The following is a 41,458-nucleotide window of genomic DNA, read 5'->3' as shown; positions in this document are numbered from 1 at the left end:
GTCCGGCCTCGACATCACCCGGGCCAACCACGTTTGGGCTTCCGACATCACCTACCTGCCCATGAGCAAGGGCTTTTCCTACCTCGTGGCCATCATGGACTGGGCCAGCCGCAAGGTGCTTTCCTGGAGATGGCTGATTTGTAAGAAATCACAGAGAGACCTGGGGAGTAGAATAGGTCCAAGTATGGAAGCGGCATTGGCAGGATCATAGCAGGATCCCACAGGCGCTGAGTCTACAACGGCCTCGGATCCTTTTGTCACTGGCGGGGGTTATGATGTATCCACGTTCTCCTTGGGTGAGGGGACGGGGCGATAAACCCCGTCCCCAAGCCTCACCCCCGACAGGGCGATAATCCGCAAAGAAGAGAGGGGGATAGAATTGCCGGCGTCCAAGCGATGGGTGCTCATCGACGGCCACAGCCTGGCTTACCGGGCTTTCTACGCCTTGCCGCCCGACCTCGCCACCTCCTCGGGGCAGCTGACCAATGCCGTATACGGCTTCACCTCCATGCTCATCAAGGTAATGGAGGACCTCAAGCCCCAGGCGGTGATCGTGGCCTTCGACAAGGGGAGGCCGCATTTCCGCACCGAGAAGTTCGCCGAGTACAAGGCGCACCGCAAGCCCATGCCCGGCGAGCTGCGCGAGCAACTGGATATCATCCATGCCGTCCTGGAAGCCATGGACATCCCCTCCCTGGAGCAGGAGGGCTTCGAGGCCGACGACGTTCTGGCCACGCTAACGGAGGTTCTACCACGGGACGACGAGGTCTTCATCGTCACCTCTGACCGCGACGCCCTGCAACTGGTGGACGAGCGGGTCAAGGTGGTCACCAACCGCAAGGGCATCACCGACATCGTGATATATGACGCGGAAGCGGTGAAGGAGAAGTACGGCGTGGAGCCGGGCCAGATCGTGGATTACCTGGCGCTCAAGGGAGACACCTCCGACAATATCCCGGGCGTGCCGGGCATCGGCGAGAAGACCGCAGCCGCTCTCATCAAGGAGTACGGCAGCCTGGAAGCCGTATACGAGCATATAGAGGAGATAAAGGCCGGAAAGGCCAGGAAAGCCCTGGAGGAGAACCGCGAGAGCGCGGACATGAGCCGAGAACTCGCGACCATGCGGCGCGACGTCCCCGTGGAAGGCGGCGACACCGCAGAATGGGAGCTGCGGGCGTGGGACGAGGAAAAGGTGCGCCGCGTCTTCGATCCCCTGGAGTTCAGGAAGCTCTACGAGCGCCTGCTCGCCCTCAAGGCCCAGCTCTTTCCAGAGTCCGGTGCTACCTTGAAAACGGAGGAGACCGCCGGCTCATCCCGCAGCGACGTCGAGAGCGAAGCCGCCGCGGATGAGGCTTTACGCATCTGCGGCGATAGCGGTGAGGCCTTCCTCTACGGCCGCATCGAGGGCGAGGGCTATACGCGCGGACGCATGGAGGCGGTGAGCGTGGCCTGCGGGGGCGAGGTGTTCCGTTTCGGCCTCGGCGAGGCCGGGGGACGCAGGCTCTTCGGGACCTTCCTGGAAGGGCTCAACGCGGCTCCCGGCCTGCGCCTGAGCTGCTACCGCGGCAAGGACGTCATGGTGCAATGCGCCAGGCTCTACGGCACTTACCCCCGCTTCGATTTCGACATCGAGCTGGCCTCCTACCTGGTGGACCCCTCCGGCTCCAAGCATGACCTGGAGAGCGCCGCCATCCGCTACCTGCGCGCCCCCCTGCCCTCGGGGCCCTCGGGCCAGATGGACCTCCTGCAGGAGGAGGAAGCCATGGCCGATCAGGACGCGCGTTATGCCGCGGCGGTGGGGGAGATGGTGCCGCCGCTTGAAGCGGAGCTTAACGCCAGGGGACTGCGCCCGCTCTTCGAGGACGTGGAGATGCCGCTGCAGGAGGTCCTGGCGGAGATGGAGGTAAGGGGCATCCGCCTGGACACCGATATCCTTGCCGCCATGCAGGAGGAGTTGGAGGGCGAACTCTCCGGCCTGGAGAACAGGGCATACGAACTGGCGGGGGAGAGCTTCAACCTCAACTCGCCGCAGCAGCTCTCGCGCATCCTCTTCGAGGTCCTGGAGCTACCGCCGGTGAAACGCACCAAGACGGGGTTCGCGACGGATATCGGCGTCCTCACCGCCCTCTCCGACCTGCACCCCATAGCGGCCGTGCTGGTGCGCTACCGCGAGCTGTCGAAACTCCTCAACACCTACGTGTGCGCGCTCCCGAGGCTGGTCGACCCCGCCACCGGCAGGCTGCACGCCTGCTTCAACCAGGCGGTCACCGCCACCGGGCGACTGTCATCCAGCAACCCCAACCTCCAGAACATCCCCGTCCGCACGGAGCTGGGAAAGAACATCCGCAAGGCCTTCCTTCCCACCTCGCCGGACGGACTCATCCTCTCCGCGGATTACTCCCAGATCGAGCTGCGGGTGATGGCGCACCTCTCGGGCGACGAGGGCCTGCGCCGGGCCTTCGAGGAGGACCGGGACATCCACGCGTCCACCGCCTCGGAGGTCTTCGACGTCCCCTTCGAGGATGTTACGGCGGAGCAGCGCAGGCGGGCCAAGGCCATCAACTTCGGCATCATCTACGGCATCAGCCCCTTCGGCCTCTCCGAACAGCTGGGAATAGACCTGGAGGAGGCCGAGGCCTATATCGCGGAGTATTTCCGCGAGTTCCCGGGGGTGAGGGAGTTTTTGGACCGGCAGGTGGAGGAGGGGACCAGAAACGGCTATGTCACCACCATCCTGGGGCGCCGCCGCGAGATCCCCGAGCTGGCCGAGGGTAACGTGCGCCTGCGCCGCCTGGGGGAGCGGCTGGCCTTCAACACCCCCATCCAGGGCAGCGCGGCCGACATCATCAAGGTGGCCATGCTGCGCATCCACCGCCGCCTCGGGGACGAGGGACTCGCCTCGCGCATGATCCTGCAGGTCCACGACGAACTGGTCTGCGATGTGGAGAAGGCTGAGGAAGATAGGGTGCGTGAGATAGTGCGCCAAGAGATGGAGTCCGCCTGCGACCTCGACGTCCCCCTCAAGGTCGATATCGGCGTTGGTCCCTCCTGGTACGACGTCAAATAGGCTGTATGCCGTTTACGCCCCGCCCACGTTTCCATGACCCCCGGGCAAAAAACAACCCGGCATTCGTCGATGCGGATAATGGAAGAAGCCGGGCCCCGGATGGGACCCGGCTCCGCGGTCTTTCTTACTCTTCCAATGGCACGACGTGTGCGAGATCGGTCAAGGAGCCCGTGACCTCCTCCGGCCACTTCAGCTTCACCCGCATGCCCACGTGGACCTTCTCGGGTTCGATGCCCTCGAGGTTGCTCACGGTCATGGTGTCCGAGCCGTCGAAGACGATGCCCGCGAAGATCATCGGTTCGCCGGCCACCTCATCTTCCGAGATGCCCTCGTACGCCCAGGCTCCGGTGAAGGTGTAGGTGGTGATGGTGCCGGTGTCCTTTATCTCCACCCACTCGTCGGGGATGGAGAGGCAGCGGCAGTACGGCTTGGGCATGAAATAGACCAGCCCGCAGTTGGGGCACTTGTTGGCCAGCAGCTTGTGCTCCTTCATCATCGTATCAAAGGTCTTGCGGATGAGGGCGATGCTCTCCAGTTTCCACTCCCAGGTGGCCAGGTTCCAGCTTCCCTCGATGGCGATGGTCTCGTCTTTGTACTCCATGGCGCTACCTCCTCGGCTCATCCGACAGTACGGCGACCACGTTGAGGTTCACCGCTCCGCCCCAGCCGTGTGCCACGGCCTTGTGGACATCCTTCTGCACCTGACGCTCGCCGCACTTGCCCATGATCTGCAGGGCGCATTCCGCGATGCGCTCCATGGCCGAAGCGCCGATGGCGTTGGTGGAGATGACCCCGCCGGAGGGGCACACCGGCAGCTCCCCGTCCAGGTTCATGGAACCCGAGTCGAGGATGGACGGCGCCTCCCCCTCGTTGCAGAGGAGCAGCCGCTCGTAGAACATGAGCAGCTGGTGCGCGAAGGGAGCGTAGGGCTCCGCGAGGTCGATCTCGTTACGCGGGTCCTTGATGCCCGCGATCTCGTAGGCGCGCGCCGCCGCTATCCTGCAGCTCTCCTGCTCGCAGGGGTCGGCGTTGGTGGTGCCTGACCCGGAGATGCCCACCAGGGCGGCCTCGTCCGAGGCCGACGCGCAGGAGAGCACGTAAGCGGGCTTGTCCGTCAGCTTCCTGGCCTTCTCGCCGGTGGTGAAGAGCATGGCGCAGGCCCCGTCCGTGGCCGGGCAGACGTGCCCGAAGCGGATGGGGTACTGCAGCAGGGTGGTCTTGGCCACCTCCTCCGGCGTGAGGCCTGGCTGCTTCAGGTGCGAGTAGGGGTTGAGGGCGGCGTTGTTGCGGCACAATGCCGACACCTTGTCCAGGTGCTGCGTGGTGCAGCCGCTGCTCTTCATGTAGGCGGATGCCTGGTATACAGCCACGCCGACCGCGCCGCCCCCGAAAGCCGCTATGAAGCCGGGGTCGACGCCCAGTTGCAGCTGCGCCGCGGCGTCGGCTAGGGCGACGGTGTTGAGGCCCATGGTCGAGTTGCCGTCGGACTGCTTCTCGAAGGCGATGCACATCACCGTGTCGTACATCCCCGAGCCCACCAGGTAATAGCCTCCGTGTGCCACCGACCCTCCGGTGGTGCCGCCGGTGGTGATGCGAATCAATGGCTTCTTATAGGCGCCCCAGTGGCCGGCGCCCCACTCCTCCGGCATGTTAACGCCCTCGAATGCGGGCATGTTCCCTGTGGCGAAGGCGTCCACGTCACCGGGCTTGAGGCCGGCGTCCTCGTAGCATGCGCTAACCGCCTCCCACACCAGCTCAGCGATGTTGACGTCACGGCGTTTGCTGACGTGCTTGGAGAGGCCGACTCCCACTACCGCTACTTCGTTCTTCGCCATCTCACTCACCTCCCAGCACGTAGACGATGTTCTCCTGGGCGCATATCCCCGTCTGCCCGTGGGCGACGGCGGTCTTTACTCCCTTGACCTGGTGCTTGCCGGCATCGCCCCGTATCTGCATGGCCGCCTCGACGATACGGGCCAGGCCGGCGACGCAGGCCACGTTGGCGCCCGACGCGCCGCCGGAGGCGTTAACCGGCAGCTTACCGTCGAGTGCGGTGGCGCCGGAAGCGAAGAAGTCGCCGCCCTTGAGGGGTTCGCAGAAGCCCAGGGCCTCGTAAGCCATGAGTTCCTCGTGGGCGAAATACTCGTGCACCTCGGCCAGGTCGATCTGGGAGGCGGGGTCATCGATGCCCGCCTGCTTGTAGCAGGCCTCGGCGGCGAGCTTGAGCGAGCCCATGCTGTCGAGTGAATCGCGCTCCGTGAGGTAGGAGTCGTGGGACATGCCCACTCCCTTCACCCACACCGGGTCTTTCGCCTTTGCCGCGGCCTTCCCGGAGGCCAGCACCACGGCACAGGCTCCGTCGCAGAGGGGGGAGGCCATCAGCTCGGTGATAGGGGAGTAGAGGGGCCGCGAAGCCAGCACCTTCTTGGCGTCGGCCCCCTTGAGGGAGCGCAGCGCCAGGGGGTTGAGTGCGGCGTTTTCCAGGTTTTTCGCGGCAACGGCAGCTATCTGCTCCGCGCTCACGCCCGAGGCCGCCATGTAAGCCGAGGCCTGCAGGGCTGCCGCGGACACCTCGTTGAGGAGCCAGCGCTGGCGGTCGAAGGTGGGGTCGAGCAGCATGATCCCCGGCAGGTAAGTGCCGTAGACCGACGCCTGGCTCTCGCCCACCACCAGGGCGATGTCGTGGTCTCCGGAGAGGATGCGGGTGATGGCGTAGAGCATCGCGAAGGCCCCGTCCATCTCCACCTTGGACTCGTTCTTGCGCCAGGCTCCCGAGGGCTCCACCAGACGCATGTTGGAGATGGTGCGCCCGTCCAGGTAGTCGTTGTTGGCGGTGATCACCGTGTCCAGGTCCTCGCGCTTCAGGCCCGCTGCCTCTAGCGCCGCCTTGGTGACCTGCAGCACCTGCAGCTCACGGGAGGCGTCGGCATCGGCCGAGTATGGGGTCTGCGCATAGGCGATGATGGCTACGTCTTTATCCATGTCATCGCCTCCCTCATCCCAGCGGCCTGTAGGCCGCGAGCAGGTCCAGTACGTTCGCGGCCCCGGTGTCGATGACCGCCTCGACCTTCATGCCCACGGAGGCGTCCGCGCCCTCGACGCGCGCGGCGATGCAGGTGTCCGCCCCGTCGTGCTTGACCATGGCGATGACCTCGGGGGCCTCCAGGTCCACCAGGTCGCCGTTCTCGGCCACCTTCACGGAGGCCACGGTGCATGCCTGCACCGTCCCCGTGGGGGGCAGTTCCACCCAGTCCTCCGTCTTGGCGAAGCAGACCTCGCAGACCATGCGCGGAGGCAGGGACACACGGCCACATGCGGGACATTTCGAGCCCATGATCTTGCCCTCTTTCAGGCTGTCGTAGAAATACTCCATCCAGTTCCCGACCGACCAGTTGAACACCGGGTTGAGCGGGATGGATGCCCTGGGCACAGGGTTTTTCTTGGCTTTCGCACCCATCGGATCACTCCCTTCCTGAATACGTAGAACCCCTCCGTTTAGGCTGCCTGTTTGCCGGATGACGGATGGACGGAGAAACCTTCCGCCCGGCGCTGTAAACCATTCCCTTTTCGATCCGGTGCGCCCGCGAGGGCGTGGGTCCGGTTTTCTCCCCCATAGAGTATCTTGTAAAACCACGCCCCCGTCCACCTCTTTTTAAGGGCATGAAAACGCAGCTAGCTTATTAAGTTTTCGATGAAACACGCGTTGCCTTGCCGGGCCATTCCGGCGGTCACGACCGTCCCGTTCGCCCCACCCCCCCTCCGGCCGCTATCGGGGCTGTCCCGCCGGAGAATGCGTGTGCGGGGTATAAAACATGCTCCAGATCAGTTTAAGTCAGCGTAAGTCAAGGTGCATGACAGGTTAAGAAGTGCTAAAATATATCCGCTGTGCGCCTGTACCTTATTGAGGAGGGGCCGTGGCAAATAAAACATACTGGAGGAACGGAACGAATGCTGGACCAAACCGAACGAGAGTACGACCCTGTCAACCCCGCTGAGATCCCCGGACTGACCGCCCCACTGACCAACTTCGATTACTCCGAAGACGAAGTCCCCAACTACGACAAGACCATCAAGATCTTCTCGGAAGGCGACATCATCGCGGGTACCGTGGTCAAAGTGGACAAGGACGAGGTTCTCCTGGACATCGGATACAAATCCGAGGGGGTGATCCCGGCGCGGGAGCTGTCCATACGCTACGGCGTGAAGACCGAGGAAGTGGTGAAGGTAGGGGACGAGATCGACGCCCTTGTACTGCAGAAGGAGGACAAGGAGGGAAGGCTCATCCTCTCTAAGAAGCGGGCGCAGTACGAGCGCTCGTGGAACCAGCTCGAGAAGGGCATGCTCGAGAACGAGCCCATCGAGGGCGAGGTCATCGAGGTGGTGAAGGGAGGGCTGATCCTCGATATCGGCCTGCGCGGGTTCCTCCCCGCGTCCCTCATCGACGTGCACCGCGTCAAGGAGCTGCACTCCTTCCTGGGCGGCAGGCTTACCTGCAAGATCATCGAGATGGACCGCAACCGCAACAACGTGGTCCTCTCCCGCCGCGCCTTCCTGGAGGAGACTGCCTCCGAGCGCCGCAAGATCCTCCTGGACAACCTGGAGAAGGGAATGCGCGTGAGCGGCAAGGTATCGAGCATCGTGTCCTTCGGGGCCTTCGTGAACCTGGGCGGGATCGACGGACTCATCCATATCTCGGAGCTGTCGTGGTGCCACGTGGAGAAGCCAAGCGAGGTGCTCTCGGTAGGCGACGAGGTGGATGTGGAGATCCTCGAGGTGGACAAGGAGCGCGAGCGCATCTCCCTGAGCCTCAAGGCCTGCCAGGCAGACCCCTGGGAGCAGCTCTCCCGGGACGTGCAGGTGGGAGAAGTCATCAACGGCCTGGTGACCAAGCTGGTGCCCTTCGGGGCCTTCGTGCAGGTCAGGCCGGGCATCGAGGGACTCATCCACATCTCGGAGCTGTCGCGCCGCCACGTGGAGCAGCCCGACGAGGTCGTGGCGGTGAACCAGGAGATCGAGGTCAAGGTCATCGACATCGACATCGACCGCCGGCGAATCAGCCTCAGCCTCAAGCAGATCATGGGAGAGCTGGACGATGAGGAGTACTACGAGGCTCTCCCCGGGGATGAGGCCGCAGTGGAGGCGGCCGCCGAAGAGATAGTGGAGGCCGAGGCAGAGGCGGCCATTGAGGAGGCGCTCGAGGAGGCCGTGGTCGAGGCGGTGGAGGAAGCCGTGGTCACCGAGATCGCCGAGAACATCGAGGAAGAGATGGTCGCCGAGATCGTCCAGGAACTGGAGGACGCCAGCGGCGAGCCCGTCCCCGCGGAGGTCGTGGCAGAGATCGCGGAAGCCGTAGAGGAAGCGGTGGAAGAGGAGCTGACCGAGGCGGTCACCGAGGCCGTCGAGGAGGCCGTTGCCGCGGAGGTGGCCGAGGAGGTCCTTGAAGAGGCCGCCGCAGGGGAAGCGGTGGAGGCCGCAATCGAGGAAGCGACGGAAGTTGCCCCCGAGGAGTCCGACGAAGAGGAAGAGGAAGACCTCCCAGAGGGCAGCCTGGAGTCAATCATCCGGGACATGAAGAAGGAGAAGAAGTAGCGGCCGACGCCGCTTCTGGAGATATACAAAGGGGCATCTCGCATGCCCCTTTGTTTTTCATCGCTATACGCACTCCCCGCCAGAACATATAATATTGCGCGTCGGACCGGCCGGCCTGCGGCCGACCTCATCCCCTGCTGGCTCGCTTGCATGGAAGGTGGGTAACGTGTTCGTGGTGGCGTTGACGGGAGGGATAGCCAGCGGCAAGAGCAGCGTGGCGGAGATGCTGGCGGAGAGGGGCGCCTACGTGCTCTGCAGCGACCTCCTGGCGCGGGAGGTGGTGGAGAAAGGCAAGCCGGCCTGGCAGGATATCGTCGAGCACTTCGGAGAATCCGTTCTGGACGGGCGGGGGGAGATCGACCGCGCGAAACTGGCCGATATCGTCTTCTCCGACACGTCCGAGAGGTTATATCTCAACTCCGTCACCCATCCCCGTATCTTCCAGCTCATGTTCGAGCGCCTGCAGGCCCGGGACGCGGAGACCGGGGGGAAGGGCGTGGCGGTCCTTGACATCCCCCTGCTCGTGGACGTGAAAGCGGCGCGCATGTTCGACTTCACCCTGGTGGTGGACGCCTCCCCCGAGGTGCAGGTGGAACGCATCTTGAGGGACCGCGGCGGGACCCGCGAGGAAGCCCTGGCCCGCATCGGCGCCCAGGTCCCCAGGGAGGAGAGGCTGGCCTTCGCCGACTGTGTCATCCACAACGAGGGTGACCTGGATGAGCTGCGCCGCGAGGTGGACAGGGCATGGGAGGAGATATCGCGCAGGGCCGCGGCTGGATAAGGCCGGCGCATACGGGTACGGGGACTGAAAGGGAGGGCTAAAAGAGATGGCCAGGAGCAGACGGGGTTTCGAGTGGTTCGCGGACACCAGCAGGCACAAGGATACCATGTTCAAGATGGCCAACTGGCCGGTGCTGCGCTCCCTGCTCCCGCCCGTCCTGAAGGCGAGGGGCACCAGCGCCACCTTCATCCCCGTAAACGAAAGTATTGAGCACGCCGGCGGCACGCCCATGCCCATCTCGGTGGTGGACCATTTCATCAACCGGGCCGGACACCATGTGATCATAGATTTCTGCCCCTGCCGCCGCTCCTTTCAATGCAAGGACTTCCCCATCGACCGCGGATGCCTGTTCATCGGCGAGGGAGCGCGCGAGATCGCGCCGCACATCGGGAGGCGCGTCAGCAGGGAGGAGGCCCTCGCTTACCTGCACGAAGGCGCCGGGATGGGCCTTGTGCCGATGATCGGCAGGATCGATTTCGACGCGGTGATGACGGGGGTGAGCAAACCCGACCGCCTCATGACAATCTGCCAGTGCTGCCCCTGCTGCTGCCTGATCACCCCCCTCCACTATGCGCCGCGCGGCGTGCGCGATATCATCACGCGCCTGGAGGGTATAGAGGTGGCGGTCACCGCGGACTGCACGGCCTGCGGCGCCTGCGTAGACGCCTGTATCTTCCGCCAGATGAGGCTCGACGGAGGCAAGGCGGAGGTGGGAGAGGAGTGTAAGGGGTGCGGGCGCTGCGCCGCCGCCTGCCCGGAAAAGGCCGTACGCATCACCGTGAAAGACCCCGGTTATATAGAGGCATGCATCGAACGCATCAGCGCCAACGTGGACGTCGGATAGGCCCTGTCCGTCAGCCCCTGGCGCCCCGCTCCATGGCCTTGTCGCGCAGGGCCCCCTCGATCTCGGTGCTGTAGCGCTCGTAGACGGGACACCCGTACTGCAGGCAGAAACGCAACTCCTGGGAACACCTCGGCTGGTCGATCTGCCAGCATTCCAATCCACGCAGGTAGGCTTCGCACGCAAGGTACTGGCTGGCGGGACATCCCCTGAGCTTGCGGCAGTTATTCTGCACCGGCCCCTCGACCTCCTGACGGTAGCGCGTGATATTATTATCTCAGGGCTCGTGATGGGCCCTTTATTGAGTTAATGATAGCGACCGCGAGGAGGTAGAACAACCACCATGGCCAGCCGGGAGATAGATTTCGTCTTCTTTGACGCCGGGGAGACCCTGGTGCACCCCATGCCCTCCTTCCCCGAGCTCTTCATGCAGGTGTGCTCGGAGCACGGACTGGAGGTGGACCTGGACATCCTGCGCACGGCGACGCGTTCCCTAATGGCGGGGGTGGAAGAACGGCAGCGCCAGGGTTATACCTTCTCCAACGAGAGCAGCAAGTCGCGCCGCTTCTGGCTTGACTTCTACGGCGGCCTGGTGCGCGAGATGGGCTACGAGCAGGGTGACGGAGCGCTCCCCCTGGCCCTCTACGACACCTTCTCCCTGCCAGCCAACTACGGCGCATACCACGACGCCCTCGAGACCCTGCGGGAGCTGCGCCGGCGCGGCTTGCGCATGGGCCTCATCTCCAACTTCGAGCCCTGGCTGGAGGACCTACTGGACGACCTGGGCCTGCTCGAATACCTCGAGGTGCTGGTGATATCGGGCAAGGAGGACTACGAGAAACCCCACCCGCGCATCTACGAGCTGGCGCTTGAGCGGGGAGGTGTCCCGCCGCGACGCGCCCTGCACGTGGGCGACTCGCCCATCTCCGACTACGACGGAGCCCGCGAGGCGGGCATGCGGGCCGTGCTCCTCGACCGCTGGGGCCGTTTCCCCGATTTCCCGGGAGAATCGGTCCGCGACCTGAGGGAGCTTCCTGGACTGCTGGACTGAGGTGGACGCGACATGGGCGACTTCCGCATCAACGATGAACTCTCGCCCCGCGGCGACCAGCCGGCGGCCATCGCCGCCCTGGCGGAGGGACTGAGGGAGGGCGAGCGCTACCAGACCCTGCTCGGGGTGACAGGCTCGGGCAAGACCTTCACCATGGCCCACGTCATAAACGCGGTGCGCCGGCCGGCCCTGGTCATCGCCCCCAATAAGACCCTGGCGGCGCAGCTCGTGGGCGAGTTCCGCGAGCTCTTTCCGGACAACGCCGTTGAGTACTTCGTCAGTTACTACGACTATTACCAGCCCGAGGCCTATGTGCCGCAGTCGGACACCTACATCGAGAAGGACACCTCCATCAACGAGGACATCGACCGCTTGCGCCACCGCGCCACCTCGGCCCTGCTCTCGCGCGAGGACGTCATCGTGGTGGCCTCCGTCTCCTGCATCTACGGCCTGGGCAGCCCCCAGGAGTACCTGCGTCACGTCCTGCTGCTGCATCGCGGAAAGGAATACGACCTGCGAGAGGTGCTGCGGCAGCTGGTGGACATGCAGTACGAGAGGAACGAGTACGAGATCTCACGGGGGCGCTTCCGCCTCAAGGGCGATACCCTGGAGATATATCCCAGTTACGAGGAGAGGGTCATCCGGGCCGAGTTCTACGGGGACGAGCTGGACCGCCTCACGGTCATCGACCCCGTCAGCGGCGAGGTCATAACCCGCGAGGAGCACCTGGCGGTCTATCCGGCCACCCATTACCTCACCAGCCCCGAGAACCTGGAGCGGGCGCTGGTCTCGATACGGGCTGAACTCACGGACCGCCTGGCGGAGCTGGAGGGAGAGGGGAGACTACTGGAGTCGCAACGGCTGCTGCAGCGCACCACCTACGACCTTGAGATGCTGCGGGAGATGGGGTACTGCTCCGGGGTGGAGAACTACTCCCGGCACCTCGACGGCAGGCGGCCGGGGGAACCGCCCCACACCCTGCTCGACTTCTTCCCCGACGACTACCTGGTGTTCATCGACGAGTCGCACATAACCATCCCCCAGCTCCACGCCATGTACGAGGGGGACCGCTCGCGCAAGAGCACCCTGGTGGAGTACGGCTTCCGCCTGCCCTCGGCCCTGGACAACCGCCCCCTCAAGTTCGAGGAGTTCATCGAGCGCGCCGGGCGCATGGTCTGCGTCAGCGCCACCCCGGGTCCCTGGGAGCTGGAAGTCTCCAGCCGGGTGGTGGAGCAGATCATCCGCCCCACCGGCCTGGTCGACCCGGAGCTGGTGGTGCGGCCGGCCCAGGGGCAGATAGACGACCTCATCGGCGAGGTGCGGGGACGCGTCGAGGCGGGGGAGAGGACCCTGGTCACCACCCTGACCAAGCGCATGGCCGAGGACCTCACCGACTACCTGCTGGAGATGGGCCTGCGCGTGCGCTACCTGCACTCCGAGATAGACACCCTGGACCGCGTGGAAATAATCCGCGACCTGCGCACGGGCGAGTTCGACGTGCTAGTGGGTATCAACCTGCTGCGTGAGGGGCTGGACCTGCCCGAGGTCTCCCTGGTGGCCATCCTCGACGCGGACAAAGAGGGCTTCCTGCGTAACGAGCGCTCGCTCATCCAGACCATCGGGCGGGCCTCCCGGAACGTCAACGGGCAGGTGATCATGTACGCCTCGCAGGTGACCGAGTCAATGGCCCGGGCCATCGAGGAGACCGAGCGCCGCCGCCGGTTGCAGGTGGACTTCAACCGAGAGCACGACATCAACCCTCAAACCGTCCGCAAACGGGTGAGCGATATAATGGACATGGTGCTCCTCCCCGACGAGAACGCACCCTACGGGGTGAAACGGCGGGAGCGGGAGGAGATGCCCGCAGTCGACATAGAGAGGCTCATCCTCGGCCTGGAGGAAGAGATGAGGCTGGCCTCGGATGAACTGCGCTTCGAGTACGCGGCGCGCCTGCGCGACGAGATCGCCGACCTCAGGAAGAGGCTGCGCCGCCAGGGCGTGCGGGAGGACCATGGACTGGATAACGGTTAGAGGGGCGCGCGAGCACAACCTGAAGAACGTCGACCTCAAGCTGCCCCGGGACAAGCTCATCGTCATGACCGGGCTATCGGGCAGCGGCAAGTCATCCCTTGCCTTCGACACCATCTACGCCGAGGGGCAGCGGCGGTACGTGGAAAGCCTCTCCGCTTACGCCCGCCAGTTCCTGGGGCAGATGGACAAGCCGGACGTGGACCATATCGACGGCCTCTCCCCGGCCATCTCCATCGACCAGAAGAGCGCCACCCGCAACCCGCGCTCCACGGTGGGGACCATCACCGAGGTGCACGACTACCTGAGGCTGCTCTACTCGCGTATCGGCAAGGCCCACTGCCCCTCGTGCGGAAAGCCCATCGAACGCCAGACATCACAGCAGATCATCGCGAGGGTGGGGGAGATGGAGGACGGCACCCGCCTCTCCATCCTCGCCCCGGTGGTGCGGGGGCGCAAAGGGGAATACTCCCGCCTGCTCTCGGAGGTGCGCCGCAAGGGATTCGCGCGGGCGCGGGTGGACGGGGAGTTGCTGGACCTTGAAGACGACATCAGGCTGGAGCGCTATCAGCGCCACGACATCGAGGTGGTGGTTGACCGCCTGGTGATCAAGGAGGGGGTGCGCCGCCGCCTGGCCGATAGCCTGGAGACCGCCCTGAACCTGGGAGAGGGCATGGTCATCGTGGCGGTGGACGGAGACGGTGACCGCTACTTCAGCGAGCATTTCTCCTGCCCGGAGTGCGATGTCTCCCTGCCCGAGCTGGAGCCACGCATGTTCTCGTTCAACAGCCCTTACGGGGCCTGCCCGGAGTGCAGCGGCCTGGGTTTCCTGCAGGTCATAGACCCCGAGCTGGTGGTGCCCAACCCGGAACTGAGCCTGGAGGAGGGCGCGGTGGTGCCCTGGCCCGGCAGCTCCTCCTTCTCATACCGGCTCATAGAGGCGCTGGCTGACAAGTACGAGTTCGCCATGACCACTCCCTTCAAGGACCTCCCGGAGGAGGTGAGGGAGAAGATCCTCTACGGCACCGGCAGCGAGAAGGTCTACGTGCGCTACCGCAACCGGCGCGGCCGCATCCGCTCTTACTTCACCGACTTCGAGGGCATCGTCAACTGGCTGGAGCGGCGCTACGAGGAGACGGAATCGGAATACTCCCGCTCCCGCATAGCCCAGTTCATGAGCGTGCGCCCCTGCCCGGCCTGCGGCGGGGCGCGCCTGAAACCGTCCAGCCTGGCGGTGACGATTGGCGGCCTCAACATCCACCAGCTCTCGGAGCTGTCCATACGCGATGGCACCGCTTTCCTCGCGGATTTGCCCCTCACCGCGACCGAAGAGGCCATCGCGCGGCGCATCCTCAAGGAGCTGTCGTCGCGCCTGGGCTTCCTGGTCGACGTGGGGCTGGACTACCTCTCGCTGGACCGCGCCGCCGCCACCCTGGCCGGGGGGGAGGCCCAGCGCATCCGCCTCGCCACCCAGATCGGCTCGGGGCTGGTGGGGGTGCTCTATATATTGGACGAGCCCTCAATCGGGCTGCACCAGCGCGACAACCGCCGCCTCATCTCCACCCTGGAGGAATTGCGGGACATGGGCAACACCCTCATCGTGGTGGAGCACGACGAGGCCACCATCCGGGCCGCGGACTGGCTGGTGGATATCGGCCCGGGAGCGGGAGAGCACGGCGGCAAGATCGTCTATACCGGCCCCCTCGACGGCCTGCTCAAGCGCCACAAGTCCATAACCGCCCAGTACCTGCGCGGCGACAAGAGCATCGCCATGCCGAACCGCCGCCGCGCGCCGCAGGGCCGCAGCCTGGTGGTGAGGGGGGCGGAGGAGCACAACCTCAAGGGCATCGACGTGGAGGTGCCCCTGGGGATGCTGGTATGCGTGACCGGGGTCTCAGGTTCCGGCAAGAGCACCCTGGTGCACGACGTGCTCTTCCGCGGGCTGGCGCGCCGCCTCTACCATTCCCGCGTCCCTCCGGGGAAGCACGCGGGCATCGACGGCATCGAGCACATCGACAAGATCATCAACATCGACCAGAGCCCCATAGGGCGCACGCCGCGCTCCAACCCCGCCACCTATACCGGCGTCTTCGATTCCATCCGTGCCCTCTTCGCGGATACGGTGGAGGCCCGCGTGCGCGGATACAAACCGGGGCGTTTCAGTTTCAACGTGCGGGGGGGCAGGTGCGAGTCCTGCCGCGGCGACGGCACCATCAAGATAGAGATGCACTTCCTTCCGGATGTTTTCATCCCCTGCGAGGTGTGCAAGGGCAAGCGTTACAACGACGAGACCCTGGAGGTGGCCTACAAGGGGCGCAACATAAGCGAGGTACTGGACATGTCGGTGGAAGAGGCCCTGGACTTCTTCTCCGCCATCCCGCCCATCCGCCGCAAGCTGCAGACCCTGAACGACGTTGGCCTGGGCTACATCAAGCTGGGGCAGCCCGCTCCCACCCTCTCGGGGGGAGAGGCTCAGAGGGTAAAGCTCTCCTCCGAGCTGAACAAGCGGGCCACGGGAAAGACCCTTTACATGCTGGACGAGCCCACCACCGGCCTGCACTTCGACGATATCGACAAGCTCCTGGCCATGCTGCAGGGGCTGGTGGGTTCCGGCAACACCGTGCTCATCATCGAGCACAACCTGGACGTCATTAAGTGCGCCGACTGGATCATCGACCTGGGCCCGGAGGGGGGAGGAGAGGGCGGCTACCTGGTGGCTGCGGGCACGCCCGAGGACATCGCGGCAACGCCCTCCTCGTACACCGGCGAATACCTGCGCCCCCTGTTGCGGCGGGGCCGCGCCGCGTCCGCGAGGTGAGGGAAATGGGAGACGCCAGGAAAAAGGCCGCGGCCCTTCCCGATACGCCGGGAGTCTATCTCTTCACGGACGCGGAGGGAAACATCATCTATGTGGGCAAGGCTGCGTCGCTGCGCAAGCGCGTATGCTCCTATTTCCAGGGCCGCGAAGCCTCTAACCCGCGCCTGGCGCGGCTGCGGGAGAGCATCGCCGACCTGGACTTCATAGCCTGCGCGGGCGAGGTGGAGGCGCTCATCCTCGAGGCCAACCTCATCAAGCGCTACCACCCCGTCTATAATATCGAGTTCCGTGACGACAAGAGCTACCCCTATATGGCCGTGTGCACCACGGACGCCTTTCCCCGCGTGATGTTCGTGCGCGGCAAGAGGCGGTCCGATACCCTCTACTTCGGCCCCTTCGCCCATGCCGGAGCGGTGCGCGAGACCATCGCCACCCTGCGCAAGGTGTTCCCGTTCCGCGCCTGCCGGGGCCGTGAACCGGGCAAGACCACTGGCTCGCCGTGCCTCGACTACCACATCCGTCTATGTTCGGGACCGTGCGTAGGGGCTGTCTCCCGGGACGAATACCGGCGCATCATCGACGGGGTGGTGCGGTTCATGGAAGGGGGACACGAGGCCATCCTCGATGAGCTTGAGCTGCGCATGCGCGAGGAGGCCGCCAGGCAGGAATACGAGCTGGCCGCTCGCACCCGCGACCGTATAGCAGCACTCAACCGCCTCCTGGAGCGCCAGCAGGCCTATGTCATCGGCGAGGGCGACCAGGACATCATCGCCGCCCACGCAGGCGCCCTCGACGCCTGCGTCACGGTCTTCTTCGTGCGAGGCGGGAAGATCCTAGGCAAGCAAGACCTCTATTCCACCCTCCCGGCGGGACAGGACGAGACGGAGATCATGGCCGCCTTCCTGCCACAGTTCTATGCCGGAGCCTCCTTTATCCCGCGCGAGGTCATCCTGTCCCATTCTCCCGGAGGGGAGGAGAGCAAGCTCCTGGAGGAGTGGCTGAGCAGCCGGGAGGGCCGCAAGGTGCGCGTGTTGGTGCCGCAGCGTGGCCGCAAGCGAGCCCTGGTGGAGGCGGTATCCGAGAACGCCCGGCTCTCCCTCGAGGTGCACCTGGCCAAGCAGGCGAGCGACCTGGGCTGGATATCCCGTGCGGCAAGCGGCATCCAGGATGGCCTGGGGCTGAGCCGCGCACCCTACCGCATCGAGTGCTACGACATATCCAACCTGGGCGCGGACGACGCCGTGGGCTCCATGGTGGTTTACGAGGGCGGGATGCCGGCGCGCAAGGACTTCCGTCGTTTCCGCATCAGGGGAGTGGCGGGCCAGAACGACGTGGCAATGATCGAGGAGGTGCTCGTGCGCCGATTGTCCAAGCTCGCCGACGCCGCCGGGGCGGGCGCGCCGCCCGCCGCCGTCCGCCTTGATTCCTTCCACAAGAGACCAGACCTGATCCTCATCGACGGCGGAGAGGCGCAGCTGGCAGCGGCGCTGAAGGCGCTGCAGGTAGCGGGTTTCTGGGAGATCGAGGCTGCCGCCATCGCAAAACGCATGGAGGAGGTCTACCGCCCCGGCGCCAGGCAGCCGGTGCGACTGCCGCGGGATTCAGAGGCCCTCCACCTGCTGCAGCGCATCCGCGACGACGCCCACCGCTATGCCCTCGACTACCACCGCCAGCAGAGGTCGCAGCGCACGCGCCGCTCGCTTCTGGACGACGTCCCCGGCGTAGGGCCGAAGCGCAAGGCCGCCCTGCTGCGCCACTACCGCAGTATCGCCCGCATGTCCGAGGCCTCCCTGGAGGAGCTGCGTGCCCTCTCCTTTCTGGACGTTCGCGTCGCGGACAACCTCTACCGCGCCCTGCACGCGCCAGTGGAGCAGCACGAAGGCAAAGACGTCACCGGACAGACAGAAACATGAGAGAGCGAGGTGAGAGACATGAATGAACCCCTCTATTACCCGGTCAACACCCCCCTGGGAGAGATGCGCGTCTTCGTGCAGGACGGAAGGCCCGTCTTCTTGACCCTGCCGGGAGCGGACGAGGGCGGAGAGGCGGCACCCGGGCCGGTACCGGCGGAGGTGGCCAGACTGCTCGACGCGGTTGCCGCTTTCTTCCAGGGGAGTGAGGTGTCTGAGGCCTATGCCGTGGCCCTCATAGAGACCATCGCGGCCACGCCCTTCGAGCGGGACGTGCTCGCCGAGGTGGCGCGCATCCCGCGCGGCGAGACCCGCTCCTACGGCGATATAGCTGAGCTGGCCGGCCATCCCCGCGCGGCGCGTGCCGTGGGCAACGTCATGCACGGCAACCCCTTTCCCATCGTCATCCCCTGCCACCGCGTGGTCAAGGGCGACGGAAGCTTGGGGGGATACGGAGGGGCGGAGGAGACCAAGGCATGGCTGCTTCGCTTCGAGGGCGCCAGCCCGCGATGTTGAGATGCCGCGGGCCGGGACACCTCCGGTTAAAGTGTGGTATTGCCGGATACCCCCTCCGTGCCGATAGATACTATAATTGACCTGGTCGGCAAGGTCGGCAGGAGGCGCTGGGAGATGGAGATAACCATCATCACCGGTCTGTCCGGGGCGGGGAAGTCCGTCGCCATCAAGAGCATGGAGGACCTCGGTTACTTCTGCGTGGACAACCTGCCACCGCTGCTGCTCCTGAAGATGGTGGAGCTGGGCTCCCAGAGCGAGAGCGGCATCGATCACCTCGCCGTGGGCATAGACGTGCGCGGGGGCGAGTTCTTCGAGGACCTTAGCGAATCCATGGACGAGCTGAACCGCGGCGGCGTGCCCTACAACATCGTCTTCCTGGAGGCCGACGACGAGACGCTGATCAAACGCTTCAAGGAGTCCCGCCGCTCCCACCCCATCCCTTCACAGGGCGGCATAACCGCGAGCATCGCCAGGGAGCGCGAGCTGTTGCAGGCGCTGCGCGGGAGGGCCGACATCGTCATCGATACCAGCCGCATCAGCGTGCACCAGCTGCGCGAGCAGCTCATGAACCAGTACCGCTCCGAGGGCGACTCGCTGCTGCTGGAGATCAGCCTAGTCTCCTTCGGTTACAAGTTCGGTCTGCCCCTCGACGCCGACATGGTCTTCGACGTGCGTTTTCTTCCCAACCCTTACTGGGTGGACGAGCTGCGCGAACTCGACGGCAGCGACATGCGGGTCAGGGAACATGTCATGGCTTCCGAGGAGAGCGAGGAGTTCCTGGACCGGGTGGAGGGGCTCGTCCAGTTCCTCAAGGACAAGTTCCGGCGTGAGGGGAGGCGCTATATCACCCTGGCCATGGGCTGCACCGGTGGCCAGCACCGTTCCGTGGTCCTGGTGGAGGAACTCGCGGCCAGGCTCGAGTCCGGAGGCTGGACGGTGAACGTGCGCCACCGCGACATGCACCGCAGGTGAGGAATGGCATTTACCACCGGGGTCAAGGACGAGCTGGCGCGCCTGGTACCGGCGCGCCGCTGCTGCCGCATGGCGGAGCTCTCGGCCCTTTTCCACCTGGAAGGGGCCCTCCACCTCACCGCGCCCCACCGCCTCGGACTGCATACGGAGAGCGAGAACGCGGCGGTGGCGAGGAAGATGTTCTCCTATCTGAAGGAGCTTTTCGCCGTCTCGCCGGAACTGAGGGTGGAGAAGGCTCCGCGCCTGCGCGGCCACAACTGCTACATCCTCTACCTCGAGGACGGCGAGGGCTCAACCCGGATCCTGAGCGAACTGGGACTGCTCGACGGCTCGCTACGCCCCGTCCTGGGCGTGCCCGCGTGGCTCACGCGCCGGCACTGCTGCGGCATCGCCTACCTGCGCGGGGCGTTCCTGGGGGGAGGTTACGTGAGCCGTCCCGAGCAGCCGGCCCACCTGGAGATCAACGTGCAGCACTACGAGATGGCGGAGGGGCTCAGGGATCTCGCCTCCAGGTACGGCATCGACCTGCACCTGGGCAGAAAGAAACGGCTTTACACCGCCTACGGCAAGAACCGCGGCGACCAGGTGGACCTCCTGGCGCTGCTTGGGGCCCACGACGCGGTGCTGCGACTCCAGAGCGAGTCGGTGGTGAGGGAGGTCAGGGAGAGGGTGAACCGGCGCGTGAACAGCGAGACGGCCAACCTGGAACGCAGCGTTGACGCCGCCCAGAGGCAACTGCGGGACATACGCGCGGTCGCCGACGGCCCCGGCCTGGCCAGCCTGCCCTCATCCCTCCGGGAGATCGCCGAGGTCCGCTTGCGTTACCCTGAAGCCAGCCTGCAGGAGTTGGGAGACCGCCTGCAGCCGCCGCTGACGAAATCCGCCGTCTACCACCGCCTTCTGCGCATAAGGCGTATCGCCTCCGCCATCGGCTGAACCAGATTTCCGCCGGCGCCGTGGTTTATCGCGGCGCGTTTTTGCTTATAATGTCTTTTGGAGTATGCACGGACCAGACGATGGACGGAGATGTCGTGGGATCGAAGGAGGTATCGAGATGGCGGTCAAGGTAGGGATAAACGGTTTCGGGAGGATCGGAAGGCTTTTTCTGCGGGCGGCCGCATCGCGAGACGTGGACATAGTTGCCATAAACGACCTGACGGACAACGCCACCCTGGCGCACCTCCTCAAGTATGACACCATGTTCGGCAGGTACGCGGGCACCGTGGAGGCGAAGGAAGACGCGCTGGTAGTGGACGGTAAGGACATCAAGGCCTTCGCGGAGAAGGACCCCGCGGCTCTGCCCTGGAAGGACCTGGGTGTCGATGTGGTCATCGAGGCCACGGGGGTGTTCACGGCCCGCGAAGGCGCCGCCAAGCACCTGGAAGCGGGCGCGTCCAAGGTGGTCATCACCGCCCCCGCCACCGATCCCGACATCACCATCGTCATGGGCGTCAACAGCGACCAGTACGACGCCTCCAGGCACGATGTCATCAGCAACGCCTCCTGCACCACCAACTGCCTGGCCCCCGTGGTCAAGGTGCTGGTGGATAACTTCGGCGTGGAGATGGGCTACATGACCACGGTACACGCCTACACCAACGACCAGCGCATCCTGGACTTCCCCCATAAAGACCTGCGCCGCGCGCGGGCGGCAGCCGGCAACATCATCCCCACTTCCACCGGCGCCGCCAAGGCCATCGGCCTGGTGATACCAGAGCTGAAGGGGAAACTGGACGGCATCGCCATGCGCGTACCGGTGATGGACGGCAGCGTGGTCGACCTGGTCGCGGTGCTCGCTAAGGAAGTCAGCCACGCCGATATCAACGCCGCGGTCAAGGCCGGCGCCGAGGGCGCGCTCAAGGGCGTGCTCGAGTACACCGAGGACCCCATCGTCTCTTCCGACGTAGTAGGGAACCCCTCCTCATCGGTCTTCGACGCCAAGTCCACCATGACCATGGGAAAGATGTGCAAGGTGGTCTCCTGGTACGACAACGAGTGGGGCTTCTCCAACCGCCTGGTGGACCTGCTGGACATCCTGCTCCCGTAGACGGTAAGGCTCATGGCGAAAAAAACCGTAAGGGACATCGACGTCTCCGGTAAACGGGTCCTGGTGCGTGTCGATTTCAACGTACCCCTTGACGAGGGCGGCGTGGTATCCGACGACACCCGCATCCGAGCCTCCCTGCCCACCCTGCGGTATCTCCTAGACCATGGCGCCTCCCTGGTGGTCATGTCGCACCTGGGGCGGCCCAAGGGTAAGGTGGTGGATTCCATGCGCCTCGCGCCGGTGGCGGCGCGCCTCAGCGAGCTGCTGGCCACCCCGGTAGGCATGGCAGACGCGGTGGTCGGAGACGCAGTTGAAAAGGCCTGCGCGGCCCTGGCTCCCGGTGATGTCTTCCTCCTGGAGAACCTGCGCTTCGAGCCGGGCGAGGAGGGCAACGACCCCGCTTTCGCCGACGCCCTCGCCCGCCTCGGCGAGGTCTACGTAAACGACGCCTTCGGGGCTGCCCACCGAGCCCACGCCTCCGTGACCGGCGTAGCCAAGCGGCTGCCGGCCGTGGCGGGACTGCTCATGGAGAAAGAGATAACCGCCCTGCAGGGGTTGCTCTCTGACCCCGAACGCCCCTTCGTAGCCGTCCTGGGCGGGAGCAAGATATCCGACAAGCTCAAGGTGATCGGCAGGTTCCAGGAGCTGGTGGACACCCTGCTCATCGGGGGTGGGATGTGTTTTACCATCTTCAAGTCGCGGGGGATGGAGATAGGCAGTTCGCTGTGCGAGGACGAGCTGCTGCCCGAGGTCGGCGAGGTCATGGCGTCGGCGGGCGGCAGGGCCGAGATACTGCTCCCTACCGACCTCGTGGTCGCCTCGGGGTTCAAGGAAGACGCCGAGAGCCGCGTCGTCGACGCCTTGGACATCCCCGGAGGCTGGATGGGCCTGGACATCGGGCCGATCACGATCTCGGAGTACAGCAAGGTCATCTCGGGGGCCAGGACCATATTCTGGAACGGGCCTATGGGTGTCTTCGAGTGGGACCGCTTCTCCGCTGGGACGCGGGCCGTGGCAGAGGCCATCGCCGCTTCCGGGGCGGTAAAGGTGGCCGGCGGGGGAGACACCATAGCAGCCATCGAGAAGTATGGCCTTGCGGATAAGTTCACCCATATCTCGACCGGAGGCGGCGCCTCCATGGAGTTCCTGGAGGGCAAAGTCCTGCCGGGAGTCGGAGTACTGCAGGACGCTTGAGCTTAGGGGGTATGAAGATGAGGAAGCCGCTCATCGCCGGTAACTGGAAGATGTACAAGAACAACGCGGAGGCCCTGGAGCTGGTGCGCGAACTCGTTCCCATGGTGGCCGAGAGAGAGGACGTGGAGGTGGCCGTATGCCCTCCCTTCACCGCTCTTGCTGACATCTCACGCCTCCTGGGCGAACTTGGTAGCTCCATCAGCCTCGGAGCGCAGGACGTATATCCTCAGAGCGAGGGCGCTTTCACCGGAGAGATAGCCCCATCCATGCTCAAAGGCCTGGGGGTCGCCTATGTCATCGTGGGTCACTCAGAGCGGCGCGAGATAATCGGTGAAAGCGACGATTTCGTCGCGGCCAAGGTCCGCGCCGTCCTCGACGCCGCCATGGTCCCCATCCTCTGCGTAGGGGAGACCCTCGAGGAGAGAGAAGCCGGCGGGGCCGCGGCCAAGGTGGAAGGCCAGCTGGAGGCGGACCTCGCGGACGTGGATGAGGGCGAGGTCGCGGGTATGGTCGTAGCCTACGAGCCCATCTGGGCCATAGGCACCGGCAAGACGGCCACGCCGGACGACGCCCAGGAGATGTGCGCTTTCATACGGAAGTGGGTCGCCGGTTCATACGGTAAGGATGCAGCCGCGTCGCTGCGCATACTCTACGGAGGAAGCGTCAAGCCGGACAACGCCGCAGAGCTCATGGCCATGGAGGACATCGACGGCGCCCTGGTCGGAGGCGCCAGCCTCAAGGCGTCCGATTTCGCCGCCATCGCCCACAACGCGACCTGAGAAACGGGCTCTCCGTTTGGGGGTCAGGTCTTGTTTCTTGCTTTCTTGAAGCCCGGGTCGAGGTAGCAGCCTTTGGTGGAATGCAACAAACAAGAAGCCTGACCCATCCCCCGCGCCGAGTATGCTACAATATCTCACTGTAGAAGGAGGTATCGAGTACCGTGGATATCCTGAAGTATGTAGTGCTGGCGTTTTTCTTCATATCCAGCATGTCAATGATCGTTTTCGTGCTGCTGCACTCCGGCAAGGGTGGCGGGATGTCGAGCCTCTTCGGCGGCGCCTCCATGGGCGGGGCGGCCGGCACGCAGATCGTGCAGAAGAACCTCGACCGCCTGACCATCGTCAGTGCTGCGACCTTCGTCATCTCCACTATCCTGCTGATATTCATATACAAATAGCCCTGCAGACGGCCTTCACGGCGTTCTTCGACTGATCCATCCAAGAGATAGCGGGCCCGTGAAGTTGTATAATTATGCGGTTAGAGACGAGCGCCCGCGGTCCGTACCGGAAGAGATGCAGAGAGGAAAGGAGTGGAAGTGTCCAAACGCCACCTGTTCACTTCGGAATCAGTCACCGAGGGACACCCGGACAAGATAGCCGATCAGATCTCTGATGCCATACTCGACGAGGTCTACAGGGACGACCCCTTTGGAAGGGTCGCCGTCGAGACCCTGGTGACCACGGGCCTGGTGGTCGTAGCGGGGGAGATGACCACCTCGACCTACGTGGACATACCCAACACGGCCAGGAAGACCATCGAGGAGATCGGGTACACGCGCGCCAAGTACGGTTTCGACTACGAGACCTGCGGGGTCATAGTCTCCATCGATCCCCAGTCCTCCGATATCGCCCAAGGCGTCGACCACGCCATGGAGGAGCGCATGGGAGAGGTCGAGGACGACATGCTGGACTCACTTGGGGCCGGGGACCAGGGGATGATGTTCGGCTACGCGTGCAACGAGACCGAGGAGCTCATGCCCATGCCCATCCTCCTTGCGCACAAGCTCTGCCACCGCCTCTCCGAGGTGAGGAAGGCGGGTATCCTCCCTTACCTGAGGCCGGACGGCAAGAGCCAGGTGACGGTGGAATATGAGGACGACAGGCCGGTGAGGATCGACACCGTGCTGCTTTCTTCGCAGCACCGCCCAAACGTGGACATCGAGGAGTTAATGAAACCTGACTTCATCGAGCATGTCATCCACCCGGTCCTGCCACCGGAGATGTACGACCGCAGCCTGCGCGTACTGGTCAACCCCACCGGCAAGTTCGTGACCGGGGGGCCCATGGGCGATACCGGACTCACCGGGCGCAAGATCATCGTGGACACCTACGGGGGGATGGCCCGCCATGGTGGCGGCTGCTTCTCGGGCAAAGACCCCACCAAGGTTGACCGTTCGGCGGCCTACGCCGCGCGCTACGTGGCCAAGAACGTGGTAGCGGCCGGGCTGGCCGACCGTTTCGAGGTACAGCTTGCTTACGCCATCGGCGTGGCCCACCCCGTATCGGTGATGGTCGAGGCCTTCGGGACCGAGAAGGTCGACCTGGTCACCATCGAGGCCCTCATCCGCGAGCACTTCGACCTGCGTCCCGCGGCCATCATCAGGGACCTGCGACTGCGCCAGCCCATCTACAAGAAGACCGCTGCATACGGGCATTTCGGGCGCCTGGACAAGGACTTCACCTGGGAGCATACGGACAAGGCGGAGGCGCTGCGTAGCGAGGCGGGCCTGTAAGGGCCCGGGCGCGGGTCAGCGGGCACGAGCCGGACACAAAGCGCCAGCGTCGGGAGGTTTGAACAATGGCGGTTCTGCCCATCAGGGTCTTTGGTGACCCGGTCCTCAAAGAGAGGTGCCTGGAAGTCGAGGAGGTCGGACCCGACATCGAGCAGCTGGTGAGGGACCTCGTCGATTCCCTCCCGCAGCCAGGAGGGGCGGGGCTTTCCGCAAACCAGATAGGTGTGGTCAAGCGGGTCTTCGTCTACGAGCGCGAGGGCGAGATCGAGGCCTGCATCAATCCGCGCATCATCTCGGCCTCCGAGGAAGTCGAGGAGGAGGTCGAGGGCTGCCTCAGCCTCCCGGGGGCGGTGGTGCCGGTCCCGCGGCACCTGACCCTGGAACTCGAGTACCTCGACTTGAGCGGCGCTAAGCATCTCGTACAGGCCGAAGGGTGGATAGCCCGCGTGTTCCAGCACGAGATCGACCACCTCGACGGCAAGCTCATCCTGGAGAGGACCGACCGCGAGAGCCGCGTTGAGGCACTGCAGCTGCTGCAGGAGGGCAACGGATCCCGCCCGGAGACGCGGCGGGGGACCACGTCCATCTGAAGCGCCGGGGGTGATTTTTCTGAACACCGTCTTTCTGGGAAGCGGCGGCTTCTCGCGAGACCTTCTGGATGAACTCCTGCGGTCCGGGTTCGAGATAAGCGCAGTCTTCACCCGGCCTGACCATCCCGCCGGCAGGGGCCTGCACCGGCGCCCCACTCCCGTCAAAGCCTTTGCGAAACTGCGGGGCTTGAGGGTCTTCCAGCCTGATGGCCCACGTGACCCCCTCTTCACGGCCTCACTCGGCGAGGTGAAGCCGGAGCTGATGCTGGTGGCCGACTACGGTTACCTGCTCCCCGCCAGAATCCTGGGCTACACCGCTAAGGGCTGCCTGAACGTGCACCCCTCCCTTCTGCCGCGCTATCGCGGCGCCGCTCCCATACAGCGCGCCCTGATGCGGGGAGAGGCCGTAACCGGGGTGAGCCTGATGGTCATGGACGAGGGGATGGACACCGGCGACGTCATCGCCGTACGGGAGCTGGCCATTGCAGACTCCGACAGCGCCCTTACCCTGCGGCGGAAGCTCGCCACCCTGGGAGCCGGCCTGCTGCTGGAGACGCTGCCGCCCTTCCTCGCCGGCGACATCCCTCCCGTTCCCCAGGACGAAGCCATGGCGACCTACGCCGACCCCATCCGCAAGGAGGACACGGTGATCGACTGGACCCGGACGGCCGCGGACATACACAACCAGGTGCGCGCCTTGAGCCCGCGCCCCGGTGCATACACGCTGCTGCGCGGAAAGCGCGTGAAGGTCCTGCGCACCCTGCCGCGCCCCGACGTCGCCGCGGGGATCCCCGGCGAGCTGTTGCCCGAAGGCAAGGAAGGCGTTGCCGTGGGCACCGGTGGGGGGGCGCTGCAATTGCTGGAGGTACAGCCTGAGGGGAAGAAGGCAATGAGCGCGGGCGAGTTCAGGCGGGGATACCGTCCCGCGAGGGGCGAGGTCTTCCTCGCCCCTGGTGAAGCGGGGACGAACTGATATGGGCCGCTGAGGGGGGCATCCCGCATGCCCAGTGCCAGGGAGATCGCCTACGGGATAACGCGCAGGGTCAACGGCGAAGGCGCCTACCTGAGCCTGCTGCTCCGCTACGGCATGGACCCGGCGTCCGTGGACGCCCGGGAACGCGCGCTGGTGACCGAACTCGCATACGGCGTGCAGAGGCACCGCGGCAGGATGGACTTCATCATCGCCGCCTTTTCACGACGGGACCTCGAGGACCTGGACCCCGCGGTGCTCGACATGCTCAGGCTCGGCATCTACCAGTTGACGGAGACGAGGGTCCCGCAACACGCGGCGGTGAACGAGACAGTCTCCCTCACCAGGCGCCTGCTGGGCCGGGGCGCGGCGTCCTACGTCAACGCGGTGATGCGCAACGCCTGCCGGGGCATGGAGGGTCTCCCCTGGCCTTCCCGCGACGACCTCCCCGCTTTTCTCGAGACCCGTTATTCACACCCCCGCTGGCTGGTGGAATACATGCTGCGCCTCCTCGGCCCGCAGCAGGCCGAGGCGCTATGCGACGCCGACAACGCCATCCCACCGCTCTCCCTGCGCGTGAACACGCCGCGTGGCAGCGCGGATGAGCTGCTGGAGGAGATCGTGGACAGGGGCGGCAGTGCCGGGCTCTCCGCCTGTCTCGGGGAAGCCCTCTCGGACGTGAAGATCCCATACGGAGAACTGCTGGCCCTGCTGGAGGCGGGACGATGCGTGGTGCAGGACGAGAGTTCCATGCTGGTCGCTTACGCCTTGGACCCCCATCCCGGGCAACTGCTAATCGACGCCTGTGCCGCTCCCGGCGGAAAGGCGACCCACCTGGCCGTGCTGGGGGGCGAGCGATGCCGGGTGATCGCGGTGGACGCCAGCGAGAGCAGGCTGGCGGCCCTGCGCAACAGCGTGGCGAGGCTAGGCCTCTCCAACATGGATGTACGCCTCGGCGACTCCAGGCGCCTCGCCGAGACCGTCGCCGAGGAAGCGGACGGGGTGCTGGTGGACGCCCCCTGCTCCGGGTTGGGGACGCTGCGGCGCAATCCCGAGCTGAAGTGGCGCCGCGGCCCCGGCGACCTCGAGGAGCTGGCGCGGCTCCAGTCCGACCTGCTGCGCGGCGCCGCGGCCCGGGTGCGCCGCGGCGGCTCCCTGGTCTACTCCGCATGCACATTCACAACGCAGGAGACCACGGACGTATCCGGGCGTTTCCTGGGCGAGTGCGGCGAGTTCCGCCTCGCGGGACAGCTCCAGCTGTGGCCGCACCTCCACCATGTTGACGGGATGTTCATAGCCCGTTTCGATAGGACTTGAGATATACGCGGAGGGCGGGACGGCCCTGTACCCGTCCTTTCCCGCAAAGGTCTAAATGTCACCCCGCAGAAATATAATATGAACCGTCGGAAGCGGCGAGGATATCTCGTGATCGGGGCGGGTACCGGTCCGAGTCATATTGTTTCCCGAGAGGCACAGGAGGATAACGGTGGAGAAAGAGAAAGCCCTGGAAATGGCCCTGACGCAGATAGAGCGCCAGTTCGGCAAGGGCTCCATCATGAAGTTGGGGCAGGACAACCACAGGTTCCAGATAGCCGCCATACCTACGGGGGCCTTGTCGCTGGATATCGCCCTCGGGATAGGAGGGGTGCCCCGGGGCAGGGTGGTGGAGATCTTCGGCCCGGAATCGTCCGGTAAGACGACGCTGGCCCTGCATATCATCGCCGAGGCGCAGAAGAGAGGCGGCATAGCCGCTTTCATCGACGCCGAGCACGCCCTTGACCCGGGCTACTCCAAGGCCCTGGGGGTGGACGTTGACGAACTGCTCATCTCCCAGCCGGACACCGGCGAGCAGGCGCTGGAGATCGCGGAGATGCTGGTGCGCAGCGGGGCGCTGGACGTGGTGGTCATCGATTCCGTGGCGGCGCTGGTACCGCGCCTGGAGATTGAGGGGGAGATGGGAGACGCCCATGTGGGGCTGCAGGCGAGGCTGATGTCGCAGGCCTTGCGCAAACTGGCGGGGACCATAAACAAGTCGAACACCACCGCCATCTTCATCAACCAGTTGAGGGAGAAGATCGGCGTGATGTTCGGCAGCCCCGAGACCACCCCCGGCGGAAAGGCGCTCAAGTTCTACGCCTCCGTGCGGCTGGACATCCGCAAGATAGACAGCATAAAACAGGGGGCCGAGATCGTCGGAAACCAGGTGCGCGTGAAGGTGGTCAAGAACAAGATGGCCCCTCCCTTCAGGAAGGCGGAGTTCGACATCATGTACGGGAAGGGCATCTCGACGGAGGGCAATATCCTTGACCTCGCGGTGGAGAACGGGCTGGTAAAGAAGAGCGGAGCCTGGTACACACACGGGGAAGACCAGCTCGGGCAGGGGAGAGAGAACGCGAAGCAGTACCTCACCGACAACCCCGCACTGGCGGCCAGGCTCGACCGGGAGCTGAGGGAGATGCTGGGCCTGTCGCAGACGAACGGTCAACCGCTGGAGAAGGACAGCGAGGGTGTCGTCGAAGCTGAGTGATAGCAGCGGCGATAGTGGGGCGCCGCGCAAACGCGCCCTTCGCAGAGCACTGGCCATGCTCACCTACCGTCCCCGCAGCCGTGAGGAGATCTGCCGCGACCTGAGCGTCAAGGGCTTTAAGCCCGACGTAGTCGATGATGTCGTCGCCGAGCTCAGCGAGAAGAGGCTCCTATGTGACCCTTCACTCGCCCGGGATATCGTCGCGAGCGGGCAGCGCTCCGGGAAAAGTCGCGCGAAGATCTATTCCGAACTGCGCAGGAGGGGCATCGACAGGGAAGTCGCCGAGGAGAGCCTGGAGGCATGTTTCGACGCCAGCCTGGAGCGTGAGGCAGCGGTCAAGGCCATGGACTGCCTCCTTACCCCCCACGGCCACTCCCCCAGCTGCGAGGATATCGAGAAGGCGGCGAGGAAGCTGGCGGGACGCGGGTTCTCCTCCTCCGCGGTGGCGTACGCACTCCGGGACGCATCGGCAAGAGCCGGCGAAACGGACGGAAGCCGATTTCTTGACACTGTTAATAAGCTCCCATAGAATTGAGGCAGGCTTGAGGTCATTTATGGACGTCCAGGCGGGTTTTTCGCTTTGGTGATATACCGTAACGGCAGGATCTAACGATATTGGCCTATACGGTACATCCTGATCATCGATATATGCCTCATGCCGAGATGGAGCTCGGCTTTTTTTATTGAGATACCCGAGTCTATACCTCGGGTTTATATAGATGAAGGGAGGAAGAAGATGATAGTAGCCATCATAGTAGGCGTAGCTGCACTTGCGATAGGCCTGATAGCTGGTTTCCTGGCACGCAAATTCATGGCGGAGGCGAAGATATCCTCTGCCGAAGAGGAGGCAAGGCGTATCCTGCAGGAAGCCGATAAGATGTCCGAAGGCAAGAAACGTGAAGCTCTAGTTGAGGCTAAAGACGAGATCTTCGCCATGCGCAGCGATGCGGAGCGGGACATCAAGAACCGCCGCAACGAGCTGCAGCGTTTCGAGCGCAGGCTCCTGCAGCGAGAAGAGCAGATGGACAACCGTGCCGCTAACCTCGAGCAGAGGGAGAAATCACTAACTTCCAAGGAAAGCGAGATCCAGGCGCTGCGCAACGAAGTCCAAAGCAAGCTCGCCGAGGAAAACGAACGCCTGCAGGCGATAGCGGGACTGAACAAGGACGAGGCGAAACAGCTCCTCCTGCAACAGGTAGAGGAGGAGACCAAGCGTGAGGCGGCCCAGGTGATAAAGAAGATCGAGAGCCGTTTGCGCGATGAAGCCGAGAAAAAGGCGAAGCACATCATCGCCAACGCCATCCAGAGGTGCGCATCCGACCATGTAGCCGAGACCACCGTCTCCGTGGTGCCGCTCCCCAGCGACGAGATGAAGGGGAGGATCATCGGCAGGGAGGGGCGCAATATCAGGACCTTCGAGACCCTGACGGGGATCAACCTGATCATCGACGACACCCCGGAAGCGGTGATCCTCTCCAGCTTCGATCCGGTCAGGCGCGAGGTCGCCAGGCTGACCCTGGAGAGACTGATAACCGACGGCCGCATCCAGCCCGCGCGCATCGAGGAGATGTACGAGAAATCCAAGGCGGAAGTCGATGCGGAGATAAAGGAAGTCGGCGAGCAGGCGGTCTTCGACGTGGGCCTGCACGGCATCAACCACGAACTCATGAAGGTGCTCGGGCGACTGAAGTACCGCACCAGCTACGGTCAGAACGTCCTCAAGCACTCCATCGAGGTCGCGCACCTGGCGGGGCTCATGGCCTCGGAGTTGGGGACCGATATCAAGACGGCCAAGCGCGCCGGACTGCTCCACGACATCGGAAAGGCCATCGACCACGAGGTCGAGGGATCGCACGCGGTGATCGGGGCGGAACTCGCCAAGCGCCTCAAGGAAGGCGAAGCGGTCATCCACGCCATCGCCGCGCACCACGAGGAGACCGAGGCCCAGACCATCGAGGCGGTCCTGGTGCAGGCTGCCGACGCCATCAGCGCCGCCAGGCCGGGAGCCCGCCGGGAGACCCTGGAGAGCTACATCAAGCGCCTGGAGAAGCTGGAGACCATCGCCGATTCCTTCGAGGGCGTCGACGGATCGTATGCCCTGCAGGCGGGTCGCGAGATACGGGTGATGGTCAAGTCCGACGTAATAGACGACCTTGGCTGCGTCACCCTCTCCAGGGAGATCGCCAAGCAGATCGAGGACGAACTCGAGTATCCCGGCCAGATCAAGATAACCGTGGTCAGGGAAAAGCGCGTGGTAGACTACGCAAAATAACCGAGTGGAACCGGGGGCGGGCGTCACGCCCGCCCTTTTTCCATGCCAGCGCCAAGGGCGCGGAGAGCGGGCGTGCCGTCCATGGCACGCCTCGCGCCTCTGATATAATTTTTATTGACCATCGCGCATGTTCAGTGTGGTGGCCTACTTGCCGAGATGGTGATTGAGGAGTTTCCGGCGGTTCGACGAGACGGGATGCGCATTGGCTACAGACGGGAAACGGGATGGGGAAGACCTGCTCTCCTTCGTCCGCAGGTTCGCGGACCGGGATACCTTCACCGTAGAGGAGGAACTGGGGCACGGCTATGTCAGGCTGAAGATAACCGAGGCCGAGAGGCGCCAGGCCCTGCAGGACATCCGCAGTGTCGAGGACGTGGTGAAGGAGCTGGTGCGCAACGCCCGCGATGCCGGAGCTGCCCACGTTTACGTGGCTTTCCAAAAAGAGAAGGGGCGCTGGCGCAACGTGACCGTGCTGGACGACGGGAAGGGCATCCCGGAAACCATGCACCGCAGGATATTCGAGGCCAGGGTGACCTCGAAGGTACAGGACGTGGTCGAGGACTTCTTCGGCGTCCACGGCAGGGGCATGGCCCTCTTCTCCATCAAGCAGGTCGCCGACGACATCCAGCTGATAAGGTCCATCGAGGACAGCGGGACCATCATGCATGCACGCATGGACACCACCACCCTGCCGGAGAAGAAGGACCAGTCCTCGTTCCCCAGGCTGGAACTGGATGAGGAAGGTAACACGGTCATCGCGGGAGGGCCGCATAACGTGCCGCGCGTGCTCGCGGAGTTCGCGCTTAGCAGCCGCGACCTTAAGATATATCTGGGATCAAACGCCGAGATCCTGGCCACCCTCTACCACCATTCCCTGGAACTGAGAAAAGGGTGGGCCGCCGGGGAGAACGGGTCCAGGCGACCGCTCTGGTTCGACCTGGGGGGAATCAAGGAGGGGCGGCAGGTGCACGGCTTCTGCGCCGGCGAGATGGGCCTGGACGTCTCCGAGCGCAACGCCTTCCGTGTCCTGGAGTACGAGATCCACCCCCTCATGAGCATCAACGAACTGCTGGGAGGGGGAGACGGCACGGTCGCCGCGAAGCGCTCCGACCTGCACCGCCAACCGCACGCCGCATGGAGCGACCACCTCGCGCGCCGCCTCAGCCAGGAAGACGTATCCATAATCTGCGCGTCTCTGCGGGACACCTTCGCCGATATCGGTGGGAGATACTATCTCAAGGCAGAGGACCCGGTGGTCAAGCGGCGCAAGAACCGCCTCATCATCTCGCTGGGCCTGCACGAAAGCGACGACGACTGAGAGGCCCCCTCCGCCGTATATCCAGCACGGAGGATGCCTTTAACAATGGCTTGGATTAATATATTATAAGAGCTTATTCGGGGACCGAAGTCCATGGAATTGAAATGCCAAGGGGAGGAGCACTGAAGGATGGAAGTACTCAAGGTATCTTCGAAGTCCAACCCGAATTCCGTTGCTGGGGCGCTAGCGGGAGTCCTGCGTGAGACAGGTAGTGCCGAGATCCAGGTGATCGGGGCGGGAGCCTTGAACCAGGCGGTCAAAGCAATCGCCATAGCGAGGGGGTTCGTGGCACCCAGCGGTATCGACCTGGTGTGCATCCCCGCTTTCACCGACATCATGATCGACGGGGAGGAGAGGACGGCGATCAAGCTCTCCGTCGAGTCGAGATAGATACCGCCCGGGAGGCCGGCCGGCACAGGCCGCGGTGCGTGCCGGGATCCAGGCGGCAACCTAGGAGGCACCTTGAACGCACTGAAGATTATCTTCCTGGTGATCGCCATCATCTCCGTTCCGCTCCTCACCGTCTTTCTCGTCCGCCTCGTGCTCAAGATCAGCCGGAGCGTCGATCATATCAACCGCACCCTGGACGACTCCCGTCCGCAATTGAACATGCTGCTCGTAAACCTCAACCAGACCATCGATGACGTTAACGGCGAACTGGAGAAGGTGGGCCAGATTACCAGCGAGGCGAAGGAGATGCTGGAGCTTACGGAGTCCAGCCTGCGCGCCGTGGACTCGGCCCTCAAGTCTCCCATCGCCCGACTGGGCGGGATGCTGGCCGGCTTCGCCACCACGACCTTCCTCTTCCGCAGCTACTCCCGCAGGCAAGCGGGTGGAACAAAGGGATGGAGGGGGGGAGGGTAAGATAACCGAGTTCATCCTCTCCACCGCCTCCCTCTTCAGCTTCGAGCTGAGGGATATCTTCCAGCTTGTGCGCGAGGCGGGGTTCCAGGGGATCGAACTCATGGTCACCAGGCGCGAGGAGACGCAGTCCACGGAATACGTAAAGGAGCTATCCGAAGAGTTCGGGATCGCCGTGCTTAGCATACACGCCCCCTTCCTCTTCGCGGCGAAGAAGGTGTGGGGGGGGCCGCAGCAGAAGATCGCCATATCCCTCGACATGGCCCGGGAACTCGGGGCTGACATCGTGGTGGTGCACCTGCCGTACTTCTGGCAATGGGATTACGCCCGCTGGGCCCGCCACAACCTCAACTCCTGTGGCGGCAGCGGCGTCATCGTGGCGGTGGAGAACGCCATGAAGGTGTACGTGCATAGACCGCTCAACCTCAGCCTGTTCAACTCCCTGCGCGAGATGGGCCATTTCGACAACCTGGTCTTCGACACCAGCCATTATGCCATCGCCGGGATCGACATCTTCGAAGCCTGGGAGGCGCTGGGTGGCCGCGTGCGACATATCCACCTCTCCAACAACTATCTCAAGGGGTTCGATGACCATGCCCTGCCTTTCGAGGGAAGGCTGCCGCTGGACCGCTTCCTCCATGTGCTCCACCGCGACGGCTTCGATGGCAAGGTGGCGCTAGAACTGGGGCCGGGTCCCCTGGAGGCACGGCTGGGCCGCAAGAGGATCGTCGACAACCTCAGGCGCAGCCTTGATTACTGCATCGCCAATTATGCGTGAGTGGGCTTCGTATGGGTAAGAGTTACGCGCTTCAGACCTTCGGCTGCCAGATGAACATCCACGATTCCGAGCGCGTGCGGGGCCTGCTCGCGGAGGCCGGGTGGACGGAGGGTGACCTGCCCGAGGTGGATGCGGTCATCCTTCTGACCTGCTGCGTCAGGGAGAGCGCCGAGCAGAGGTTATACGGGCACCTCTCCTCCCTCAAACCCCTCAAGAAAAGGGGCACCATGATCGCTGTCGGAGGCTGCCTGGCCCAGAAGGAGGGGGTACGGCTGATGCAGCGGGCGCCCTACGTCGACGTGGTCTTCGGGACCCATCAGTACGCGAACATCGCCTTCCTGCTCTCCCAGGCCGGCCGGGGCGGCATATGCGCCACCGCCATGAGCGGAGCGCGCATCACCGGGCTGCCGAGCGGGAGGCGTGAAGACTTCCGTGCCTGGGTCACCATCACCAATGGCTGCGACAACTTCTGCTCGTATTGCATCGTACCTTACGTACGGGGACGCGAGGAGAGCCGCTCCATGGAGGACATCGTGCGGGAGGTGGTGGCGCTGAGAGCCGCCGGCGTCAAGGAGATCAACCTCCTGGGGCAGAACGTCAATTCCTTCCGGCGCGCGGAGGAGGGCAGGAGCCGTTTCGCCGACCTGTTGCGCCTCCTCGGGGAGGGGTCCCCCGAGCCATGGATAAGGTTCACCACCTCACACCCCCGCGACTTCGACAGTGACATCATGCTCGCCATCGCCGAGACGGACAACGTCTGCGAGTACGTCCATCTGCCCCTGCAGGCGGGCAGCGACCGCATCCTGCAGGCCATGAACCGCGGCTACGGCAGCCGGGAATACCTGGAAAAGGTCCGGGAGCTCCGCCGCCTGGTCCCGGGCGTGGCCCTCTCCACGGACCTTATCGTGGGCTTCCCCGGCGAGACGGAAGAGGACTTCGAAGCCACCATGGAGATGGTCGAACTGTGCCGTTTCGACACCTCCTTCACCTTTCTTTACAACCCCCGCGAGGGCACGGCCGCCGCTTCCCTGCCCGACGATGTCCCCGCGGAGACGAAGAGCGCCCGCCTCGGCCGGCTCATGGAGGCGACACGTTCCGCCACCGCTTCGAGCCTGCGCTCAGAGGTTGGATCGGAGCAGACGGTCCTCGTCTACGGCCCCAGCCGTAAAGACCGGCAACGCTGGTCGGCGCGCACCCGCCAGAACAAGCTGGTACACTTCAAGCGCACGGAAGACGATCTAACCGGCAGATACGTCCGCGTTCTCATCGCCTCCGCCGGGAGCTGGAGCCTGCATGGCGAGCTCCTGGAAACCCTGTGAGCCGGTTGCCGGCCGCGGCATACGGCGTTTCTCACGCCGGTACCGGGGGTATGCTATATACGGAAAGGCAGAGACGGCAGCGTTGCCCGGCTTGGGTTGCGCCCGCTGAACGGAGGTGACGGCATGGGTGACGGCATGGTCGGAGGCTGCGTTGTCCCGCACCCACCCCTGCTCATTCCGGAGATCGGTGGAAGGGACCAGGAAGCCGTGCGCTCGACCTGCGCCGCCATGAAGGAGTTGAGCCGTAGGATAGCGGAGCTTGAGCCCGACGTGCTGGTGGCGATATCGCCGCATACTCCCCCTTACAGGGACACCTTCATAATCAAGGACGCGCCGGTCCTGGGCGGCAGTTTCGCCTCCTTCGGACGACCCCAGGTGCGCATCGCCAAGGACAACGACCTGGAACTCGTCGCGGCCATGATAAAGTCGGCATCCTCCGAGGGTGTGCCGCTGATATCACGGCAGCAGACCGCCACGCGATGGTCCGAGGCGGGCGAGGAACTGGACCATGGGCTCCTGGTCCCCCTCTACTTCCTGGACCAGGCCTTCGATACTCCGATGGTCTGCCTCTCCATCTCCGGCCTTTCTTACCACGACCACTTCCTGCTGGGACGGGTCGCCAGCAGGGCCTGCGCGGACCTGAGGCGCAGGGCCGTCTTCGTGGCCAGCGGCGACCTCTCGCACCGCCTCATCAAGGGCGCGCCCGCCGGATATGACCCCAGCGCCCAGGATTTCGATCGGCGCATCGTCGATATCGCCGCCAGAGGCGATTTCGACGCTATCGTAGACATCCCAGAGGACCTGGTGGAGCTGGCGGGGGAATGCGGTTTTCGTTCCATCCATGCCATGTGGGGCGCCCTCAAGAACGGTACGCTGACCAACTCCGTCCTCTCCTACGAAGGCCCGTTCGGTGTGGGTTACCTGGTCTCGTTGCACCTCAAGAACGTATGAAAGGAAAGATGTATCCATGCCCGAGAGCAACGGAAATGAAACAGCCAGCCCCCATGTAAAGTTGGCGCGCTCGGCCATAGAAGCCTGGGTCAAGGGGGGTAAGAGGCTGTCGCGGGATGACATGAAGGATGACTTCGGGTCCCTGGACGGAAAGGGGGCGGCTTTCGTCTGTATCAAGAAAGGTGGAGACTTGCGGGGGTGCATAGGCACCTTCCAGCCCACACAGGAGACTCTCGCCGAGGAGATAGCCGCCAACGCCGTAAGTGCCGCCTGCCACGATCCGCGCTTCCCCCCCGTATCGGAACACGAGCTCGCTTCCCTCGACATCAGCGTCGATGTCCTCTCGGAACCGGAACCGGTCAGCGACGCTTCGCAGCTCGACCCCCGCCGTTATGGCGTGATCGTCAAGCGGGGGAGCAGGGTAGGGCTGCTCCTCCCCGACCTCGAGGGCGTGGACAGCGTAGAGCAGCAGCTCGAGATCGCCCGTAACAAAGCCGGGATCAGCCCCCACGAGCCCATACAGCTCTTCCGCTTCACCGTGGACAGGTTCTACTGATCGCCCATGCCCGTGCCTCCGAAGCGTCCAAAGATCGCGGCCATCCTCGGGCCCACCGCCACCGGCAAGAGCCGCATCGCCGTGGAGGTGGCTCCCGCCATCATGGCGGAGATCGTCTCCGTCGACTCAATGCAGGTCTACCGCGGAATGGACATCGGAACGGCAAAGCCTGGAGAGCCGTGGACGGACCTCGTCCCCCATCACATGCTGGACGTGGTGGAAGCGTCGCGCGAATTCTCCGCCGCCCAGTTCCAGGAAAAGGCGCGCCGGGCCATAGAGGAGATAAACGCCCGTGGCAGGACCGCCCTGCTGGTCGGGGGGACCGGTCTGTATTTCGAGGCGGTTGTATACGACATCTCTTTTCCACCGGGGTCTGCCGATGACGAGCTGCGCCGCCGGCTGCAGCAGGAGGCGGTCCAGGACCTCGCGGGGCTGAAAGAGCGCCTGGCGGCGGTGGACCCCGTTTTCGCGTCGTGCCACGACTTCGCCAATCCACGCCGCGTGGTGCGCGCCATGGAAGTCTACGAACGCACCGGCGTCCCTTTCTCCTCTTTCCAGTCCAGGCGCGGCATGCAGTCTTCCTTCTACGAATTCAGCGGGGTTGCGCTCAACGCCCCGCGGCAGGCACTGTACGGCGCCATTGATGCGCGCGTGGACGCGATGTTCGCAGCGGGCCTCGTGGAAGAGGTGCGGAGCCTGGCCGCTACCAGTGGGCTCTCGCGCACCGCGCGGCAGGCTCTGGGCTACAAGGAGGTCCTCGATCACCTTGACAGGGGCATACCTCTCGAGGAAACTATCGGTAATGTCAAGCGGCGGTCCCGCAATTATGCCAAGCGCCAGCTCACCTGGCTTAGGCGCATCCCGGGCCTTTACTGGCTGGACCTGGACGAAGCGGACCTCGCGGAACCATCGCCATGGGTGATCGCGGCGGTACTGGACCACCTGCGGGCCGGGCTGTGATAAGCTCCCGAGCGTGTGGCAGGCCGGGAACGAGCGGGGTACGGAACAGCCGGCCGCCGCACATACGAAGAGACCGGGACGGCTTGGTAAATGGATTTCTTCAAGTATCACGGTACGGGGAACGATTTCGTAGTCCTGGACGGCGGGGAGAGAGGGCCTTTCCTCTCCCCCCGGGAGATAGCCGGTATATGCGACCGCCGTACCGGCGTGGGCGCGGACGGCGTGATCTTCGCCTGCGCGCCCGGCGGTGGCGCCGATGCGTCCATGCGCATCTTCAACGCCGACGGCAGCGAGGCGGAGATGTGCGGGAACGGGATACGCTGCCTGGCCAAGTACCTCTACGAGAAAAAGGGCATACGCAAGGAAGGGATGCTCATAGAGACCCGCGCCAGCGTCAAGGCCCTGAGCCTGTCCCTGAACGGCAACGTGGTCACGGGGGTGGAAGTGGACATGGGCCTCCCCGAACTGGCGGCTGACGACCTCCCGGCTCCAGACGACCCCTCCAGACCGGGCGAGGTCACCATAAGAACTGAGGACGGAGAGGAACTGAAGGCTTTCTGCGTCTCAATGGGCAACCCCCATTGCGTGATCTTCGTCGCAGACGCGGCTGGGGCGCCGGTTGACCGCCTGGGCCCCAGAGTGGAGAGAGACCCCCTCTTTCCCGCCCGCACCAACGTGGAGTTCGCACAGGTAGATGGCGCCCACCGCATAGTGTTGCGCGTGTGGGAGCGCGGGGTAGGGGAGACCCTTGCCTGCGGGACCGGTGCCTGTGCGGCCGTCGCGGCGGCCATCCACACCGGGAGATGCGAGACCCCGGTCAAGGTGCAGCTCCCCGGCGGGACTCTGGACATAGGCGTCGATGGCAGCGGCCACCTGCTCATGGCCGGACCGGCCGTCGAGGTCTTTCGCGGGGAGCTCTCAGACGGGTGGATACAGGAGTGAGCCAGACTATGGGCAAGATCTGCCGAAGGGAGTTGCCTTGAACCTTTCCAAGAGACTGCAGGGGCTGCCGCCCTACCTCTTCGCCGAGATAGACCGGCGAGTGGAGGAGAAGAGGAGCCAGGGTGTAGACATCATCAACTTCGGCGTCGGGGATCCCGACCTTCCCACGCCGCCCCATATCGTCGAGGCCTTGTGCCGGGAGGCCGGCAAACCCGAACACCACCGTTATCCCTCCTACCGGGGCATGCCCCGCTTCCGGGAAGCCGCCGCCGCCTGGGTGGAGGGGCGCTTCGGCGTCTCCCTGGACCCGGGTACCGAGGTCCTCACCCTCATCGGTTCGAAGGAGGGCATCGCGCATTTTCCCCTGGCCCTCCTGGACCCCGGAGACGTGGCGCTGGTCCCCGACCCCGCATACCCCGTGTACAACAGTTCCACGCTCTTCTGTGGGGGGATACCGCAGGCGTTGCCCCTGGGCGAGGAGGCGGGTTTTCTGCCCGACCTCTCCTCCGTGTCGGAAGAGGTCTGGCGAGAGGCCCGGCTGCTCTTCCTCAACTACCCCAACAACCCCACGGCGGCCGTGGCCGACCATGCCTTCTTCGAGGAGCTGCTCTTCTATGCCCGCAAGTACGACGTGATCATCGCCCATGACCTTGCGTATTCAGAGATAACCTTCGACGGTTACGTCGCCCCCTCGCTCCTCGAGATACCCGGGGCCAGGGAGAGGACGGTGGAGTTCCATTCCCTGTCCAAGACCTACAACATGACCGGGTGGCGCGTGGGGTTCGCGGTGGGCGGGGCGGAGGTCATCGCGGCCTTCGCCAAGGTCAAGGAGAATGTCGATTCCGGCGTTTTCGACGCGGTGCAACTGGCTGCCGTTGCCGCTCTAGAAGGCCCCCAGGACTGCGTAAGACACAACCGCGAGGTCTACAGCCACCGGCGCGACACCCTGGTGGAAGGCCTGCGCAGCGTCGGTTGGGAGGTGACCCCGCCCAGGGCCACCCTGTACGTGTGGATGAAGACCCCGGCGGGTCTCAGTTCAAGCGCTTTCGCCAGCGAACTCCTTGATAAGGCCGCTATCGTGGTGGCGCCGGGGTCCTCATACGGCTCCCGGGGCGAGGGTTTCGTAAGGTTCTCGCTCACCCTTCCTGACCAGCGCCTCCTGGAAGGGGTCGACCGGCTCAAACAGGCGTTCTCCTGATAGCGGCGTGGGAAGCCCGGTATCCCTCCGGCACGCAGGACCTCTCGTGCACCGAAAGCGGCGGAGCGTGATGCGCATGGATGAATACCATAGCAGGGGCGCGGCCGACACCGCCGTGGAGAGGGAGCGAGCCGCCCTGGTGGGGCTGCGCTGGGGAGAGGCCACCCGGGATACGGCGGAGGAGAGCCTCGCGGAGCTGAGCTCTCTGGCGGAGACGGCGGGCGCGGAGGTGGTGGTGACATTGCTGCAGGCGCGTCCGCGTCCGGACGCGGCCACCTTCGTGGGCAGGGGAAAGCTGCAGGAGTTGGCGGAGGCCGTGGCCGCGAGCGGGGCCGACCTGGTGGTGTTCGACCAGGACCTCACGCCGTCACAGCAACGCAACCTTGAGAACGAACTGCAGGTCAAAGTGCTGGACCGCACCGCCCTCATCCTCGATATCTTCGCGATGCATGCCCACTCCAAGGAGGGCAAGGCTCAGGTGGAGATGGCGCAGCTCCGTTACGGGCTCACGCGCCTGGCCGGAAAGGGCGTCGAACTGAGCCGCCTGGGCGGAGGCATCGGCACCAGGGGCCCCGGAGAGACCAAGCTCGAGGTGGACCGCAGGCGCATCAAGACCCGCATCAGGACCCTGGACCGTGAACTCAAGGACCTATCGCTGGTGAGGAAAGTGAAGCGCAAGCGGCGAGAGCGCCAGGCCGTATCCACCTTCGCCCTGGTGGGCTACACCAATGCCGGCAAGTCCTCTCTGCTCAACGCCCTCACCCAGGCGGGTGTCGTCGTAGAGGACCAGCTCTTCTCGACCCTCGACCCCGTGACCAGGCGTATCGTGCTGCCGGCGGGGAGGGAGGCGGTGATAACCGATACCGTCGGTTTCATAGACCACCTGCCGC

The 41,458-nt window shown here is 64.6% G+C and carries 38 protein-coding genes and 1 pseudogene (1 of these 39 cut by a window edge); 34 read left to right on the top strand and 5 right to left on the bottom strand.

Translation table 11 applies throughout. From position 1 onward, the window contains the following. A pseudogene (locus tag AB1384_02220) lies at positions 1-130 on the top strand (DDE-type integrase/transposase/recombinase). 249 nt (positions 131-379) lie between these two features. Beyond that, positions 380-3,067, top strand: coding sequence for a DNA polymerase I (gene polA, locus AB1384_02215; protein ID MEW6553087.1), 2,688 nt, complete (start codon positions 380-382; stop codon positions 3,065-3,067). Between the two features lie 124 nt (positions 3,068-3,191). Here polA and AB1384_02210 read toward each other — a convergent pair whose 3' ends face one another. From AB1384_02210 to AB1384_02195, 4 genes are read right to left on the bottom strand one after another with little or no spacing between them, the layout of a single operon-like run. Further along, positions 3,192-3,668 carry an OB-fold domain-containing protein gene (locus AB1384_02210; protein ID MEW6553086.1) on the bottom strand — a complete coding sequence of 159 codons (477 nt, stop codon included), beginning with the start codon at positions 3,666-3,668 and terminating at the stop codon, positions 3,192-3,194. 4 nt (positions 3,669-3,672) lie between these two features. Further along, complete coding sequence (locus tag AB1384_02205; protein ID MEW6553085.1) at positions 3,673-4,902, bottom strand: thiolase domain-containing protein; 1,230 nt, start codon at positions 4,900-4,902, stop codon at positions 3,673-3,675. Position 4,903: 1 nt separating this feature from the next. Continuing rightward, complete coding sequence (locus tag AB1384_02200; protein MEW6553084.1) at positions 4,904-6,049, bottom strand: thiolase family protein; 1,146 nt, start codon at positions 6,047-6,049, stop codon at positions 4,904-4,906. A 13-nt stretch (positions 6,050-6,062) separates the two neighbouring features. Beyond that, positions 6,063-6,524, bottom strand: coding sequence for a Zn-ribbon domain-containing OB-fold protein (locus AB1384_02195; GenBank protein MEW6553083.1), 462 nt, complete (start codon positions 6,522-6,524; stop codon positions 6,063-6,065). Between the two features lie 491 nt (positions 6,525-7,015). On the opposite strand from AB1384_02195, the gene rpsA reads away from it, so the two are divergent. The 3 genes from rpsA (at position 7,016) to AB1384_02180 (ending at position 10,281) form a co-directional block, all read left to right on the top strand. Next, positions 7,016-8,656: a 30S ribosomal protein S1 gene (rpsA, locus tag AB1384_02190; protein MEW6553082.1), complete on the top strand. Its 1,641-nt coding sequence runs from the start codon at positions 7,016-7,018 to the stop codon at positions 8,654-8,656. A 166-nt stretch (positions 8,657-8,822) separates the two neighbouring features. Beyond that, a complete protein-coding gene (gene coaE, locus AB1384_02185; GenBank protein MEW6553081.1) occupies positions 8,823-9,437 on the top strand; it encodes a dephospho-CoA kinase in 615 nt (204 codons plus the stop codon). Between the two features lie 46 nt (positions 9,438-9,483). Beyond that, a complete protein-coding gene (locus tag AB1384_02180) occupies positions 9,484-10,281 on the top strand; it encodes a hypothetical protein (protein MEW6553080.1) in 798 nt (265 codons plus the stop codon). A 10-nt stretch (positions 10,282-10,291) separates the two neighbouring features. On the opposite strand, the gene AB1384_02175 is transcribed toward AB1384_02180, so the two are convergent. After that, positions 10,292-10,513 (bottom strand): hypothetical protein, encoded by a 222-nt coding sequence (locus AB1384_02175; protein MEW6553079.1) that lies wholly within the window; start codon positions 10,511-10,513, stop codon positions 10,292-10,294. A 108-nt stretch (positions 10,514-10,621) separates the two neighbouring features. On the opposite strand from AB1384_02175, the gene AB1384_02170 reads away from it, so the two are divergent. From AB1384_02170 to hflX, 29 genes are all read left to right on the top strand, one after another. Beyond that, positions 10,622-11,329 carry an HAD-IA family hydrolase gene (locus AB1384_02170; GenBank protein ID MEW6553078.1) on the top strand — a complete coding sequence of 236 codons (708 nt, stop codon included), beginning with the start codon at positions 10,622-10,624 and terminating at the stop codon, positions 11,327-11,329. Positions 11,330-11,341: 12 nt separating this feature from the next. After that, the gene (gene uvrB, locus AB1384_02165; GenBank protein ID MEW6553077.1) at positions 11,342-13,360 is read left to right on the top strand and encodes an excinuclease ABC subunit UvrB; all 2,019 of its coding nucleotides are present in this window, start codon (positions 11,342-11,344) and stop codon (positions 13,358-13,360) included. Further along, positions 13,341-16,175: an excinuclease ABC subunit UvrA gene (gene uvrA, locus AB1384_02160; protein MEW6553076.1), complete on the top strand. Its 2,835-nt coding sequence runs from the start codon at positions 13,341-13,343 to the stop codon at positions 16,173-16,175. Before uvrB ends, uvrA begins: the two co-directional genes overlap by 20 nt. A 5-nt stretch (positions 16,176-16,180) precedes the next feature. Further along, positions 16,181-18,088, top strand: a complete 1,908-nt coding sequence (gene uvrC, locus AB1384_02155; protein ID MEW6553075.1) for an excinuclease ABC subunit UvrC — start codon at positions 16,181-16,183, stop codon at positions 18,086-18,088. An 18-nt stretch (positions 18,089-18,106) separates the two neighbouring features. Then, positions 18,107-18,601, top strand: coding sequence for an MGMT family protein (locus AB1384_02150; GenBank protein ID MEW6553074.1), 495 nt, complete (start codon positions 18,107-18,109; stop codon positions 18,599-18,601). 114 nt (positions 18,602-18,715) lie between these two features. After that, on the top strand, positions 18,716-19,573 hold the full coding sequence (gene rapZ, locus AB1384_02145) for an RNase adapter RapZ (GenBank protein ID MEW6553073.1): 858 nt from the start codon (positions 18,716-18,718) through the stop codon (positions 19,571-19,573). A 3-nt stretch (positions 19,574-19,576) separates the two neighbouring features. Beyond that, positions 19,577-20,509 carry a DNA-binding protein WhiA gene (whiA, locus tag AB1384_02140; protein MEW6553072.1) on the top strand — a complete coding sequence of 311 codons (933 nt, stop codon included), beginning with the start codon at positions 19,577-19,579 and terminating at the stop codon, positions 20,507-20,509. Positions 20,510-20,627: 118 nt separating this feature from the next. Continuing rightward, the gene (gap, locus tag AB1384_02135) at positions 20,628-21,620 is read left to right on the top strand and encodes a type I glyceraldehyde-3-phosphate dehydrogenase (protein ID MEW6553071.1); all 993 of its coding nucleotides are present in this window, start codon (positions 20,628-20,630) and stop codon (positions 21,618-21,620) included. 12 nt (positions 21,621-21,632) lie between these two features. Then, positions 21,633-22,814 carry a phosphoglycerate kinase gene (locus AB1384_02130; protein MEW6553070.1) on the top strand — a complete coding sequence of 394 codons (1,182 nt, stop codon included), beginning with the start codon at positions 21,633-21,635 and terminating at the stop codon, positions 22,812-22,814. 17 nt (positions 22,815-22,831) lie between these two features. Then, on the top strand, positions 22,832-23,593 hold the full coding sequence (tpiA, locus tag AB1384_02125) for a triose-phosphate isomerase (protein ID MEW6553069.1): 762 nt from the start codon (positions 22,832-22,834) through the stop codon (positions 23,591-23,593). Positions 23,594-23,754: 161 nt separating this feature from the next. Next, positions 23,755-23,991 carry a preprotein translocase subunit SecG gene (secG, locus tag AB1384_02120; GenBank protein ID MEW6553068.1) on the top strand — a complete coding sequence of 79 codons (237 nt, stop codon included), beginning with the start codon at positions 23,755-23,757 and terminating at the stop codon, positions 23,989-23,991. 138 nt (positions 23,992-24,129) lie between these two features. Beyond that, positions 24,130-25,326, top strand: a complete 1,197-nt coding sequence (metK, locus tag AB1384_02115; protein ID MEW6553067.1) for a methionine adenosyltransferase — start codon at positions 24,130-24,132, stop codon at positions 25,324-25,326. Between the two features lie 65 nt (positions 25,327-25,391). Next, on the top strand, positions 25,392-25,916 hold the full coding sequence (def, locus tag AB1384_02110) for a peptide deformylase (GenBank protein ID MEW6553066.1): 525 nt from the start codon (positions 25,392-25,394) through the stop codon (positions 25,914-25,916). 10 nt (positions 25,917-25,926) lie between these two features. Next, positions 25,927-26,889: a methionyl-tRNA formyltransferase gene (fmt, locus tag AB1384_02105; GenBank protein MEW6553065.1), complete on the top strand. Its 963-nt coding sequence runs from the start codon at positions 25,927-25,929 to the stop codon at positions 26,887-26,889. A 27-nt stretch (positions 26,890-26,916) separates the two neighbouring features. Then, positions 26,917-28,203 (top strand): 16S rRNA (cytosine(967)-C(5))-methyltransferase RsmB, encoded by a 1,287-nt coding sequence (gene rsmB / locus AB1384_02100; GenBank protein MEW6553064.1) that lies wholly within the window; start codon positions 26,917-26,919, stop codon positions 28,201-28,203. Positions 28,204-28,372: 169 nt separating this feature from the next. After that, complete coding sequence (gene recA / locus AB1384_02095; protein ID MEW6553063.1) at positions 28,373-29,413, top strand: recombinase RecA; 1,041 nt, start codon at positions 28,373-28,375, stop codon at positions 29,411-29,413. Continuing rightward, positions 29,394-29,942 (top strand): RecX family transcriptional regulator, encoded by a 549-nt coding sequence (locus tag AB1384_02090; GenBank protein MEW6553062.1) that lies wholly within the window; start codon positions 29,394-29,396, stop codon positions 29,940-29,942. The genes recA and AB1384_02090 overlap by 20 nt, the downstream gene beginning before the upstream one ends. Positions 29,943-30,149: 207 nt before the next feature. Then, complete coding sequence (gene rny, locus AB1384_02085; GenBank protein ID MEW6553061.1) at positions 30,150-31,685, top strand: ribonuclease Y; 1,536 nt, start codon at positions 30,150-30,152, stop codon at positions 31,683-31,685. A gap of 202 nt (positions 31,686-31,887) precedes the next feature. Further along, positions 31,888-33,003, top strand: coding sequence for an ATP-binding protein (locus AB1384_02080; GenBank protein ID MEW6553060.1), 1,116 nt, complete (start codon positions 31,888-31,890; stop codon positions 33,001-33,003). Between the two features lie 129 nt (positions 33,004-33,132). After that, entirely contained in the window at positions 33,133-33,393 is a 261-nt protein-coding gene (locus AB1384_02075) for a stage V sporulation protein S (GenBank protein MEW6553059.1), read from the top strand. A gap of 72 nt (positions 33,394-33,465) precedes the next feature. Continuing rightward, entirely contained in the window at positions 33,466-33,867 is a 402-nt protein-coding gene (locus tag AB1384_02070; GenBank protein MEW6553058.1) for a DUF948 domain-containing protein, read from the top strand. Further along, complete coding sequence (locus AB1384_02065; protein MEW6553057.1) at positions 33,836-34,642, top strand: TIM barrel protein; 807 nt, start codon at positions 33,836-33,838, stop codon at positions 34,640-34,642. Before AB1384_02070 ends, AB1384_02065 begins: the two co-directional genes overlap by 32 nt. Before the next feature lie 11 nt (positions 34,643-34,653). Beyond that, the gene (miaB, locus tag AB1384_02060; protein MEW6553056.1) at positions 34,654-35,961 is read left to right on the top strand and encodes a tRNA (N6-isopentenyl adenosine(37)-C2)-methylthiotransferase MiaB; all 1,308 of its coding nucleotides are present in this window, start codon (positions 34,654-34,656) and stop codon (positions 35,959-35,961) included. A gap of 123 nt (positions 35,962-36,084) precedes the next feature. Further along, complete coding sequence (locus AB1384_02055; GenBank protein MEW6553055.1) at positions 36,085-36,912, top strand: class III extradiol dioxygenase subunit B-like domain-containing protein; 828 nt, start codon at positions 36,085-36,087, stop codon at positions 36,910-36,912. Between the two features lie 16 nt (positions 36,913-36,928). After that, positions 36,929-37,468: an AmmeMemoRadiSam system protein A gene (gene amrA, locus AB1384_02050; GenBank protein MEW6553054.1), complete on the top strand. Its 540-nt coding sequence runs from the start codon at positions 36,929-36,931 to the stop codon at positions 37,466-37,468. Between the two features lie 6 nt (positions 37,469-37,474). Then, positions 37,475-38,428: a tRNA (adenosine(37)-N6)-dimethylallyltransferase MiaA gene (gene miaA / locus AB1384_02045; GenBank protein ID MEW6553053.1), complete on the top strand. Its 954-nt coding sequence runs from the start codon at positions 37,475-37,477 to the stop codon at positions 38,426-38,428. A gap of 90 nt (positions 38,429-38,518) precedes the next feature. Continuing rightward, positions 38,519-39,370, top strand: a complete 852-nt coding sequence (dapF, locus tag AB1384_02040; protein ID MEW6553052.1) for a diaminopimelate epimerase — start codon at positions 38,519-38,521, stop codon at positions 39,368-39,370. 37 nt (positions 39,371-39,407) lie between these two features. After that, on the top strand, positions 39,408-40,568 hold the full coding sequence (locus AB1384_02035; protein ID MEW6553051.1) for an LL-diaminopimelate aminotransferase: 1,161 nt from the start codon (positions 39,408-39,410) through the stop codon (positions 40,566-40,568). 76 nt (positions 40,569-40,644) lie between these two features. After that, positions 40,645-41,458: the 5' portion of a GTPase HflX gene (gene hflX, locus AB1384_02030; protein MEW6553050.1), read on the top strand. Its footprint extends 485 nt past the window's final position; the window shows 814 of its 1,299 coding nt (coding positions 1-814); it begins with the start codon at positions 40,645-40,647; its stop codon lies beyond the right edge, outside the window.

The sequence above is a fragment of the Actinomycetota bacterium genome, from assembly GCA_040757835.1.
Taxonomy (GTDB): Bacteria; Actinomycetota; Geothermincolia; order Geothermincolales; family RBG-13-55-18; genus SURF-21.
This window is presented reverse-complemented; position numbering and strand designations above follow the sequence as displayed.

Coding starts and splice junctions, on each gene's coding strand:
- AB1384_02210 (MEW6553086.1), bottom strand. CDS start 3,668: ATGGAGTACAAAGACGAGACCATCGCCATCGAGGGAAGCTGGAACCTG.
- AB1384_02205 (MEW6553085.1), bottom strand. CDS start 4,902: ATGGCGAAGAACGAAGTAGCGGTAGTGGGAGTCGGCCTCTCCAAGCAC.
- AB1384_02200 (MEW6553084.1), bottom strand. CDS start 6,049: ATGGATAAAGACGTAGCCATCATCGCCTATGCGCAGACCCCATACTCG.
- AB1384_02195 (MEW6553083.1), bottom strand. CDS start 6,524: ATGGGTGCGAAAGCCAAGAAAAACCCTGTGCCCAGGGCATCCATCCCG.
- rpsA (MEW6553082.1), top strand. CDS start 7,016: ATGCTGGACCAAACCGAACGAGAGTACGACCCTGTCAACCCCGCTGAG.
- AB1384_02180 (MEW6553080.1), top strand. CDS start 9,484: ATGGCCAGGAGCAGACGGGGTTTCGAGTGGTTCGCGGACACCAGCAGG.
- AB1384_02170 (MEW6553078.1), top strand. CDS start 10,622: ATGGCCAGCCGGGAGATAGATTTCGTCTTCTTTGACGCCGGGGAGACC.
- uvrB (MEW6553077.1), top strand. CDS start 11,342: ATGGGCGACTTCCGCATCAACGATGAACTCTCGCCCCGCGGCGACCAG.
- uvrA (MEW6553076.1), top strand. CDS start 13,341: ATGGACTGGATAACGGTTAGAGGGGCGCGCGAGCACAACCTGAAGAAC.
- uvrC (MEW6553075.1), top strand. CDS start 16,181: ATGGGAGACGCCAGGAAAAAGGCCGCGGCCCTTCCCGATACGCCGGGA.
- AB1384_02150 (MEW6553074.1), top strand. CDS start 18,107: ATGAATGAACCCCTCTATTACCCGGTCAACACCCCCCTGGGAGAGATG.
- rapZ (MEW6553073.1), top strand. CDS start 18,716: ATGGAGATAACCATCATCACCGGTCTGTCCGGGGCGGGGAAGTCCGTC.
- whiA (MEW6553072.1), top strand. CDS start 19,577: ATGGCATTTACCACCGGGGTCAAGGACGAGCTGGCGCGCCTGGTACCG.
- gap (MEW6553071.1), top strand. CDS start 20,628: ATGGCGGTCAAGGTAGGGATAAACGGTTTCGGGAGGATCGGAAGGCTT.
- AB1384_02130 (MEW6553070.1), top strand. CDS start 21,633: ATGGCGAAAAAAACCGTAAGGGACATCGACGTCTCCGGTAAACGGGTC.
- tpiA (MEW6553069.1), top strand. CDS start 22,832: ATGAGGAAGCCGCTCATCGCCGGTAACTGGAAGATGTACAAGAACAAC.
- def (MEW6553066.1), top strand. CDS start 25,392: ATGGCGGTTCTGCCCATCAGGGTCTTTGGTGACCCGGTCCTCAAAGAG.
- rsmB (MEW6553064.1), top strand. CDS start 26,917: ATGCCCAGTGCCAGGGAGATCGCCTACGGGATAACGCGCAGGGTCAAC.
- rny (MEW6553061.1), top strand. CDS start 30,150: ATGATAGTAGCCATCATAGTAGGCGTAGCTGCACTTGCGATAGGCCTG.
- AB1384_02075 (MEW6553059.1), top strand. CDS start 33,133: ATGGAAGTACTCAAGGTATCTTCGAAGTCCAACCCGAATTCCGTTGCT.
- miaB (MEW6553056.1), top strand. CDS start 34,654: ATGGGTAAGAGTTACGCGCTTCAGACCTTCGGCTGCCAGATGAACATC.
- AB1384_02055 (MEW6553055.1), top strand. CDS start 36,085: ATGGGTGACGGCATGGTCGGAGGCTGCGTTGTCCCGCACCCACCCCTG.
- amrA (MEW6553054.1), top strand. CDS start 36,929: ATGCCCGAGAGCAACGGAAATGAAACAGCCAGCCCCCATGTAAAGTTG.
- miaA (MEW6553053.1), top strand. CDS start 37,475: ATGCCCGTGCCTCCGAAGCGTCCAAAGATCGCGGCCATCCTCGGGCCC.
- dapF (MEW6553052.1), top strand. CDS start 38,519: ATGGATTTCTTCAAGTATCACGGTACGGGGAACGATTTCGTAGTCCTG.